Source organism: Brevibacterium sp. S22 (genome assembly GCF_004745485.1).
Lineage (GTDB): Bacteria > Actinomycetota > Actinomycetes > Actinomycetales > Brevibacteriaceae > Brevibacterium.
Map to the genome: position 1 here is coordinate 113,329 of NZ_RHFG01000006.1, position 57,671 is coordinate 170,999.

Consider the following 57,671-nt stretch of genomic DNA (forward strand, 5'->3'; position numbering starts at 1 on the left):
GGGGACTGCTCGACCCTGTCACCGGCGGCACCCTCAACGGACTGCTGACCTCTCGGATCCAATCCGCGAATGAGGGCGACAAGACTGATGCCGGTGAAAACTCCTCTGGCTCAGCGACTGCCGCGACGACCGCCGGGAACCCCACTTGTGGGACAGAGAACTTCGAACCTGAGGGCACGGCCGCACCGCTTCCGGACGAAGAGCTGTTCGAGATCGTCGACGCGGTGCTCTCCGGCGAGCGGTATGACGCGAAACGCGTTCCGGAGCCGAACCTCAGCACAGCTCGCACGGCCGCGGACCTGTCCGCCGTTCCCGGTGTCGGCATCCACACGGACGGCGGACTCGTCGACGTCAGCGCCGAGCAGCCTTCGGCCCGGGAATGGATCTATGAACGTTTCGCCGGCCTGGTCTCCACGATCGACAAGCAGCGGACGACCGCGGGAGCGCCATACGCTCTCGTCGTCACCGCCAAGGCCGAGGATCTGGCCAACGGCACGGGACACGGCACCACGGGAGCCGACAATCCCATCCCCATCAAGGAACTCATGACCGACGGCCTCAACGGCTCGGTGTTCTTCCACCTCATGACGGACAAGGCCAAGACCATGCAGGTGGCTACCGAACAGCGCTTCGCCAACCGGAAGCAGCTGGCAGTCATCACCGCTCGCGATCGAGGGTGCACCTTCCCAGGCTGTGATGCCCCTCCCGGCTGGTGCGACGCCAACCACGTGTACCCTTGGGCACGCGGCGGCAAGACCGAGGTCAACAATCTCGCACTGCTCTGCAGCTATCACCACCACCTGCTCGATCGTTCCGATTGGGACACCAAGATGCTTCTCGACGGACGACCTGCCTATATCCCACCCGCGGCAAAAGACCCCGCGCTCACGCCGATCCTCCACGCCCGCTTCGTCGCGGATGACATCGTCGACTCCCTGTTCGATGAATAGCTCCTCCCGCTCTCAGGGGACAACTGTGCCTACTTTCCGGGCAGAGACGAGCAGTGCCGCTTTTCAGCATGAACTCATCCGGCCGCCGTCCGGGATCGGTCTCGTCCAGCCACTCGGAATCGGTCGTGTTCAGCCGACGTCCGGGATCGGTCGTATACAGCCAGCCATCCGGTCTTTGCTGTGTTCAGCCAGCCGTCCTGGAACGGTCGTATTCAGCCAGCCGTCCGCGAGCCTCGGATACTCATATCGTCGTCGAGCAGCAGGAGGTCAGCAGGCATGCCGACCTCCAGCAGGCTGTTCGCATCACTACCGCCGACTGCCTGCAATGGAACGAGGCCCGCGGCCTGCACAGCATCAAACGGGCTGAGCCCCACCTCGGCGACGGCCCGCTTCACAGCCTCGTCCATCGTCAACGTCGACCCGGCGATGGCACCGGGAGAGCCGTCCGAGGTGACCAGGCGAGCCACCGAATCCTTGACCTCGACCGGGAGCGCACCGAGATGATAGTTTCCGTCGTGCAAACCGGTTGCCGCCATGGCATCAGTGATGAGCGCGAGGCGTCCGGGCACGAGGTCGTGCAGCATGCGTGCGACCGGGGCGACGACGTGGACGCCGTCATTGATGAGTTCGACGGTGACATGCGCAGCCTCGGCAGCGGCGAGAACCGGTCCCGGAGTACGGTGGTGGATGCCGGGCATCGCATTGAACGCGTGGGTGAGGATGCTCGCCCCGGCGTCGAAAGCCGCCGCGGTCAGCTCGAAGTCGGCGGCGGTGTGGCCGACTGCCACACGCACCCCGGCCGCAGTCAACCGAGCGATCGCGTCGAGGGCTCCGGGCAGTTCGGGAGCGATGGTGATCTGCGCGAGCGTTCCATCAGCCGCCTCCAGAATCGCCTCCACCGCCTCGGGAGTCGGCGACGTGAGAACCTCAGGCGCATGCGCACCCTTGAAGTCCGGGGACAGGAACGGACCTTCGGCATGCAAACCCATGACCATGGCCCGATCCCGGACGAGTCCGGCCCCGACACGCAGGGACCGGCACAGCCCGTCGATCGTGTCCGAGACGTACGACAGAGCGAGCCGGCCGGTTCCGTGAGCGCGATGCACCCCGAGGATCGCATCGATCTCCTCGGCTCCGCCCTCGGCACTCGCGCCGCCCGCACCATGACAGTGGATGTCGACGAACGCGGCAGCCACGAATCCGCCGGCCGCGTCGATGACGTCGCCCCTCGCCGAGTCGGCCCTGTCCTTCCAGCCGTCTCCGCGGCCTCGTGCGATGACCGTTCCTCCGGTGATCGCAATCCACGTGTCGGCAGTCTCCTCGGAGAAGTTCGCCCGGTCACCGTCGAGGATGCACGCATTGTGGATGACCGCCTCGGCGGGGATCTGTGCGGTCTGTGTCATCGGGGTCTTTCCATCGTTCAGCCCTCGCTCACCCGAGGGTGCGGACTCGGTTCGCGTCGATGCCGAGCACATGTGTGTCGAGGAACGCGAGCACGGTGCGATACCAGACTTCGGCATTGCCGCGCCCGAGGATCCAATGCCCCTCGTCCGGGTAATAGAGGAATCGATGCTGCGTATCACCGTCGGCATCGAGCGGAGTCTTCGCCTGAGTGAGCAGGTCCAGCCACAGCTCCTGCCCCTGCCCGATCGGCACCCGGTAGTCTTTGTCGCCGTGGATGACGAGCATCGGCACCTCGATGTCGCCGGCGAAGAGGTGCGGCGAATACTGCGCCGACTGCTCCCGCATCGCTGCATCCCAAGACGAATTGTCCGTCGTCCGCCCCATCGACGTGGTGTTCCACAGTGAGGCATGGGTGACGATGCATCTGAATTCGCTGCCGGTGTGTCCGGCCACCCAGTTGGCCATGTACCCACCGTAGGACCCGCCGGCCAGGGCGATGCGTTCGGCGTCGATGTCTTCCCGCGCCCCTGCCGCCTCGGTCAGCGTCATGATGTCGGTGAAGGGAGTGCCGCCGAGCTGCTGCTGACCGCGGTCGATCATCGCCTGACCATATCCGGTGGAGATCGCCGGATCCGGCAGCAGAACCGCATAGCCGGCAGCCGCGAAGGGCCCCGGATTCCACCTGAAGGTCCACGCATTCCACGATCCCCACGGTCCGCCATGGGCGAAGACGACGAGGGGATGCGGCCCTTCTCCTTCCGGCAGGACCAGCCACGCACGGATCGGCGTGCCGTCCTCGGCACGGACCTCCACCTCGGTGAGGGTGCCTTCTTCGTCGAGCACCGTCGCTGGGTTCGCGAGCTCGCTGATCACCCCGGTGTCGAGGTCGACGGAGATCGGCAGTGGTGCGACATCGATCGCCGAGGCGGTCGCCACGACCGTGTCTTCGCGCAGAGCCAGCCCCGAGAACGAATACTTCTGATCAACTCCCCCGACGAGCCGCCGCGGCTGGGCATCATTGATATCGCCGATGAAGATGCTGCCGCGTCCGTGGTCATCGGCGGTGGCCACGATCGTCGAATCGTCCACCCAGATCGGGGAGAACCAGAAGTCAGCGTCCGGCCACACAGGCTCGACCTCGGCGGTCTCGAGGTCGAGGACCATGAGCTGCATGGCGAGATTCGACTGTGGAGTCCACGACTGTTCGCGGGTGACCAGGGCTTTCGTTCCGTCGGGGCTGATGGCATCGATGCTGAAGTCGTGATCGGCGGCCGGTTTCGTCAGTCGGCGCAGTTCGGGTTCCCCGTCGAGGTCCACACGCCAGATCTCACTGGCTTCGAGCTGACCGGGGATCGGCTTCTCGAGCTGGACGAGGACGAAGCGGGCCTCATCGTCGACGGCCCAATCGACGAGTCGCCCCGAGGGCAGAGACAGGTAGCGGAAGTCCAGGCCCGCCGGGACACTGAGCTCGTCACTGACTTCGGGAAAGTCGGTGGCCGACTCATCGAGGGTGGCCACGGCCAGGGTCTGTCGGCCCGGCCCCAGATCGTGGTCCCAGCGGCGCACCGGAAACCCGGTGTGGAGGATTCCGCTGACCTTCGCGTCACTGCGTTCGGTGCTGAATTCCTGATGGTCGTTCTCGTCCGCGGCCCACGTGTGGACAGGGAATTCGACGATGATGGTCTCGCCCTTGATCTCGATGCGGGAGAAACCGCCGTCGTGATCGGCGAGTTTGCGGGCTTCTCCGTTGTCCGGCAGCGCCCACAGGCTCGGGCTCTCGGCTTCTTTTCCGTCCTCGCCCTTGCGTTTGGAGGCGAAGACGACCGTGCCGTTCTCACTCAGCGCGGCCGGCCCCACGGACTGGTCACCGCGAGTGATGCGTCGCGGCGTCTCTCCGCTGATATCGGCGAGGTGGCTGAGGGAGGAAGTGCCCTCGGAGTTGAGGAACGAGTACTGGGCGATGACGCGGCCACTCTGATTCGTCAGGAGTCCTTGCAGGCGGCGGGCGTCGAGGAGTCGGGTCACTGCGTCCTGGGTCGTCATCTTCCCATCCTAGATCCCAAAGGAGATTCCGGGGCGTTTCCCGGAGGGATTGCAATGGGGCTTGAGGTCCGGGGCAAAACCCCGAACGGTCCAAGATCGCCGAGGTAAGCGGCCGAGGCCTGCCCACGAGTGGCCGGGGCCTGCCCACGGGTGGCCGGCCGGATCCCGAGTGCCCGATGTCCGCATCGCTCGAAGTTCCCCGGGAGATCACCCGAAGCTCGGTGACGGAACCTTCTCACCATCGATCGTCACCGTCGGCAGCATCTTCTTATAGTCTTCCGCCGATTCGGTGTTGTCCTTGAGCGTGCGCATCTCGATGGAGAGATTCACCAGGCGCCCGTTGATCTTGTATCCCGTCTGCACCCCGAAGGCATAAGTGGGTTCGCTGTCGAGAGCGAGGATCTCGGTGGGACCGAGTTCAGCCTGATAGCTCCAGAACTCTCCCGCAGCCAGTGATCCCGTCTGCTCGGCCAGCACCTGTGAGTCCTGCTTGGAGAAGTTGAAGCGCCGTTTCTTATCGACGACTTCCTGAGCGCTGTCACCATATTCGTCGGTGCAGTTGACGAGGATGACGTCCGAACGGGTGCTGCCATCACCACGGCTGAAGAAGTGGAACTGTTCGGTGCTCCCGGAACTCTCCGTCCACTCGTCGCCGAGCGCGAAGCTGAGGTCGACCGGACAGCTGTCGCCGAACGACACCGACGTCCTCGACATTCCTTCGGGGACTCCGGCCTCGGTGGGTTTGCCCGTGGGCTCCGGTCCGGCGGTCTCCTGCACACCGACCCGGACGGGGCCGGCGGACTTGTCCTCGGTGCGGATCTGGAAGACCGAACATCCGCTGAGGAGGATGGTCAGTGCGAGCGCGCCGGCAGCCGTACGCGCGGTCACTGGTCTCACTGCTGGTCATCCTGCCGGCGACGGTACGAGTACCCCGCTTCCGGGCCGTTCTGGTTCGGCTGAGCCTGACCGTTCCCGTTCTGGGGCGGCTGAGCCGGACCATTCCCGTTCTGGGGCGGCTGAGCCTGACCGTTCCCGTTCCTGGGCGGCTGCGCACCGGGATTCGGCTGACTGCCGATCGGGGGCTGCCCGGTGAACTGGGGACCGCTGGAGGGCTGACTGCCCACGGGCGGCGCTCCGAAGTTCGGCTGGCCCGAGTGCGGCTGGCTTCCCACTGGCGGCTGGCTTCCGACTGACGGCTGCGGCCCAGAATTCTGGGGGCCTGAGTTCCGAGGTGGAGATTTCGGTTGGCTGCCCACAGGCGGCTGCCCGAAGTTCGGCCGGACCGAGTTCGGCTGGCTTCCTGCAGGTGCCTGGCTGCCCATCGGCGGCTGACCGTATCCCGGGTTCTGTCCGCCGACGCTCGGTGCCCGCGGCGGCGGTTTGAACTGCGAATGCTGGCCGGAATCCGGCGGGAACCCACCGGAGACGGATTCGCCCGTCCGCCGATTGACCAGGTTGCCGTCGACCCGCTCGAGGCGACGCTTCGACGTCCGTCGCGGGGTGCCGAGGATCCGCCCCTGCAGTTCGGCCTCATTCGGCTGACGCGGCGGCAGGAATCCGGGCGCCTGCCGCGAATCCGCCTGCTGCACCGGCTGGACCGCATGCGAACCGGCGGCGACCCGATCCATATGATCTGACATCTGCGGAACGGTCACGGGTGCGGCATCGGCGAGGACTGGAAGGACCATACGCACCGAGGTGCCCACACCCTCCTGGCTGAAGAGCTGCACTGATCCGCCGTGCCGGGTGACGATGGCACGCACGAGCGACAGCCCCATTCCGGAACCGGCGACCGCACGCACACGAGAGCCGCGAGAGAGCTCGTCCCACACGGCTTCCTGTTCGGTCAGCGGTATTCCGCTGCCCGTATCGGCGACCTCGACGACGACCCAGCGGTGTCCGTCGATGATCTGCTCATTGGCGCGCAGTTCGACGACCTCGGCCTGAGACGAGTATTTGAGGGCATTGCCCAGCAGATTGAGGATCGCGGTGAGCAGCAGATCCTCTTCACCGGCGACATCGGGCAGTCGCCACGGAGCGCGAGCCACAGTGGCCACGATCATCCGATCCTCGGCACCCGGCGCAGTCGAGGCATCCTCGACTGCCTGGTGGATGAGCGCATCGAGGTCGACGCGTGCGTATTCGATGATGCGGGTCTCGACATCGGCCAGCTTGCGCAGATCAGCCAGCAGACGGGCGACCCGGCGTGAGGACACGTCGACCTGTTTGGCAGCTGGCTCCACCTCGCTCAGGGTGCCGCCGTCACGAACGACCTCGCGGATGCTCGCCGCCGAAGTGCGCAGCGCAGTCAGCGGGTTCTTCAGCTCATGGTCGAGTCGGATGAGCATCCGATTGCGCTTCGTCATCGAGTCCTCGGCCGCGTCCGTCTCGATCGTTTCCCGCAGCGCGGCCTCGCGCCTCTTCAGGTATCGCCAGGCGAACCAGGCGCCGACGGCCAGACCGCCGAGCACGATGACCAGCAGCAGGAGAAACAGCCAGATCTGGATCTCGAAGACAAGGAAGTTCGTCATAGACGGCTCAGCCCGTCCTCGCCGCGGACCTCACCGACGAAGCGGTATCCGCGCCCCTGCACGGTCGCGATCCACCGCGGTTCGGCTGCGTCTTCGCCGAGCACGCGACGCAGTTCGGCCACGCGGGAGTCGACGGCGCGGGTTCCCACGGCCTCCTCGAATCCCCACAGCACCTCGAGCAGACGGGAGCGTTCGATGAGCTCCTCCTTGTGCACCATGAGGTACTCGAGCAGGGTGAAGCCCTTCGGGGTGATGACGAGCTCCCGCTGCCCCAACCAGGCGCGGCGTCCGACACGGTCGACGCGCAGGCCGAAGCTGGACACCAGCACCGGAGCCGTGGCCAGGGGCGGCCCGTCATTGCGGGTGCGGCGCAGCACGGCCCGGATGCGAGCGACGAGCTCGTGCGGGTCGAAGGGCTTATTGAGATAGTCGTCGGCGCCCTCTTCGAGGGCCATCGCCCGCTCGACCCCTTCGCCGACCTGGGTCAGCAGCAGCACCGGGACCCAGTTCTCCTCCTGCCGCAGTCGGCGCAGGACCTGCCGTCCGTCTGCTCCGGGCATGAGGACGTCGAGGACGCACACGTCGGGCCTGTGACGGTGGATCTCATCGAGGGCGAGCAGTCCGTCACTGGCGGGCAGCACCCGGAATCCGGAGCGTTCGAGGAACGGCACGACCGCTCCGAGCACGTCCGGCTCATCATCGGCGACTAAGACGAGGGGCTGGGGCTCAGTGTGATTGTCAGCCGTCATGATGGTCTGGTCCGATTCCTCTCTGGCGTTCCCAGGCGATCTCTCTGGCCTCGGCACGGTCGACCGCCTCGGCGAGTTCATCTCGGTACAGCATAGATCGACGCAGGTGTTTGGTGCGATATCCCGCGCGGCCGACCATATGGGTGGCGACGGGGATGGTCACGAGCTGGAAGGAGATGACGATCGCCAGAGTCGTCACCGTCGCCCAGGTCGGGAACTGGATGGCGATCGCCACTGCGATCAGCATCAGGCCCAGCACCTGGGGCTTCGCACTCGCGTGCATCCGTGAGAGGAGGTCGCCGAAGCGGACGAGTCCGATCGCGGCGGCCAGGGACAGAACCGCGCCGAGGAAGATGAGCACTGCCGAGATGATGTCAAGAACCACGACTGTTCCCCTCTCCCTTTTCGGTCGACATGTGTTCGGCGTCATCGGGTCCCGGGTCAGGCCCGGTGCCCTCGCCTTCACCGCCGCTGTCGGCGTGGACGTCATACGTCGGATCCGCGATCTCGGTGACCTCGTCGCTCGGGCGAGCCGCTCGCACCGATGTGGGCTCAGCACGGGGCTGTGCCCGGTCGGCCGCCTCGGCGGAACCTTCGACGGATTCCTCGGCAGAATCCTCAGCGTCCGCGTCACGCGGCATATGCCAATCCGTGTTGGAGAAGTCCGACAGTGCCCCCGCCTCGGCGCCGGGAGTCATCGAATCGGACTTCGACACATACCTCGACACGCTCACCGAACCGACGAAGCCGAGCATCGCGAGCACGATGAGCACGGGCAGCAGATCCGTCCGGTCGGACAGGGCCATGTACCCGCCGAGTCCGCACATGATCGAGGCGAGCACGACGTCGGTGCCGATCATGCGGTCGAGGATCGAGGGACCGCGGACGATGCGGTAGAGAGCAGCGACCACCGAGGCGGCCAGCAGCACCGCACCGGCGATGACGAGCGTGTGGAGGACGATCTCACTCATGATCGGCCCCCTTCGGTCTCATTGAGCGGATCCGGCCTGGCCCGCAGTGCGGCGAGGTCACGGTGCGAACCGAGGGTGCGGATGAGCAGCTCTTCGATGTGATAGACCTGCGCCTTGGCCTTGCGCAGCTTCTCCTCCGAATCGCAGTCGAGGAAGTGCAGGTACAGGATGCCCATCGCGCGGTCGCTGTCGATGATGATCGACCCGGGGATGAGGCTGGCGGTATCGGCGATGAGGGTGAGCACGAGGTCCGAGCTCGTGCGCAGATCGCAGGCGATGACAGACCCGGCTCCGACCGCTCGGCGGCGGAACGCGTACCAGGCGACCTCGACGGAGGCGTAGAGCACCGAGTAGAGGAACCACAGACCGAACACCGTCGCATGCCAGACGTTGAACCGTCCGGAGAGCACGATGGGCGGAAGGTAGAACACACGTGTGACGGTGAAGGCCAGCACGATTCCGGAGACCACGGTGAGCACCGTGACCGAATCCCACAGCATCAGCCACAGCAGAACCAGCGAGATCAGCAGCACGAGCTGCTGGATGATTCCGCGGCCCCGGCTCATCCGCGCGCGGTTGGGCGCCGGTGCCCGATTCTGTCCCTGCGCACGGTTCGGGCTCATGACTCATCACCTCCGAGCACGTTCGTGACGTACTGGATCGGGGTCGAGAGGTTCTCCGCCGCCCGGTTCGACATGTCCCACAGGGGTTCGGCGGCGACCGTGAGGGCGATGGAGGCGATCACCACCACCGAGGTGGCCACCACCATGGCAGGGGGAACTCCGATCTGAGACTTCCACTTCTTCCCCGCCAGCAGCGTCTTCTTCCGCTCCGTGAACTCTTCGACGAGGTCTTCGTTCGGCTCTTCGGCATCGGCCGGATCACGCCAGAACGCGAGGTTGAAGGTACGCCCGATGACGTAGAGGGTGAGCAGACTCGTCACGGTGCCGGCGACGATGAGGACCGTGGGCAGCCAGGCGTGATCGTCGAAACCGGCGAGGAAGAGCGCGACCTTGCCGATGAACCCGGAGAACGGCGGAATTCCGGAGAGGTTGAGAGCCGGGATGAAGAAGGTGATCGTGAGCACCGGCGAGAGCACCATGAGACCGCCCAGCGACCTCGTGGAGGTGGACCCGCCGCGCATCTCGACGAGTCCGATGGCCAGGAACAGTGCGGTCTGGACGATGATGTGGTGGACCGTGTAGTAGATCGCCGCGGACAGACCGATACTCGTCCCCAAGGCCACGCCGAAGAGCATGTAGCCGATATGGGAGACCAAGGTGAAGGACACGATCCTCTTGATCTCCGACTGTGCGATGGCACCGAAGATGCCCACGACCATCGTCAGACCTGCCGCGATGAGCAGCGGCACTCGCAGTGACGATTCTGCGAACAGCAGCGTTTCGGTGCGGATGATCGCGTAGATGCCGACCTTCGTCAGCAGACCGGCGAAGACCGCGGTCACCGGCGCCGGGGCCGTCGGATAGGAGTCTGGAAGCCAGAAGGACAGCGGGAAGATCGCGGCCTTGATGCCGAAGCCCAGCAGCAGCAGGACGTGGAGGATCATCTGCACATCGGCTGGCAGAGCCGACAGCCTCTCGGCGAGCTGGGCCATATTCACGGTCCCGGTCGCGGCATAGATGACGCCGATGGCGGCGAGGAAGATCACCGAGGACACCAGCGAGATGATCACATAGGTGACTCCCGCCCGGATCCGCTCCGCCGTGGCACCGAGCGTGAGCAGAACATAGGAGGCGACGAGGAACATCTCGAAGCCGACGTAGAGGTTGAACAGATCGCCCGCGAGGAACGAGTTCGCAATGCCTGCGCACAGCACCAGATAGCTGGGGTTGAACACGGAGATCGGAGTTTCGTTCGAGTCGTCGTTGGCGTCCTGACTCAGTGCGTAGACGAGCACACACAGGGTGACCAGGGAGGACACGATGAGCATGAGCGACGACAGCCGGTCGGCGACGAGCACGATGCCCGCCGGCGGCTGCCAGCCGCCGATCGCCACGACCTGCGGTCCGTGCGCATCGACGCCGAAGAGGATCATCGTGGCGATGACCATGACCGCGAGCAGGATCGCGATCGACACGAAGTTCTGCGCCCGCGTGTGTTTGGACAGGATCAGCGCGATTCCGGCACCGATGAGCGGCAGCAGCACGGGGAGGGGAACGAGCACGGGCAGCAGATCGATCATGCGTCGTCTCCCGGCTGCTTCGCGTCCCGAGCATCGTCGGCGGCCTCGGCCTCCTCGGCACTGTGGGCCTCCGTCTGCGACTCCGCGGCCGCCTCGGCGATGGCATCGGCTTCGGCCGGAGTCGGCGCATCCTCGATGTCCTCGGCGAGGTCCTCCCGCTCTGTGGGGGTGCCGTCGTCGTCGAGGTCGATGGCACCGGTGATCGGGGACTCCGCCTCGTCACCGAACTCGGTGTCATCGTAGTCGGTGCTCGCCTCCGCCTCGGAGTCGATGAGCTTCGTGATCGCCACCTGAAGGTCGGTGTCGTCGTCCTGCAGCGAGTCGGCGCGCATAAGCCTCCAGGATCGGTAGATCATCGCCAACAGGAACGCCGTCACGGAGAAGGTGATGACGATGGCCGTGAGGATGAGCGCATGCGGCAGCGGATCGGACATACCCTCGGTCGACAGGTTCTCTCCGTCTGTCAGGGGCGGAGAGCCACGGCCGGCGGTGAGGATGATGAGCAGGTTCACTCCGTTGCCGAGCAGGATGAAGCCGAGCAGAACGCGGGTCAGCGAGCGTTCGAGCATGAGGTAGATGCCGGCGGCGAAGAGGACGCCCATGGCCAGGACCATGACGAAGGGCACGCTCATAGGCGGCCTCCTTCCGCACCGTTGTCGACGTCGAGTTCATTGACCCGGTCCATGATCTCGGAAACAGCACGGTGTTCGGCAGTGGCGCCGATGTCCTCGGAGAAGTTCACATTGTCGTGGATGCGGCTGGTCAGCATCGTCTCGTCGCGCTCCTGATGCAGGTCGACTTCGGCTCCCAGCGAGCGGAGGATGTCGAGCATGAGGCCGACGACGATGAGGTAGACGCCGATGTCGAAGAACGTCGAGGTGCCGAAGGACAGGTGCCCCAGCAGCGGCAGATCGCCCTCGAGGTAGACGGAGTCGAAGACCGTCTCTCCCCAGACCCAACCGCCGATGACGGTCAGGATCGCGGTGGTCAGGCCGGTGCCCAGCATTCCCGAGGGAGTGAAGGGAGCCGCCTCGGCGAGTTCGTACTTGCCTCCGGCGAGGTAGCGCACGACAAGGGCGAGACCGGCGACGAGGCCGCCGGCGAATCCTCCGCCGGGCTCATTGTGCCCGGCGAAGAGGAGGTAGACGGAGAAGACGAGGACGGCGTGGAAGATCAGACGCGCGGTGACTTCGAGGATGATCGAACGGTTGCGTGGGGCCAGGGTGCGTCCGGCGATGAGCCAGGACACGCGCTTCTGCGACAGCCCCTCCCCACGGCCGGCGTGGTGGAGGTCGACGACGTCCTCGGATACGGGTTGGAAGCGGATTCGGCCGGCCGCCTCGGTGCCGTCCTTCTTCCGCTCGAAACGGTGCAGGTGGCCTTCGCGACCGCGCACGAAGATGAGGCCGGCGACACCGGTGCCTGCGGCCACGAGCACCGAGATCTCGCCCATCGTGTCCCAGGCGCGGATGTCGACGAGGGTGACGTTGACGATGTTCTTGCCGTGGCCGAGTTCGTAGGCGAGCTGCCCGAAGTCGGTGGAGACCGGGTCGCTCATGCGCACACCTGCGGCGATGAGGACGACGAGCATCACGGTGATGCCCACAGCACCGCCGATGATCGCCCGCCAGGCGGGGGTGAGGCGACCGGTGGACTCACCGATGCGCGCCGGCAGACGGCGGAGGACGAGGACGAAGACGACGATCGTGATGGTTTCGACGAGCACCTGGGTCAGGGCCAGGTCGGGAGCGCCGACGAAGGCGAAATAGGCGACCATGGCATAACCGGAGATGCCGGTGACGACGACAGCGGTGAACCGCTTCTTCGCTCGGGTGGCGCCGACCGCGACGATGATGAGGACGGCGGCGACGATGAAGTCCAACGGGGTGTCCCAGAGACGGAAGGTGATGTTCCACGTGTCGTTGGTGATGATCGCCAGACCCATTCCGGCGACGAGGACGAGGTAGACCACGCCCTGGTAGAACGGCAGCGAACCGCGCTGGGTGCGGGCGGTGACCCACAGCGCCAGAGCTTCCATCCAGCCGATGAGCATCCGGTAGAGCTCGTGGAAGTCCAGTCCCGACGGCAGGGTCTGCTGGATCTTCGCGAAGGGACGGCGGAAGATGAACAGGGCGGCGCCTGCGGCGACGGTCACGGCGGTGAATGCGAGTGCCGGTTCGAATCCGTGCCACAGCGCAAGGTGGTAGTGCCCGTCCCCCTCGGCCACGGCCGGAAGCCCGGTCGTCCACGCGGTGAAGTAGCCGTCGAGCAGTCCGACCCCCGGACCGAGCGCCAGGGTCAACGCAGTGAGGATGAGCGGAGAGACGACGAGGGTGAGCTTCTCGTCGCGTCGGGCGATGTCGTCGACTCCCGGCTTCGTGGCGAACGCGCCCCAGACGAAGCGGGCCGAATAGGCGACGGTGAGGATCGAGCCGATCATGATGCCGATGAAGGCGATGACCGAGGCCTTGTCCGGTGAGGACAGGAGGGTCGAGTACGCGGCTTCCTTCGCGGCGAAGCCGAGCAGCGGAGGCAGCCCCGCCATCGAGGCGGCCGCGATCGTCGCGCACACGGCGACGACGGGGAAGGCCTTCCAGCCGCCGGAGAGTTTCGTCAGGTCACGGGTGCCTGCGCGGTGGTCGATGATGCCCACGCACAGGAACAGGCAGGACTTGAACAGGGCATGGGCGATGAGCAGACCCAGGGCTGCTTTCGTGATGTCCGGGGTCCCGAACGAGGCCATGGTGGTGAGGAATCCGAGCTGGGAGACCGTACCGAAGGCCAAGAGCAGCTTGAGATCGGTCTGCTTCAGCGCCTGCCAACCGCCGATGAACATCGTCAGCAGACCGAGGGTGAGCAGTGTCTCCGACCAGCCGGGGACGTTGTTGTAGCCGGGCGCCAGACGCAGGACGAGGTAGATTCCGGCCTTGACCATAGCCGCGGCGTGCAGGTAGGCGCTCACCGGGGTCGGCGCGGCCATGGCGCCGGGCAGCCAGAAGTGGAATGGCATCAGCGCAGACTTCGAGATCGCGCCGACGAGGATGAGGATGACTGCGGAGACGATGACTCCGCCGGTGTCCATCCCCGATTGGGCACGATCGACCAGAGTCGAGATCTGCCCGGTGCCGGTGGCGGTGATGAGCAGGACCATGCCTACGAGCATGGCGAGACCGCCGGCGGTCGTGACGATGAGCGCCTGCAGCGCCGCCTGCCTCGAGCGGCGGCGGGACTGACTGTGCCCGATGAGCAGGTAGGAGAAGACGGTGGTGCCTTCCCAGAACAGGTAGAGCATGAGCAGTTCGTCGGCGACGACGAGTCCGTACATCATCCCGGCGAAGGCCATGAAGATTCCGGCGAACCGGGCCAAACCGGGCTCGTCGGGCGGGAAGTAGCGCGCGCAGTAGACGAAGACGAGGGCTCCGACCCCGGTGACCAGCAGCGTCATGATCCAGGAGAGCACGTCGAGGCGGAAGACTCCGCCGAGGCCGAGCTCGGGCAGCCAGTCGAAGTTCTCGACGAGCGACTGGGCTGCGGGGCCGAAGAGATCGGAGACCGTCGACAGGCTCCACAGGAGTCCGGCGAAGGGGACGAGAGCGAGGAAGAAGAAGGCGTTGCGGCCGAGCAGCCGTACCAGAGGGTAGGCGATGACAGATGCCCCGAAGAAGGCAACTGTCATGACTATCACTGGCGGCCACCTCCGTCATATGCCTGTTTGTGCAAAAGGTTCGTCAGGTCATTTTTGCACGGACAGGTGTCGTTTCCCCAATCGCCGAGTGTGTGCTGAGACGGGTTCTGCCCCGGCATGACACCGATCATGCACGCAGCTGTCGGCTTGTCACGAGGAAGCCGTTCTCGTCGACTCCGATGCCTGCGGACCCGACCAGCAGCTCGGCTCCGATCGCATCGGTCAGCTGAGCCACTTGACCGCGCATCCGCCGGAATCGGCGTCGCTGATTCGGCTGATAGCGCCTCGACTCGGCGTCCATCCAGTGGACATGATATTCGATCTGCGGGGCATCGGTGTGGGCGGCGACGATCGGCGGAACCACCTCGGCTTCCATCACACGGATCTCGAGGCTGCCGGCGGAATCATCGATCTCGCCGAGCGGGACCAGCAGGGCATAGCCGTCGAGGATGACCGGGGCGGAAGGGTCGAAGAGCGGGTCGTCGATGCTCGCCTGGGCCAGCACATCCTCGTCGGGGGTGGGCAGGGCCTGCTGGAAGGCCTGCGGGGCGTGACGGCGTACGAAGTCGAGAGCCACCGGCGGCTCCATCCAGTACGACGAGTAGATGTAGAGGTCGACCTTCGCCTCGGGGTCGGGGATGATCACCCGCGTCGGCAGTCCGGGCTCGTCGGCCAGGCGCACGCCCGTATGGAGACGGGAGGCGACGGAGAGCATGAGGCTGAGCATCCGCTCCTCCTCCCGGTCCGGCATTCCGCTGGGAAAGGCTTCGTGGAGTCCGTCGGCATCGGCGAACCAGTCCGGCGGTGGGGTCGGCTGCCGGTCACGGGGGCAGTCGATGACGATCGCATGCTCAGCCCAGTCGGGTACTTCGAGCGCGGCGGCATCGGCGGGATCGAGGGCGGCCCCCGAGCTCAGCCGGGAGTGCCGGCTCAGTCGCATCTGCCCGTGCTCGTCGAGCACCGGATGGAGATCGGGCAGCTTGTTGTGGATGAGCGCGAGCACATCGGAGACCTCGACGGCCTCATCGAGGAGGATGAGGTGGAAACCTCGCAGATCCGCCGAGGTGGCCGTGTCCTCAGGCGCGGACGCGTCACCGCCGTAGCCGGGTCGTCCCGTCGACGGCATCCCGGTCCGCCGCCGACTCGCGGCGTGGGCCTGGGCGGCAGAAGTCTGGTCGGCCGGGGTCCGGTCGGCCGGGACCTGATAGCCCGCGGCGTCGGCCTGGTGGTCAGGAGTCTGGTCGGCCGGGACCTGATAGCGCGCAGCGTCGGCCTGTGCGCGGGCGGCGCGTTCAGCGGCTTCGCGTTGCAGCCGCAGTTCGCGGCGGGTGATCACATGTCCCTCCGGTAGAAGTTGAGGTGCGAACGGGACGCGGTCGGACCGCGCTGACCCTGGTAGCGGTTGCCGGTGGCCTGGGAACCATAGGGATTCTCTGCCGCGGAGCTGAGCCGGAAGAAGCAGAGCTGGCCGATCTTCATTCCCGGCCACAGGGTGATCGGCAGGGTCGCGACGTTCGACAGCTCCAGGGTGACGTGGCCGCTGAAGCCGGGGTCGATGAATCCGGCCGTCGAATGAGTGAGAAGACCGAGACGCCCGAGCGAGGACTTGCCCTCGAGCCTGGCGGCGACATCGACGGGCAGCGTCACGAGCTCATGGCTGGAGGCGAGGACGAACTCGCCGGGATGGAGGACGAAGGGCTCCCCCGGAGCAGCCTCGACGAAGCGAGTGAGCTCGGGCTGCTCGAGGCTCGGATCGATGACCGCGTATTTGTGGTTGTCGAAGAGCCGGAAATAGCGGTCGAGACACACGTCGACACTGGCCGGCTGGATCAGCGACGGGTCGTAGGGGTCGAGGGCGATGCGCCCGGAGTCGAGCTCGGCGCGGATGTCGCGGTCGGAAAGGAGAGTCACGTCTCCGATGGTAGTCGTTCCGGGCCTCACACGCTCGAGATCTCATGCTTCAGACTCTCGAGAGTTCGCCTCCCATACGCTCGAGACATCGTGTCCCATGCGCTCGAAATACCGTGCTCCACTCGCTCATAGTCTCGTGTCTCACACGCTCGAGACCATATGCGCCGAGCACGCAGAGTCAGCGAATGATTTCGACCGACACGCCGATTCTATGTCACAAACCGATAACGATTTTCCGGAATTCTCCTGATTTTTACCCGTGTGTCTCCCCATAGCGGCGGATGAATGCTTTAGGGTAATGAGCTGTACGGACCCGCGCACGATGGTGCCTTCCCCTTCTTAAGCCAAGGAATGCCGGGAGTCCATCGTCTTTCGTGGGTAGACAACAATCGAAAGGCATTACTGTGAAGACCTCGCGTCTTGTGCTTGCCCCCGCAGTAGCCGTTGCATTGACAGGTCTTGCTGGCGCCCCGGCGTTCGCAGCGACAGAGTCCACCGCTTCGGTCCCTCAGCAACCGGTGTGCGCCCATGAAGATCAGGAGTCATCGAGCGAGTCCGAGTCGGATTCCTCGGTTCCCGACGAGTCGGACCCGCAGGCGACCCTTGCGCAGGCGCAGGTGACCCGCGCCGATATAGCGGATGACAAGAAGGGAATCGGCTTCTCCGGCACTGGTTTCACCGCGGACGAGAAGGCCACGGTGACCGTCGTCGGCACCGATGGCACCGAATACTCGCCGGATAAGAAGCTTACGGTCGACGAGGACGGAAAGGTCTCCGGCACCTACTTCTTCACCGTCACCGACGGCGCTCAGGTACCTGTCGGCAAATACTCTCTCTACCTCACCGACCTGAAGTCCGAGAAGAAGTCTTCCAAGGTCTCCTTCGAGGTCGTCTCCAAGGCCTCCGACGTCGACGACTCCGGCGACGGAGACGACAAGTGCGACTCGGCCACCGGTCCGATCAAGACCCCGGATGAGACTCCTGACGAGTCGGAGACCCCCGAGCCGTCGGAGTCGGAGACCGAGGATCCGACCACCGAGGCGCCCGAGCCGTCGGAGACGGAGACCAAGGACCCGACCACCGAGGCCCCGGAGCCGTCGGAGACGAAGACTGAGGATCCCACCACCAAGGCTCCGAAGCCGAGTCCGTCTGAGACCGACGAGGCTGACGACAAGGCTGATGAGGCTCCCGCCGACGACGTGAAGCCGGGACCGGCCAAGGCCCCGGATGAGGATCCCACCACTGAGGCTCCCAAGCCCACGGAGACCGAGTCCTCCGAGTCCGAGGCTCCGAAGGTCGAGGAGACGGACGAGGCCGACGACGCCGAGGACTCCGACGACGCTGGCCAGACTGACAAGAACCAGCCGGCAGAAGACGGCGCCGAAGGCGACGAGAAGGCTGAGGACAAGGCTCCCGAGTCCACCGGTCCGGTCAGCCCCGGCACCGAGGACAAGAAGCCTGCCGCAGCCGCGCAGGCCTCCATGTTCATCGACCCGACCGAGGTCAGCTCCGAAGACTTCCTGGGCGATGGCATCAAGATCGGCGTCAGCGGTGCTCAGCCCGGTGAGAAGGTCTCTATCACGGTCGAGCATGCTCAGGGCAAGGTCGACCGCTACACGATGTCCAAGGAAGCCGATTCCGAAGGCAAGGTCACGTTCGGTGTCCAGGCCAAGGTCAAGGCCGTGCTCGGCACCTACAACGTGCGTGCCCAGGCCGAGAGCTTCGATGAGCCCCAGGGTGGAAGCTTCACCGTGCTGACCAACGGCACCGCTGTCGACGAAGGCGGAAACGGAAACGGCAGCGGCCAGGACGAGTCGGGCAGCGACCTGCCGCGCACCGGTGCCGAGATGACCGGGCTGGCACTCGGTGTCGGTCTGCTCGCGGTCGGTGCAGCTGCCGTCATCATCACCCGTCGGCGGATGAACGCCTCCGACGATCCCGCGGAGTTCTAAGCTTCCGGTGAACGATGAATTGTCCCTCGCGGGGCTGCAGCTCGACGGACGCGAGATCGACCTAGGACGTCTGCGAGCAGGGACAATGCTCGGTCTCATGGGCAGCCCGGACAGCACCACTTCGGTGGTGCTGTCCGCGGCGGCCCTGCCTCATGTCGCACCACCACCACGCTTCCCGACCGGACGCCGGTCGGGTCGTTTGCGTGTGCGCAGCTGGATGAAGAGCTATCTTCGCGAAGCCGATGCCGGATCTGGGGAGGCGGCATCGGCAGCGGATCCATCGGCTGCGCTGACATCGTTCGGGCTGCGACCCGAAATCCTGCGCCATCGCCTCGAGGACCTCGATGCGACCGATCGTGCCCGACTCGCCCTGGCCGCGGCTTGGGCGAGCGGCGCGAAGTGGCTGACCCTCATCGACCCTTTCGGTTCGGTTCCCGGCCACCTGCGCACCGGACTGCGCAGCCGCTTCGCCGAACTCGTCGTCCAAGAGGGCCGAGGAGTCGTATTCAGCTCGAATTCGCTGACCGACCACACCATCGCCGAGGCGGGGGTGGCAGATATCGAAAAGGACCAGCTCGTCGCTCTCGGCTCCTTGGAGCAGATCGTCACGGAACCGCGTGGTTCACTGCCGGCCGAGCTCAGCGGAGTCAACGTCTATTCCGGACTGGCGCGGAAGGGATGGCTGTCCATCGGCCACTCGGCGGTGCGCGCCCGCACCGAACTCGACGGGAAGGTGTTCGTGACTCTCGGGTGGCGTGCCGCCCTCCTGTCACTGGACGAACACGACCCGGCGTTCACCTCGGCGACGGTGTTCGAAGCCATCGTCACCGGACTGCGCGACCGCGGTTCCTGCCTGCAGGCGAAGCTCTCACCGGTCGACACGGAGATGGGCCTCGCCCTCGACGTCGACCTCGCTGACCTCGCCGGAGTGCCGAGCTGGAGAACTGGGTCAGCGGTCGAGTCGACAGGATCAGGCGCCGCCGCGGATTCGGCTGAGACTTCGACAGCAGCCGCATCCCACACGGCCGAATCCGACACTGACGAGGAGCCTGCCATCGGCTTCGGTGTCCTGCATCCGGGACTCGGCGCGACGATCACCGAACTGCGCGCCAACGTCAGGGTCGGCACGCATGTCTTCGTCGAGGTCGACACCTCTGCCCTGCATGCCTACCCGGTTGAGTGACGCGCGGCAGATACACTGAGACCTGCCCAGTCCCCTTAAGTCCCCAACCGAATCAGGAGCGTCATGCGAACGTCGCGCAGACTTCTGATCTCAGCGCTGACGGTCATCGTCCTCACGGTTGCAGCGGTCCCCCTCCTCAACCTCACCGTCTACACTCCCGCCCGAGCCGCCGAGGCCTATATCTCGGCGATCGAGAACGGCGATGCGCATCGAGCCTTCTCCCACCTGTCCGCGCCGACTCCGTCGTCGACCTTGGGTCTCAGCGACGAAGTGCTCTCCGCGGCGCCCGATCTGCCGCGCGACCCCGAGGCCGAGACCGTCTCCGTCGACGGCGACCATGCCAAGGTCCGCCTCAGCTTCAACCTCTCCTCGCAGGAGCAGACCGTCGATCTCGACATGGTCCGACTGCCTGCCACCGCGGGACTCTTCAACCGGTGGGCCATCGAACAGCAGGAATGGCCGACGCTGACCCTGGACGTCTCCGGTTCGTCGACGGCGACGGTCAACGGGTACGGAGTGAGCACGGGAAGCGTGCCTGTGCTGTTTCCGGCGAGCTACCTCGTCGGGTTCGATGCGACGTATCTGAAGTCCAAATCCCAACGCGCCGAGGTGACCGCACCCGGCGATTCCCCCACCGTGAAGCTCTCGCCCGAGCCCACGGCCAAGCTCGAACAGACTGTGGAGGAGCAGGTCACTGACCATCTGCAGGACTGTATGAAATCGAAGACGCTCATGCCGGCCGGCTGCGTCTTCGGCTACGACACGGACAACGAGATCATCGGCGACGTCTCCTGGTCACTCGAGCGCAGCCCGCAGATCGGACTGACCTCGTCCGGAAACGATCTCGAACTCACTCCCTCGACGGTCGAGGTGCGGGTCACGGGACGCTACCGGGACATCGTCACCGCCGCCGAACACGACTTCGACGAAAAGCTCTCCTTCGTCCTGGGCGGATCGGTCGTCGTCAAGTCCTCGCAGGTGAGCTTCGAACCGCGCCGCCTCGGCGACGTCACCATCGCCTGACGGGGCGGCAGGAGCGACAGGCGCTGCAGGTGCGGCACGAGCGGCGGGAGCCACAATGCGGCGGGTGCTGCAGGTGCGGCGGCGCGGCAGAGCCGGAGGTTCAAGCGCGGCACGAGCGGCAGGAGCCACGGCGCGGCAGGTGCTGCAGATGCGGCAGGAGCCACGGCGCGGCAGGTGCTGCAGATGCGGCAGGAGCGGCACGAGCGGAGGCGCTGCAGATGCGGCGGTGCTGCAGAGCCGGAGTTTCAAGCGCCTCCAGCGTCTCCGTGCCTCCGTCGCCTCCGGGCACTCAGGAAATCAGCTTCCGACTCGATTGTTTGGTCGATCCGCGGCGTTCAGCGAGGCCAGAATCACTGTGGATCGACCAGACAATTCACCGAAGACTCGCCTCTGTCGCGTCTGCGGGAGCCCCACTCCTACGCCGATTCCTGTGGACAGACACCTCTCTCGCGTGGCTTCGTGCTGCGTCCGAGGCACAGGCTCATCAGCACCGGCCTGGCAGAACATCAGCACCGGCCTGGTAGAACATCGGCATCGGCCTGGCAGAACGGGATGCAGCACTCAGACGTCTTCTGCTGTGAACCTGCGAGGAGCTTCCACAGGCGGATTCCTGCTGCTTCCCCTGCCAGCAGCCGGAGGTCCACCATGTCACTCATGCGCAGAACAATTCAGTCACCTGCAGACTTCCAGACGGCCCCCGTCCCTTTCATGAGCAATGAGCTCAAAGCGCGGGGGCTGACAGAGTTCGCTTTGCAGGACGGATCTCGGTTCAGACAGGTCTTCCGCGGCGTCTGGATCGAAACAGACCCCACCACTATGGTTCTCTGTCCTCCATGGGCCGACCGCAGCTGGCTGGAGCAGCAGACCAAGTTTTCGGCGCTCCGCCTCCTGCACCCGAGTGTCTTCGCCAGTTCCCTGACAGCGGCCGTGCTCTACGGGCTGCCGCTGCCCAATCGCGTCATGGATGATCACACCCATGTCATCAGCGACGATACCGGTCTTCGTATCCGCCGAGCGGGTGTGAAACTCCGCCGAAGTACGGGCTTCGACAGCACTCGCTTCTACGAACTGCCGGTCATCTCCGCCACTGACCTGTTCTTCGAACTCGCCCCGCTGCTCAGCCACAAGGAACTGGTCGCAGCGGGCGACGCTGCCATCAGCCGTCGGAACAGCGGACCGCTCACCAGTCTCGGCCTTCTTCGCGCTCATGCCGAGGCCAGCAGCTACCTCCGGGCGCGGAAGACGGCGGAGCGAGCGCTGGCGCTGATTCGCGAGTCGGTCGACTCTCCTCGCGAGACGTGGCTGAGGCTGTGGATCATCGACAATGGCTTCCCAGAGCCCGTCGTCCATCCGTCAGTAGATTGCACGCTCGTTTCGGCGACTCTGCATCCCGACCTCGGATACCCCGATATCAAGCTCGCCATCGAATACGAAGGTGACCACCACAGGACTTCGTCCCTCCAGTTCGGTGTGGACATCGAGCGCCGTCAGCTGCTGGAGGCTGAGGGGTGGGTGGTCCTTCGTGTCTCGAAGCGCACCGACATGGTGACTTTCAAGCAGCTGCTCGCGTCTTACCTCGGTTGATCGCCTCGCCGGGGAGTCTCCATTGCCGCAGTCCTGCACCAGACGCTCGTCGGCGCCGCGTCTTCAGCGAATTGTCTGGTCGATCCACCGCGTTTTCCATCGGCCGAGCGCGGTGGATCGCCCAAACAATCGCTGACAGCAGGTCTCAGGCGCCACGGAGGTCGAGGTTGAGGTCGTCCGGTGCCGAGTCCACGAGGTCGACGGGGATGCCCCAGTCCTGCTGGTAGAGGTGGCAGGCGGCGTGCAGTGGGATCTCTCCCCCGGGCTCGCCATCGCAGGCAGCGGCCCGCGCAGTCACGTGCAGCACTCCCTCGTTGAGCTCAGGGTTGATGACGATATCGCGACTCAGCCCCTCGGCTCCGCCCTCACCGGAGACGATGAGCTCTGGCGGTGTCGCGGACACCTGCAGGAACGTCGGGTCGCCCCACCGGTCGTCGAGCTTCTGACCTGCGGGAACAGTGAAGTTCACGGTCAGCGACACCGGACCTGAGGCGATCTCGGTCGATGGGCGCTTCGTCGTCAGTGCGCCTTCGTCGACCCTCTGTGCATCCTTGGGCAGCTTCACCCGGGTCAGCGCGTGCGCGGCGGACTCCACGACGAGGAGTTCGGCTTCGCCTGCGATCTGTGTGGGTGTCTCGTCGGCGGCGCCCGATGCGGAGTCGACGACGAGGATGTCCGAGGGTTCGCGCAGGCCGCGCGCCAGAGTCGTGACTTCCTCGGTCGTCGGGTCGAAGCGGCGGATCGCACCGTTGTAGGTGTCTGCGATCGCAATCGATCCATCGGGCAGGGTGCGCACACCCAGCGGGTGCTGCAGGCGCGCCTCGGCGGCTGGTCCATCACGGAAGCCGAAGTCGAAGAGTCCGACCCCCACCAGCGTGGAGACCTCGCCGGTGGCAGGGTCGAGGCGACGGATCGCTGAGGTCTCGGAATCGGCGACGAACACCTCCCCCTCGGGTCCGAGGTCGAGACCGGAGGACTGGGCGAACCACGCAGTCTCTCCGTCGCCGTCGACCAGGCCTTCGTTCATCGTGCCCGACAGGATCCGGATCGTACCGTCCTTCGGATCGAATGACCAGATGGTGTGGTTGCCTGCCATCGCCACGACCACCTCGGCGGTGGAGGGGACGAAGAGGACATCCCACGGCGAGGACAGCTTCACATCGCGCGCGGGTCCGTCGTATCGTCCCAGCTCACCGGGCTTGCCGCGGACATTGTCGATGGCGCCGACCATGTGCTGCTGACCGGTGCCGGCGATCGTCGTGACCGTTTCGGCCTCGAGGTCGATCCCGCGCAGGGTGTGGTTGACGGTGTCAGCGACGACGAGCTGGTAGCCGACTTCGGCTGCCAGGTCGGCAGGCAGCACAGTGATGCCGCCGGGTTCGCTGAAGCTCGCCGAGGCGAAGTCGCCGTCATCGGATCCGCGAACGCCTGTGCCGATGCGGCGGATGATCGTGGCCGCATCGTCGTCGTATTCGACGAGGCTGTGGTGTCCGGAATCGGCGACGATGAGGTGGCCCGAGGGCAGGCGCGTGGCCTTGCCGGGGTAGAACAGGTCGGTCTCCGGGGCCGGTGGAGGGACGTAGGGTCCGTCGCCGGAATGGAGGGTGCCCTTGGCCGAGTGCTCTTCGATGAGACCTTCGATGATCTCGGTGAGTCCGGCCGCATGGCCCTCGCCGGACATGGTGGCCACGAGGTAGCCCTCGGGGTCGATGACGGCCAGCGTCGGCCAGGCGCGGGCGGTGTAGGCCTGCCAGGTGACGAGGTCGGGGTCGTCGAGGACGAGGTGTTCGACCTGGTAGCGCTCCACGGCCTGATCGACGGCCTCGACGGTGCGTTCGAACTCGAACTTCGGCGAGTGGACGCCGATGATGACGAGCTCACGCGCGTACTTCTCCTCCAGCGGGCGCAGCTCGTCGAGGACGTGGAGGCAGTTGATGCAGCAGAATGTCCAGAAGTCGAGCAGGACGACCTTTCCCCGCAGATCGGCCAAGGTCAGGTCCTTGCCGCCGGAGTTCATCCACCGACGACCGATGAGTTCAGGCGCACGGACCTTGATGTCCCGCGCCGAGGATGAGGATGCGACCGTCGCCGAGGTGGCCGCAGGCTCAGCGGCGGGAGCGGGGACGGTGGATTCTTCCGGGCTGGTGTTCATGCCTCAATGATCGCAGATCCTCATGCCTTGCGGCCGGGCCGGTGTCATGATGTGACCGGCCCCTCGTCCCTGTGGTCACGCGGGAGCCTGCGTTCGCACGGGGAGTCTGCGTGCGGGCGGCAGCCATCGCGCGGGGCAGCCGCACGGAGTCTGCGTGCGAACGGCAGTCGGCAGGCGGGCAGTGTGCGCTCACGCGCAGGAGCAGTCACACCGGGATGAGGATCGGGTGGTCGATTCCCTCCGGCTGCACACGGCGCACGGACTGCCCGTAGACCACCTCGACGAGGGATTCCGTCAGTGCCTGAGCGGGTTTGCCGTCGGCGACGAGCCTCCCGCCTCCGAATACGAGGACACGGTCGGAGTAGCGCAGAGCGAGATTGAGGTCGTGGAGGACGACGACGATAGCGGCCCCATCACCGCGCAGCTGGCGCACCGATCTCAAGAGAGATTCCTGATGCTTGAGGTCGAGAGCGGCGGTGGGTTCGTCGAGGAAGACGATCGGGGTGGTCTGCACCTTCGTCCGCGCAAAGGACACCCGTGCGGCCTCTCCGCCGGAGAGCGTCGTGATGTCACGGGCCTCGAAGCCGCGGAGATCGCCGTCGGCGATCGCCTCGGCGACGAGCGCAGCATCACGGTCGGCGTCGACATCCCAGGGCAGGCGTCCCATCTGCACGGCTTCATCGACGCTGAAGGCGAAGTTCGAGCTGTTGTGCTGGAGCATCACCGACCGGATGCGAGCCAACGGTCCGGATTTCCACTTCCCCACCTCGGTGCCGGCGATCTCCACCGACCCACGCGACGGGGGCACGTCCCCGGCCAACAGCGAGAGCATCGTCGATTTGCCGGCGCCGTTGGGTCCGACGAGGGCGACGACCTCACCCCCGTGCAGGTCGAAGGAGACCTCGGAGACGAGTTCCCGACCGTCGACGGCGAAGGTCACCTCATGGGCGCGCACCACCGCCTCGGCGGGAGTCTGACTGGTCTGATCCGTGCTCTCTGGCACCTCTCTCACCATGAGCTCTTCCTCATCCGCACGACCAGGAACAGGAAGAAGGGCGCCCCGACGGCGGCCGTGAAGAGACCGATCGGAACCTCGGAAGGCGGGGCCACGACGCGGGAGGCGCAGTCGGCGGCGACGATGAGGATTGCGCCGGCGATCGCCGAGATCGGCAGCAGACCGCGATGACCCGGGCCGATGACGATGCGCACGATGTGCGGGACGACGAGGCCGACGAAGCCGATGGCGCCGGCGAAGGCCACGGCCGCGCCGGTGAGCAGCGCGGTGGCGATGATGATGATCAGCCGGCTGCGTTTGACGTTGAGCCCGAGGTGCTGGGCTTCGCGCTCGCCGAGGGTGAGCACATCGAGGGTGCGGGCGTTGAGCAGCACGATGACGAGGCCCGCGACGAAGACGGGCAGGGTCGCCCAGAACTGCGGCCAGATCACCTTCGCCAGCGACCCCATCTGCCAGAACGTCAGGGTCTGGAGCTGTTGGTCATCGGCGATGAAGGTGAAGAATCCCGTCAGCGCCTGGCAACCGGACCCGACCGCGATGCCGACGAGCAGCATCCGCGAGGTCCCGGTGTTCCGCCCGGGGCGCGCGAGGACGTAGATGAGTCCGGTCACCGCCAGGCCCGCGAGGAACGCCCCCAGCGGCAGGAGCCAAGTGATGCTGCCGCCGGCGAGCACGATGACGCCGACAGCACCGGCCGAGGCTCCGCCGCTGACGCCGATGATGCCCGGATCGGCCAGAGGATTGTTGAACAGGCTCTGCAGCGCGGCTCCGGAGATCGCGAGCGCGGCTCCGACGAGCACGCCCATGAGGACGCGGGGAATGCGCAGCTGCCACACCACGGAGACGTCGCGCTGGCTCATCCCTGAACCGTCGCCCAGTCCCAACTGCGTCCAGACGATGCGGGTGACGTCGCCGAGCGGAATCCGCAGCGGTCCGACCGAGGCAGAGACGACCATGAGCAGGACGAGGACCGCGAGTCCGACGACCACACAGGTCAGCAGCGGAAGTCTCCTGATGCTGTGCCGTCTCTCCGCCTTCGCTGCGGCCCTGCTCGTCGCCGGTGCCGACACTGGCATCTGGGATTGGTTGAGGACCTTCGATGTCACGAGAGCTGCGCGACCGCCTCGGCGAGGGCCTGCGCACCGACCCCGATCTCAGGGCTCGAGTACTTCAGCTGGGCGTCGGGCATGACGAAGATCGACGAGTTCTGGCCGGCAGGAGTCTGGTCGAGCGTCGGGAACGCCTTCCACAGGCCGTCTTCGCCGCCCCACTTCTCGTAGTCCGATTCGGCCATGACGATGACGTCCGGCGCCGAGGCGACGATGCCCTCATTGCTGAACTCGCGGGAGTACCCGCGCAGCTTGGATTCGGCGCCCACACTCGTGTAGCCGAGGGTTTCGATCATCTCGTTGCCGGGGGTTCCGGTGCCGGCAACCGCATTCTGACCGCCCGCACCGGTGGCCGTGACCTCGATGATCGAGAGATTCTTCGACCCGGTCTCCTCGGCCGTCTTCGCCGCGTCGGCGAGCTGGTCGTCGACCGTCTTCGCGAGCTCCACTCCGGCATCCTTCGCACCGACGTACTCGGCGACGGCCTTGAGCTTCTCACCCTGCGACTGCTGGTCGTCCATGACGACCGCGTCGGTCCCGGCGTCGCGGAACTGTCCGGCCACATCGCCGTGGCGTTTGACGTTGTCGCCGATGAAGAGCGAGCCGTCCATCGCCAGCAGACCCTCGACGCCGGTGCTCTTGCCGAATTCGAAGTGCTCCGGGGCGTCCTTGGCTTCGGGAGAGACGGCGTCCTCGGGAGCGGCCGCGATCTTGTCGGCCAGGCCGAGCGCACCCAGCGTCGATGCGACGCCGTCACCGGCGACGATGATCTTGTCGATGTCCTTGACCTCGACGTCGGTGCCGGTGCCGTCTTCGACCTCGCCGGGCAGCTTCGGCTTCGCTTCGATCGCGGAGAAGTCGCTCTTCCCTGAGATCTGCTTCCAGCCCTCCGGAAGCGGCACGGAGAGTTCGGAACCCGAGCCCTGGTCGGAAGCGGAGTCATCCGCGACTCCGGAGGTCGACCCTCCGCATCCGACGAGTGCCAAGGCGCAGGCGGCGCCGATGAACGGCAGGACTTTTCTCATAGCTCTCCTAGAGGCGGTGCGGCGGCCGAGGGGCTGCGGCCGAAGTCGACGTGGCGTTCGAGGTCGGCGGGCCGGAATTCTCTCCGGCTGATTGGTGAGCCTAACCTAATCGCATAGACTAGCAATGCTGTCAGTCGGCTTGTCCAATTGACTTGTCCGACTGTCCGATATGCGATATTCCTCGCCCGTGGTGGGACTCTGTGCCTCGCTGCGGGACGAGGCCTGTCGCCTCACCATCCGACCTGCAAGGATCACGACGTGCGCTTCATCGACATCCTGGATGACTTCTCCGCTTCTGCCGCCGAGGAGTCCGGCAGTGCGGGCGATCACGAACGCCGGTTCTGGGATGAGATCACCATGCGGGGCACGCCTCTGGTCGACCCGTGCCCCGCGGATCCGGATCTGCGTGATGTCACATTTCTCTATCGGGCCGCCGATGCGCAGGTCCGCAGCGTCCGGCTCGTGGCGAACCGGGTCACCGACAAGGATCGGCAGGCAGCGGGCATCATGTCCCGAGTCCCGGGCACCGGCATCTGGGGTGTGACGCTGCGCCTTCCGGCCGCCCTGCGCTGCTCGTACGGCTTCAGTCCCTCATATGAGGAGGTCGCCCCGCCCCTGGGCGGTCCGGGTCGGCCGGGGCCCCCTGTGCTCGTCGACCCGTTCAACCCCGATCCTCCGCTCACCCGACCGGATCAGCCAGGTACCGGTGAGGGCTCATCTGTGTTCTCCGGACCGCTCGCTTCCGATCACAGCATGTGGCGGCTCGGCGGGACGCGAGTCGCTTCCGCTTCGCGGGGCGCTGTCACGGGCACTCCCGTCGAGACCGGTGGGACCCGCCTCGGCGAGGATCCCGGGGTACATCTCGCTGCGCCGACCCTTATGATCTCGGCCGACCGTGAGATCGGCGGCGGGACATACCCGGTGCGGGCGTCTCTGCCGAGTACACCCGCGGCCGGAATCCTCGTTCTCTTCGACGGCAGGCAGTGGTTCGACCACCTCGGCGTCGAACTGGCCGTGGAGGCCGCCGGGCTTCCCGGACTCATCGTCATCGGCATCGGCACATACACGACGGCCGAGCGGATACTCACCCTGGCCGGCAACGAACAGTTCCTTCGCAGCGTCGCCGCAGACCTCGTTCCCGAAATCGAAGCCGAAGCGGCCGTGTGGGGCTCCGCACTGCCCGCGGGCGCGCGTCGGATCATCGGCGGGCAGAGCCTCGGCGGCCTCGCGGCCCTGCACATGACTCAGACGTGTCCAGGGGCTTTCGACACGGTACTCGCCCACTCCCCCTCGCTGTGGTGGAGCCCCGGTGGGACCGCGACTCCGGCGGACCTGGCGAGCATCGATGGGGACGACTGGACCACCAGACGGTTTCTGGAACCGGGTGTCGGAGCGGGCACCCAGGAGTTCCATCTCGCCGTGGGCCGCCGGGAGGGACCCATGGTCGACCGTGCCCGTCGGCTGACCGAGGTGCTCGACGGTCTCGGGCACTCCAGTTCGCTGTCGGTCTACGAAGGTGGGCACGACTTCGCCTGCTGGCGCGGAGCGCTCATCGACGGACTCCGGGCGGTGTTCGCACAGGCGTGAGAAGGGGCAGGACTTCACAGTCGGCTCCTCGCAGGTGCGCGCGTCGCAGGTGGCCGCTCGTCGGGCGGAGGCGTCGCCGGCGGGCGTGCCAGCTCAGGCCGGGTGCGCCTCACGAGCAGTCGCGGGCAGGGTCGCCTCGGTCGCCTGCGGCTCAGGAGTAGTCGCGGGCGCCGAAGATGCTCGATCCGACGCGGACCGTCGTCGCACCTTCGGCGATGGCGAGCTCGAAGTCATTGCTCATGCCCATCGACAGCTCAGTCGCCTCGGCGGGCATGACCCCGGATCCACGCAGCTTCTCGCTGAGTCCGCGCAGGTCGGAGTAGCTGGGGCGGATCTCTTCGGGGCTGCTGCCGGGCAGGCCGATGGTCATGAGCCCGCGCAGTCGCATTCTGCCGAGTTCACGGGTTGCTGTGATGAGCTCCTCGGCGTCTTCGGGGTCGACGCCGAATTTCGAGTCCTCGCGGGAGGTGTTGACTTGGATGAAGTAGTCGACGGTCTCGTTGAGGACATCGAGGCGATTGTTGATCTTCTCGGCGAGCGCGAGGTTGTCGACGGACTGGATGCACTGCGCATGACGCAGGGTGTGGTTGACCTTGTTGCGCTGCAGGGGCCCGATGAGATGTGTTTCGGGGTTGAGGTCGGTGAGCGCCTCGGCCTTGCCGACGATCTCCTGCACCTTGTTCTCGCCGATGAGGGTGAACCCGTGCTCGAGGGCGACGCGGATCTTCTCTGCCGGCTGCGTCTTCGTGGCCAGCAGCACGCGCACATCGTCACTGCTGCGACCGCTCGACTCGGCGGCGGCACGGGAACGGTCGGCCACCTCGTCGAGGTTGCCGGTGATGGCGGAGATGTCATCAGGGGTCAGGGAGGAAGGCGAATCAGGCGTACTCATGCCTCCAGTCTTACATGAGCCACGGGAAGTTTCAGGTCACCGAGGATGCCTGGACAGCCGGGCCCTCGGACTCTGAGATGGCGGGTTCAGGCGGCGGGGCCCTGACCCCTCGGCCGGTCAAGTGCCTGACCTGTCGGTCGGCCGGTTCCCAGGCCTGTCAGTCAGCCGGTTCCTGGGCCTGTCGGCCGGCTCCCAGAAGCGAGCTGCGGACGGCCTGTGTCGAGATCATCTGGATTTCTCGACGCGGATCGTCCGCAGTTCGGTGCCGCCTCGGCGCTGGTGTCGGTGCCTGCCACGGCCGGCGCAGCCTCAGCTCAGCGCTAGCCAAATCCTCACTTCGGCAGACCCTCGGCGTTCGGGTCGATGTTCTTGATCAGCGCGGAGGTGTCGAGTCCGCCGAGGTCCTCGTCCATGAGCTTCTGCAGCTGCGCGTGGACGAGGGCGGCGGCGGGCAGGTCGACTCCCTGGGTCTCGGCGCCGGCGAGCGCGAGACCGACGTCCTTGTGCATGAGTGCGGCGGCGAAGCCGGGCTTGAATTCGTTGTTCGCGGCGGCCGTCGTGGTCACACCGGGCACCGGGTACCAGGTGCGCAGCGGCCAGGAGTCACCGGAGGACACTTTCGCAATATCGTGGAAGACCTTCGGGTCGAGGCCGAAGCGATCGGCGAGAACAGCTCCTTCGACAACGCCCTGAAGGCTGATCGAGAGCATCATATTGTTCACGATCTTCGCGGCCTGACCGGCGGCATCACCACCGGCGTGGAAGATATTCCCGGCCATCGCCTCGATGAAGGGGCGAGCCTCTTCGACATCGGCGTCAGCGCCGCCGAGCATGAAGGTCAGTGTTCCCGCCTCGGCGCCGGTGACTCCACCGGAGACCGGACCGTCGATGAGGCGGAAGCCTGCCTTGTTCGCCTCGGCGTGGAGGACACGGGCGGAATCGAAGTCGATCGTCGAGGAATCGACGAGGAGGGTCTTCTGATCCGCATTGGCCAGGACGCCGTCTGGCTCGAGGTAGGCGGTGCGGGCATGCTCCCCCTTGGGCAGCATCGTGAAGACGATATCGGCACCGGCGACCGCCTCGGCGATGGAATTCACGGGGTTGACGCCGTCCTTCGCGGCTGCCTCCACGGCTTCGGGGACGAGATCGTACCCGTTGACGGTGTGACCGGCCTTGACCAGGTTCGCGGTCATCGGGCGGCCCATATTTCCCAGGCCGACCCACCCAATCGTCGACATAATATGCCTCCTCGCATCATGTTCAGCAACTCTTACGTGTTCCCTCTCACAGTACGCCAGTCGATGTGTGGAAGCCCGGGTGGGCGCCTCACCTATTCCGCACCGGTTATGTGCGCGCACGCAGATAGAATGGACCCACTATGGCCTCCTATGCACCTGGCAGTTCCGGTCCGCAGATCGCTCCCGAGGATCTGCTGACTCTGCTCGCCGTCGCCCGCCTGGGGAAGTTCACAGCCGCGGCACACAGCCTCGGCCTCAACCATACGACCGTGTCACGGCGCATCGCCGCGCTCGAGAAGGCATATGGCGATCGGGTGCTCGTGGCCTCCCCCGACGGGTGGGAGCTCAGCGCCGCCGGACGTCAGCTGCTGCCGATCGCCGAGGACATCGAGGCTGCTCTGGGCCGCATCGACGCGCATTCGAACTCGGCCTTGTCCGGGACGATCCGGCTGGCCTGCCCACAGGCCTTCGCACTCGAGTTCGCCGTCCCAGCGCTCGCCGAACTGCAGGGTGAGCATCCGGGCCTGCAGATCGAGCTGATCACCGCCACTCAGCGGGCCCGGCAGTACCGGTCGGGCGTCGACATCGAAATCGTCGTCGGGCGCCCGGATGCCCCGCGATCGGTTGCCAAGCACATCCGCGACTACCGGCTGCAGCTCTATGCCTCGCAGGACTACATCGCCTCTCACGCGATGCCGCAGACACTGGATGATCTGGCCGATCACCGAATGGTCTACTACATTGAGAATTCGCTGCAAGTCGATGATCTCGACGAGGCGGCCGATGCTCTTCCGCGCGGGACCGGGTTCTTCAGGTCCACCTCGGTGCATGCTCATGTGCTCGCGACCTCGCAGGGGGCTGGGATCGGGATCCTGCCGGACTTCCTGGCCCACGGAAATTCGCGTCTGGTTCAGGTCCTGCCGGAGCTGTTCTCCAAGCAGGTGTCCTATTGGGCCTCGGTCCGCCATGAGTCCCTGCGCAACGCCGGAGTCCGCAGAGTCCTGGAATCCCTCTGAATTGCTACCCGACGGCGGCTCAGCAACGTGGCGCCAGGTTGCTGAGCCGCCGTCGGGTAGCAATTTGGGTCAGGTGGCGACCCAGCCGCCGTCGATGCTGTGGGCACTGCCGTTGATGACGGCGGCATGCTCCCCGGCGAGGAAGAGCGCGATGGCCGCGACGTCCTCGGGTTCGGCGAGCTTGGGCACCGCAGAATGGCCGAGGAAGACCTGCTCGAGGACCTCGTCCTCGCTGATGCCGTGCGTCTTCGCCTGATCGGCGATCTGCCCCTTGACCAGGGGCGTGAGCACATAGCCGGGGTTGATCGCGTTGCACGTCACTCCGTGCGGGCCTGCCTCGAGCGCGGTCGTCTTCGTCAGTCCCATGAGACCGTGCTTGGCCGCGACGTATGCGGACTTGTTCGCCGAGGCGCGCAGACCGTGGACGGAGGAGAGATTGATGATGCGCCCCCAGCCGCGTTCGTACATCTTCGGCAGCGCCGCCTTCGTGAGAACGAACGGCGCTTCGAGCATGAGTGTGTTGATGAGCCGCCAGTCCTCGAGTGGGAAATCCTGGATCGGGTGGATTCGCTGGATGCCGGCGTTGTTGATGAGGATGTCGACATCGAGATCGGTGCCATCCAGCGCCGAGGTGTCCGCCAGGTTGACCGCCCACGCTTCGCCGCCGATTTCGTCGGCAACGGCCTGAGCTGAGTCAGCGTCGACGTCGGCGACGATCACAGAGGCACCGGCCTGAGCGAAGGACCGAGCGATCGCCTTGCCGAGACCGGATGCTCCGCCGGTGACGAGGGCGCGTTTGCTGGTGAGGTCTCCCATGAGATGTCCCTTTCGTGGTACGGGCCTGTGGTACGAATCCATCTTCCACCTTGCCGGCGGCGATCGTTCGCCGAGGCGGGCACCGAGGCGGGTCGAACGGAGTGCCGAGGTGGGTCGGACGGAGTGTCGAGGTGGGACCGGTGGTGGCCGATCGTACGTCGCGACAGGTGCCGATCGTTCGCCGAGGCGGGCACCGAGCAGTGCGCCGAGGGTGAGCACCGATCGTGCGTCACGGCCCGACGGTCGTGCACGGCGACGGGCGACGAAGGCGGTGTCGGTCTTCCTCGGCACCGCCTCCGTCAGCTGGTCACCGTCCGGTTTCAGTCGGCCGTGGCGACTCCGCGGCGCACCTTGTCTGCATGGTCGAGAGACCGCAGGTCGATCCCCTTCGTCTCACGCGTGAACATCAGCGCGACGAACGAGACGGCTGCTGCAGCGGCGAGGTAGATGGCAATCGGAACCGAGGAGTCGAAGCCCTTCAGCAGCGCGGTCGCGATGAACGGGGCGAAGGACCCGGCGACGATGGCCGTGACCTGATAGCCGGTCGAGACGCCCGAGTTGCGCATTCGGGTCGGGAACATCTCGGCCATGATCGCGGGCTGGCCGGCGTACATCAGCGCGTGGAAGATGAGGCCGATGAGCAGGGCGAGGAAGATCACCCAGAAGTTTCCGGTGTCGTACATCGGGAACGCGAAGAAGCCCCAGGTGGCGGTGAGCACGATGCCCACGCCGTAGGGCATTCTGCGTCCGATCCGGTCTGTGGCGGCACCGACGAGCGGAACGATGACTGCGTGAATCGCGTGGGCGCCGAGCAGAGCGCCGAGGATCTCATCCTGCTCGATGCCGACGGCGATCGAGAGATACGTGATCGAGAACGTCACCACGAGGTAGTAGTGGATGTTCTCGACGAAGCGCAGCCCCATAGCCGCGAAGACCTCACGCGGGTAGCGCTTGAAGACGGCCTTGACCCCGTAGTCGACACCTTCTTCGACCTCTTGGGACTGCACTTCGTCGAAGATCGGGGCGTCGGAGACTCGGGTACGGATGTAATAGCCGATGAGGACGATGACCGCCGAAAGCCAGAAGGCCACTCGCCAGCCCCACGACTCGAACTGAGCGTCGTCGAGCGAACGGCTGAGGGCGAGCAGCACGCCGGTGGCCAACAGATTGCCCAAGGGAACACCGGACTGGGGGAACGACGCCCAGAAGCCGCGCTCCTTGTTCGGCGAATGCTCGGCAACGAGCAGAACGGCGCCGCCCCACTCACCGCCGACCGCGAAACCTTGGACAACGCGCAGGAGCACGAGCAGCACCGGTGCGGCATATCCGATCACACTGAAGGTCGGCAGGCACCCCATGAGGAACGTGGACACGCCGACGAGGATGATCGAGAGCTGCAGCAGCATCTTGCGCCCGTGCTTGTCACCGAAGTGGCCGAAGACGATTCCGCCGACTGGGCGGGCGATGAATCCGACCGCATAGGTGGCGAAGCCGGCGAGGATCGGCGTCAGCGGATCGTCGGAAGGCGGGAACAGAACGTGGAATACCAGCGTGGCAGCGGTGGCGTAGAGGAAGAACTCGTACCATTCGACGACCGTTCCGGCCATCGAGGCAGCGACGACCCTGCGCAGCTGAGCGCGGATCGACTTCCTCTCAGCATTGTTCTGAGTACTCATGGGACTCCTTCGTTTCCACAATCCGCGTCACCGTTGAATGCGCGAATCGACTTGCACTGGCACCGGCCGACTGACAGTTCGGAGAGCACAGTCCGCATCGATGCGGCTGGTGATCCCCGGCTTCAGCGGAGCATTTCGGGCGCTCGGATATTTCTCATCCAAGCATCAGTGTGCGCCACGTTACAGAGATTTTGGCAGCGACCTGGCCATAATCCGAGAATTTCCGGTGCAGATTCGTGCACAGCCGATGTGCAACAGTCAGATGTGACTGCCTTTATCTCGCAAGGTTCGCTGCGACACGATCCGAACTGCGCGGCAGTTCATCCCCCGCCTCGGGGAGATCTCCGCACCGATGCGGCCCGGCAGTCCGAATCTCACCGGCAGTCCGAATCACCGGCAGCCCGAATCTCACCGACAGTCCGATTCTCACCGACGGCGAGGAGGGGCCTTCGCATCGCGTTCGGCCATCGAAGCGAGCATGGCGTTGTAGGCGCGCAGCTCGGCGTCGTCGGTGCGGTCCTCGCTGCGGTCGATGCGTTTGGCTTCCCGATCCGAGGACTTCGCCCACTGCACGCAGACCATGATCGCGATGAACAGAGTCGGGAATTCGCCGATGCCCCACGCGATGGCGCCGCCGAGCTGCTGGTCGTCGATCGCCGTGTAGCCCCATCCGGCGCCGATATTGCCGAACCAATCACCGGCGATCAGCACGTTCGAGCTCATGATCGAGATGCCGAAGAACGCATGGAAGGCCATCGTCACCAGCAGCATCACGAGCCGCATCGGGAAGACAGGGCGCTTGACGCCCGGATCGACGCCGATGAGCGCCTGAGCGAACAGGTATCCCGCGCCGAGGAAGTGCGCGATCATCAGCTCGTGGCCGAGATGCGTATCGAGCGCGTAGAACATGATTCCCGAGTAGTAGAAGACCACCAGCGAACCGGCGAAGTTCACGCTCGCCACGATCGGGTGCGCGAAGAAGCGCAGGTACGGAGTCTGGACGAGCCAGAGCACCCATTCGCGCAGGCCGAATGACCCGTCCCGACGGGCCTTCGTGCCGCGCATGAGCATGGTGATCGGCGCGCCGAGCACCAGCGGCAAAGGCACGACCATGACCAGAAGCATGTGTTCGATCATGTGCGCGGAGAACTGCACCTCACCGTAGACGCGAGGTCCGCCCGAGGTGACGTAGACAAGGAAGACCATGCCCACCAGCCAGCTGATGAGGCGCAGCACCGGCCATTTGTCGCCTCGGCGGCGAAGGTTGATGAACGCCACGACATAGGCGATCGACGTGCCGATCGCGATCGCGATCCACAGCGGATCGATCGCCCATTCGCTGAAGTATCGAGCCAGGTTCGGCTGCGGGGGCAGCGGGTCACCGGTGAGGATCTCGGCCGGGGAGGGATCGCCCACCGGCTCCTGCGGCACCGGCGGCTGCGACCGGGCCAAGGCCACGGCCATTCCCATCGTGACCCCGAAGAGGATGAATTCGACGGTGATGAGGCGCCAGAACTCAACCGTCGCCGAGGCGGCCGTGCCCAATCGTGCAATGACGAACTGGCGGTGCCAGAATCCGATCAGCCCGAGCAGGACCGTCGCGAACGCCTTCGCGAGAATGACCTCCCCATAGGGGGTCATGAGGTCATCGAAGCCCTGCACGCGCAGGAGCGAGTTGATGATACCGGAGAAGACGATGAGGCCGAAGGAGATCAGCGCGATCGTCGAATAGCGTTCGACGATCGGCCTGAGATTCTTCGAGGCGGCCAGGCGAGTGCCCAGCAGGGCGATGGCGAAGAGTCCGCCGAGCCAGAGGACCGCTCCGAGGATGTGCAGACCGAGGCTGTTCACGGCCTGGGTGTGCCCGGAGGCTTCTGCGGAGTGGCCCATCGAGGCCAAGGGCAGTATCACGGCAATGCCGAGCACTCCTGCGGCTGCGATGCCCTTCAGGGAGCGGGTGCCGAAGCACAGGGTCGAGGCCACGGCGATGAGGACGACGATGAGCACCCACAGCTGTCCGTAGGCGATCTGCGTGACAAACACGCCGAGTTGGTTAGAGAAGTCAAGGTAAGCCTGGGCACCGACCGTGTCGACGAAGGAGAAGACGAGCACTGCGACCGCAGACAGCGTCCACACCACCGAGGAGTATTCGGCGATCTGGACGGACCGCGTCCACAGCGGATCGAGCGCCGCGTCCTCATCCGTCTTCTTGTGTCGGCGACCGCGCCCCCCGGCGGTGCGCGGAACGATGAGGACGGCGAACATGAGACCGCCGACGGTCAGCGACATCGCAGTGTTGAAGACGAACTTCGCGGCAGGCAGACCGAAACGGACGACGGAGCCGGGGTCGTTGAGCAGGGTGGGATTGGCTGCTCCGGTGAAGAAGAGCGCGGCCAGTCCGGCGATGAGCCCGAGGAATACGACGATGGGGACGGTCGCACGTCGAACGAACCGTGTGATCGGTTCGAAACCTGAAGAATTCACTGCGCGCAGACCGCCCCTTCTGACATGCCTCCAGGATATCGCTCGGCGACGGCAGACTGCCAACCGGCGGATCCGTTCGTGGCCGAGATCTCGGGGAGCCGCCTCGGCGAGGGTGGCTGATGTCCTCCGGAGTGCGGGTGATATCGCCCGGGAAGACGAGTCCACCTCTTCGGAGACAGCAAATGGCCCGGATCAGTCGATCCGGGCCATTCGACGCTGCTGCGTAGATCAGTTCGGGCTGCCAGCGGCACCCTTCAGCTTCGAACCAGCGGACAGCTTGACGGAGTAGCCGGCCTTGATCTGGATCTCTTCACCGGTCTGCGGGTTGCGACCCTTGCGAGCGGCACGCTCGGTGCGCTCAACGGAGAGCCAGCCGGGGATGGTGAGCTTTTCGCCCTTGGCCACGACGTCGGAGAAGACATCGAAGACACCATCGAGCACGTCCGAGACCTGCTTCTGGGTCAGGCCGGACTTCTCGGCAACTTCTGCAACGAGCTCACTGCGGTTCTTAGCCATAAAAGTGTCCTCCTTAGGACAAGTCGGTAGGTCACCGGTCCGTTTTTCCGATGACGAACTTCCTCGAGATTACCAGCTCGACTTAGTAACGCCGGGCAACTCGCCGTTGTGTGCCATTTCGCGGAAACGAACTCGCGAGAGTCCGAACTTCCGGAGGTAGCCACGCGGACGACCGTCAACCTGGTCGCGGTTGCGAACGCGGACCGGCGAAGCGTCGCGGGGAAGCTTCTGCAGCGCGAGGCGTGCCTCTTCGCGCTGTTCATCGGTGGAATCAGGGTGGGTCAGCTGACGCTTGAGAGTCGCGCGGCGCTCTGCATAGCGCTCAACGATGACGCGACGCTGCTTGTCTTTTGCGATCTTTGACTTCTTAGCCATGTGCGCTCAGCGCTCCTCTCGGAAATCGACGTGCTTGCGGACTACGGGATCGTACTTCTTCAGCACGATGCGGTCCGGAGTGTTGCGGCGGTTCTTGCGGGTCACGTAGGTGAACCCGGTGCCGGCCGTCGACTTGAGCTTGATGATGGGACGAACATCCTGTGCCTTAGCCATCAGAGCTTCACTCCCTTGGCGATGAGTTCGTTGACCACAGCGTCGATTCCGCGAGCGTCGATGACCTTGATGCCCTTAGCGGACAGGGTCAGCGTGACGCTGCGGCGCAGCGACGGAACGTAGTAGCGCTTTTTCTGAATGTTCGGGTTGAAGCGACGCTTCGTGCGGCGCTTCGAGTGGGACACATTGTGTCCGAAACCGGGGACTGCCCCGGTTACCTGGCAGGTTGCTGCCATGTCTCTCCTCCAGTTCACAAGTTACCGACTCTCGAAACAAGCTCCTGCGGGATCACACTTCAGTGTCATCCCCGCTCGCTTGCGCCGATGTCGGAAGACATCAACAAATTTTCTCGACTGTCACCGTGAAAATTGTGTACGCCGAAACAGGTCTGCCCGTTCGGGCGAGATGTCTCACCAGCGCTGAAGCCGTAGCCTGTGAGAGATGGCCGAAGCTGGAGTGCAGCGGTGGGTGAGCACCATGAGTGTCCCAGCAGATCGGTCGGTGACCTGGCTGCTACGACACAACAAGAATCAATCTTACTGAGATCGCGGGCCGGAGGGCAAATTCATCGCGGCTTCTGCGGTGGATCTTCGTCACTGACCTCTGCCACTCGGAAGGCCCGTTGTCGTCTCCATGGGCGCACGGAGGAACTTTCACAGCTGAGGTCAAGGCAACTCGGTGATTTCCGCAGTAGGCTTTCGTCGGCAACGCGTCCTGTCGGCGATCCTGTTGAACGCCTACGCGACTCGTGCCAAGGTAAGTAGATGATTGCCACCACACCTGGCATTCAGGAGGACTGATGAGCGACGTTCCACAGAGGCCGCGCATTCGTCCGGCGACCAGCGACGACTGGCACAAGGGTTCAAACGAATCCGCTGGTCAGAGCCTGTCGTACGGGAATGACGCGGACCGTTCGTCTGCCGATTTCGACAACTCGACTTATTATGAGTATCTCGAACGGCACACGGGGGAACAGTCGACCTCGAAAGCTCGCAGCGGCAATGTCTTCGCCCCTGCCGGGCACTCACCTTTCGATCCCGCTCACTCTTCCGGATCCGCTCAGCATTCACTGCCTCAGCAGGCTCAGCGATCTGCCGACGGCGGCGCCGGCGGTTCGGCCGGGAGCGGGCAGCAGACCCCGCCTCCCCCACAGTTTCCTCCCACCGTCCACAGCGAGTCGTCTTCGCGCAATGGGCTGAAGATCTCCGTCGTCATCATCGCCATCATCATGATCCTCGCGCTGGTGGGATTCTTCGGCATCCGGTGGCTTGCTCCGTCGTCGGGAACAGTTCCTGTCGATGTCGGTTCCAGTGAGCCGGCGAGCCCGTCCCCCAGTCCGTCCGAAGACCTCGTCCAACCGTCGCAGAGTCCGCAACAGCGTCTCGACGCCTATACGGAGCAAGGCAGCAGGACGGCCTCCGACCTCGAGGGGCAGTGGGTGAGCCAGGTGAGCGCGAAGAACGTCGGCCTCGAGGCTGACGGCAAGACGTGGTCGGCCCAGGACATCCTCAACGAATACGAAGCGAATAAGGTCAAGTATCCGGGCGCGATCCTCATCCACAGCGGCGATTGGGCCTCATATAAGGGCGACAGCTACTGGGTCACGGTCGTCGATACCGGCTACAGCGATCCGGAACCCGCTCTCGACCAGTGCCGCTCTTGGGGCCTTGACCGCAACCACTGCCTGGCCAAGCGTCTCGTCAAGGACGGCAGCCCCAAGGACAACAGCGCCTACCTCGACGAATAGAGCGCTCAGCCGCACCGAGACAACGACGGAGCGCCGAGACCACGTTGCACACACAGTGGTCTCGGCCCTCTGCCGGTGTTTCGAGGAACCTCAGCCCTCAGGCCAGCATCAGGGTCGGGTCCTCCAGGCCCCGCCCGACGTCGGCGAGGAACTTCGAGATGATCTCGCCGTCGACGACACGGTGATCGGCGCTGACTGAGAGCGTGGTGATCTCACGCGGAACGATCGCATCGTCGACGACCCAAGGCTTCTTCCGAACCTGCCCGAATGCGAGGATCGCGGCCTCACCCGGGTTGATGATCGGCGTACCGGCATCGACTCCGAAGACTCCGACGTTCGTGATCGTGATCGTGCCGCCCGCCTGATCGGCCGGCGGCGTCTTGCCCGACCGCGCCAGGGCGGTGAGGTCCTGGATGCCCTGTGCCAGTTCACCCAGCCCCTTGGCCTGCGCGTTCTTGATGTTGGGCACGATGAGCCCGCGCGGGGTGGCCGCGGCGATGCCGAGGTTGACGTATTTCTTCACCACGATCTCGTCGCCGTCGAGGCACGAATTGATCCGCGGGTTGCGTCCAACTGCCCAGGCCACTGCCTTGGCGACGATGAGCAGCGGCGAGACCTTGACGTCCTCGCCGAGGAACTTCGTCGACTTCAGCCGGCGGACCATGGCCATCGTCTCGGTGACGTCGACGTCGAGGAACTCGGTAACGTGCGGCATCGTGAATGCCGAGTCGACCATGGCCTTGGCCATCATCTTCGTCACGCCCTTGAACGGGATCCGCTCCTCGAGCGCTCCCAAATCACTCGCCGAGGCGGCTGCCGGTGCCGTCGCATCCGCCGTGGGAGCCGTCGTCTGGCTCGCGGCGGCGTGGACATCGTCGCGGGTGACGTCGCCGTGGGGACCGGTCGGAACGACCCGGGACAGGTCGACGCCCAGATCCTTCGCAAGCTTCCGCACGGGAGGCTTTGCCAGCGGCCTACCCGGCGAGGCAGGTGCCGACGCAGGCTGCGCTTCCGCAGCTGGAGCTGCAGAGGGCGCAGGGGGTGCTGCCGGTGCAGGCGAGGCCGCTGGGGCCGGAGCTGCCGACGCAGGCGAGGCCGCTGGCGCCGGAGCTGAGGGAGGGGCCGTCGGTGCGGCTGAAGCGGCAGGTGCCGGGACGGCAGCGCCCTTGCGCGGACGACGCTTCGCCGACGTCTCCTTCGCGCCGTAGCCGACGAGTGTGGCTCCGCCGTCGGCACCCCCGGATTCCTCGGCCGCACCGGAAGCGGGCGCACCGGCGGAGGCGGGGGCCGCCTCGGTGCTGGAATCATCTCCGCCGAACCGGATGATCGGGGTGCCGACCTCGATGGTCTGACCTTCCTCGACCAACAGCGCACCGACGGTGCCGGCCTGCGGGCTGGGCAGCTCGACGAGCGACTTCGCGGTCTCGATCTCGACGAGGATCTGGTTGACTGTGACGGTGTCGCCGGGGGCGACCTTCCACGCGACGATGTCGGCCTCGGTCAGGCCCTCACCGACGTCGGGAAGAGGAAATTCGAATGACATTCTTGACTCTCCTCGAAATCAGTAGGACAGGGCCCGATCGACACCGTCGAAGATGCGATCGAGGTCGGGCAGGTAATGCTCTTCCATCCGCGAACCGGGGTACGGGGTGTGATAGCCGCCGACCCGGATGACCGGAGCTTCGAGGTTGAAGAAGCAGCGTTCGGTGATGCGCGCGGCGATCTCCGAGCCCAGCCCCAGGAAGGTCGGGGCCTCATGGGCGACGACGAGCCGGCCGGTCTTGGTCACGGACTTCTCGATCGCAGTGAAGTCGATCGGGTTGAGGCTGCGCAGATCGATGAGTTCGACGCTCTTGCCCTCTTCGGCGGCCGCGGTGACCACGTCCTGCGCGGTCGGGACCAGCGGGCCGTAGGCGACGAGGGTGACATCGGCGCCTTCGGACACGACTCGGGCGTCGTGCATGCCCAGTTCGCCCCGGGCGGAGGTGTCGACGTCCCCACGCATCCAGTAGCGGCGCTTGGGTTCGAAGAACATCACCGGGTCCTCGCTCTTGATCGCGTCCTGGATCATCCAGTAGGCGTCATGAGCGTTCGACGGGGAGATCAGCCGCAGGCCGGCGTGGTGGGCGAACACGGTCTCCGGGCTCTCCGAGTGGTGTTCGGGTGAGCCGATGCCGCCGCCGTAGGGGACGCGGATGACCAGCGGGATGTTCTCTTTGCCCAGGGTGCGGTTGTACAGCTTCGCCACCTGAGTGACGATCTGGTCGTAGGCCGGGAAGATGAAGGCGTCGAACTGGATCTCGATGACCGGACGGTAGCCGCGGATGGCCATGCCGATCGAGGTGCCGACGATGCCGGACTCGGCCAGCGGGGCATCGATGACGCGCTGCGGGCCGAAGTCCTTCTGCAGGCCCTCGGTGACGCGGAAGACGCCGCCGAGTTTGCCGATGTCCTCACCGATGAGGACGACCTTCGGGTCGTCCTCCATGGCCTTGCGCATTCCGGCGGTGATCGCCTTAGAGAGGGGAAGTTTCTCCATCAGGCCTCACCCGCATCGGCGAACGAGGCCTGGTATGCCAGGAATTCGGCACGTTCCTCGTCGACGAGGGAGTGGGGCTCTGCAGTGACGTGGGCGAACATCTCGGTCGGGTCGGGGTTCTCCATGGTCATGCAGTTGTGGCGGATGCGGGCGGCGAGGGTGTCGGCCTCGGCGTCCACCTCGGCGAAGAACTCTTCGCTGGTCTCGGTGTGATTGTCCAGGTATGCCTTGAGGCGGGTGATCGGGTCGCGGTCCTCCCAGATCTCCTCTTCGGCCTTGTCACGGTACTTCGTCGGATCGTCAGCAGTGGTGTGGGCACCGCGACGGTAGGTGAAGGCTTCGATGAGCATCGGGCCGTGGCCGGCGCGCACGGAGTCGAGGCTGGCGCGGGCGACGGAGTACATCGCGATGATGTCGTTGCCGTCGACGCGGATGCCGGGGACTCCGAATCCTTCGCCGCGGGTGGACAGCGGTGCAGCGGTCTGGACGTGCGTGGGTTCGGAGATGGCCCACTGGTTGTTCTGGCAGAAGAACAGGACCGGGGCGTGGAAGGCTCCGGCGAAGGTCAGCGCTTCGGAGACATCCCCCTGCGAGGTCGCACCGTCGCCGAAACAGGCGATCGACACGGTGTCGCGTTCGATGTCACCGGTGCCGACGTCGCCGTCCATGCTCACGCCCATGGCGTAGCCGGTGGCATGCAGGGCCTGCGAACCGATGACGATGGTGTATGTGTGGAACCGGTGCTCCTGCGGGTCCCAGCCGCCGTGGTTCTGACCGCGGAAGATGCTCAGCAGGGTTTCGGGTTCGACACCGCGGGTGTAGGCGAGGCCGTGTTCGCGGTAGGTGGGGAAGACGAAGTCTTGAGGGCGGGCTGCCCGTCCCATGCCGATCTGGGCTGCTTCCTGTCCGAACAGCGGAGCCCAGAGGCCCAGCTGTCCCTGACGCTGCAGGGCAGCTCCTTCGGCGTCGATGCGGCGCACCAGGACCATGTCCCGGTAGAAGCCGCGCAGATCCTCATCGGTGAGTTCTGCCGCGAAGGCATCGTACTCACCGGATTCGACGCGATTTCCGTCTTCGGTGAGCATCTGAATCATTCTGGGCTCCTGGGACTGACTGTGGGCAGCCCCGGTTCCCACTGAAATGTTGGAGGTCATTTCAGTTCTCCTTTGTTCGAGGTCCATCTTCACCGGAGGTGACCAGTGGTGGACCGTGTCCGTCGGGCAGGGCCTCGGATGTGAGAACTCGCCCTCGAGTGATCTGATTCACAGGTGGTATAACAGTACCGAATCCACTCACTGCTTGCCACTCTCCCCATGCGGTTCGAGTATCAAAAGTGCAGGTCAGGAACAGACTATGGCCCGAGCTCGACACATGTGGTTCAGTTCCAAAGCGTTCCGTGGACAATTGTCGATCACGGCAGAGATGCTCCACCGTCCGACCAACGCACGTCCGAGCACCGAGGTGGTCCTCCCCTGGCTGGTCGAGTTCCGGTTCCGTGCAGTCCAGCCGCACACCGAGGCGGTCCTTCCCTGCGTGATCGAGTTCAGTTCCCGTGTACCGTGTCCGCGCGCCGAGGCGGCACTCTCCCTGCGTGGTCGGGTCCAGGTTCCGCGAGAGCCGGGTTCAGTGGCGTTTGCGCTTGCCCTGGTAGTCGCGCGTCTTCGTGAGGTCGCCGGTGAAGAACCCCGAGTTCTTCGAGGTGAACCGGTCGAAGCCGGAATTCCCGGCCCGCAGCAGCAGTCCGATCGAGGCGGCATAGGCCACGGAGGAGTGCGCCGCTCCGGCCGACGCGAACATCGCATCGAGTTCGGCATTGGTTTTGTCCGCGAGCTCGGGGGCTCTGCGCAGTTCGTCCGGGTCGTAGTCGACGGTGACCGTCGACCAGTTCTTCGTCGCCGGATTCTCGTTGCCGTCGAGGTCGGGCACGAGGTCCTGTTCGTGTTCGATCGAGAGCACGTCGATTCCGGAGTCGATGGGGAAATCAGAGACCGGAGCACCGACCGTCATCAGCGCCGTGACGTTGACATCGTCGAGGAACGCCGGATCCGCAGCCAGTGAGCCGGCAGTGATGCCTCCCTGCGAATAGCCGACGAGCATCACCTCGGCATTGTGCCCGATGCCGGCGTCGGCGATGGCTTGACGCACCATTTCGCGCATCGCCGTGTCATTTCCGGCCATGCCCTGCACGTTCGTCGTCAGGTCCGTCGTATTGTCCCCGGACTTCGCAGACCAGTCGGTGGTGGCAGGGACGTAGACGATATAGCGGGTCGTCCCATCCGGGCCGACGATCTCCTCGATGCGGACCTGCCCGGAATCGGCTCCGCGGTGGCAGTTCGCTTCGCGGATGAAGAGGTCTTCGACATCACGCGGCGGTTCCTTGTGCGGCGGAGTCAGCCCCTTCGCTCTCCACACCTCGACGTCAGAAGGCAGCAGCAGACCGAACGCGTTCGCACCGGCCAGCGCCCAGACCGTCATCGACGTCGAGTCGTGCGGCCAGAACGCGTGATCGCCTTCGGTGTTGAGGACGGACGGAGGCAGTCCTATGAATCCGACGACGATGCCCGGCAGGACGTGTTCGATGATGGCCCCACTGACGTCGGACTGTTCGAACACGAACGTGATCAGTGCTTCCTTCGCATTCGCCTTCGTCTTGCCCAGGTCGATCCCGAACTGCTTGGAGATGACATCGTCGAGTCCGGTGGCGTCGAGGATCTTCGTGACCACGACGACTTGGGCGCCGACGACGAGCGCGACGGGAATGATGACGGGCAGGCTGAGGGCGATGATCCGTCCGGTCGCGTAGCCGAGCGCGTCGAGCAGTCCGCCGAAGACCTCGCTGAGCCCCTTCTCTGCCTGACGGTACGCGAAGGCAGCGGCCCGAACGGCGAGCAGCGTGGCCTCGAGCTCGAGCACCGAGGCGGCCAGCTGGCTGTGGAATCGGATCCGGCAGGCATCGAGGTTGAGCGCCGTCACCGGCGCCGGAACCTGAGTGAGCAGGGTCGCGAGATCGAAGTCCCCGACAGCTGCCTCGACAGCCAGGTCGCCGACGTCGGTGATGACGGTCTGCAGTGCGTCTCCGCTGTCATCGGCGCGGTCGTCGACGGTGATCCGCCCACCGCCACGCGTTGTCGAATCGATCATCGCGGGTCTCTCCTCATGTCCCGGTTCGCTCGAGTTCGGATCGATCCTCGTCAGAGCCTGCTGCGGTCAATTCGGGGCTCCTGCCGTCAGCGTCCGGGTGAGCACGGTGCTCAGGAGCATCCGCACCGCTCCGTCCCCTGCGGCGATTCCGTCATCGACGCTGACGGAATCGCCGGCACGCTCGATGACTGGTCGGAACCAGGCCCCGCCCTTTCGGCGCAGGAACTCCAGTCCTGTGGCCCCCGGTCCGGAGGCCCAGCTGAGCGTGAGAACACAGTCGTGTTCGACGAGCTCGGCGAGATCCTCGACGACATGCCCGATCCGTCCCGGCTCGATCCGGCGCAGCAGCTGGTGCTGCGCGAAGTCCTCAAGCCCCTCGCCCTGCAGCGCCAAGATCGCATGCCCGATGCCCGGACCCAGGCATAGCCCCAGGTGGACGGTTTCGACTCCTGATGACACGACGACGCTGATGCGCGTGCTCACCCGGTCGAGTTCGGAGGCGAATCCTCGCAGCCAGGCGGTGAGCACATCGAGTTCCCGTTTCGCTCCTCGGCCACCGGCCGCATCCCTTCCCGAGGCCGCACCCTTTCCCGAGGCTGTGCCGGAGTTCCCCGGAGCCGTGCCGGCCTCCCCGGCGGCTGCGTCGGTCTCCCTGCCAGCCGTGCCGGTCTCCTCGCCCGACATGTCGGCTCCCCCGGCAGCGTCGGTTCTCCTGTCAGCTCTGGCTTCTCCCATCTCGGTCGGCCCGGCTCGGGACTCCCGATCGGCCCGGCGCGGGAGCAGATCGGGCGGCCAGAGCCGGCGCAGCCGCTCGGGCAGCCTGCTGATCCGGTCGAGGTCGACGACGATCCAGCTGTCGACTCCGGCGGAGGCAGATTGGGCAGTCACAGTTGGATCCGCCCTCCCACCGACACGACCTGGAGATGGAGGTCATAGGCCTCAGCGAGCTTCTCCGCCCGCTCACCCAACTCGTCGATGGACTCCGCGCACGAGGCCACCCGGTCATCAAGCAGCCTCCCCGCCGGCGAATCCCAACCGTCGATCTCTCGGCAGCTCTGCGCCAAGGAGTGCAGCACTTCCGCTCGCCGTCGCCACTGCTTGCGATTGCGCTCCAACTCGTCCGTGATCATGCCTCTGCCCTCCTACCTGTCTGTTCGGCATCCGTGTCCGATTCACTCGACCGTAGGAGGGCACGGACCGAGAGCGGAAGCCTCGGTTTCAGGGCTGGGGACGAGCCTTCGGCATCCACGGGCCACAGATGCCGAAGTCACCATCGAATCCACAGGCGGCGACGTCCGAGTCCCATCCTCGGCCTTCACCTACCTGTCGGTAGGTCCGGACGGGTGCCGCCCCGTTTCGCCGCTCATGAGAAAATGAGGGCATGCCGACTGTTTCCCTTGCCGAAATCTCGCCCGCCATCGCACTCGGACCGCTTGATGGTCGCTACCGCAAAGACACCGCTGACCTCGTCGATCACCTCTCCGAGGCGGCACTGAACCGCAACCGCATCACGGTGGAGATCGAGTGGTTCATCCACCTCGCACAGAACTCTGTGATCGAGGGTGTGCGCACCCTCACCCCCGACGAGGTCGACGGTCTGCGCGACTTCGCAGCCGACTTCGACGCCGACACCATCGCCACCCTGGCCTCCCACGAAGCGGTCACCGTCCATGACGTCAAGGCCGTCGAGTACACAATCAAAGAAGCCCTAGTGACGATCGGCGCCGAAGACCTCGGCGAGCTCGTCCACTTCTGCTGCACGTCCGAAGACATCAACAACCTGTCCTGGGCGCTGGGGATCAAGGGGGCCACCGAACAGGTGTGGCTGCCCCGCGCGAAGGCTCTCATCGACGCTCTCGCCGAGTCCGCCACGGAGCTGGCCGAGGTTCCGATGCTCGCCCACACCCACGGCCAGCCGGCCACTCCGACGACGATGGGCAAGGAACTCGCGGTCTTCATCCATCGCCTGCGCCGCCAGTACGAACGCATCGCGTCCACCGAGTTCCTCGGCAAGATCAACGGCGCCACCGGCACCTACTCAGCTCATCTGGCCGCAGTGCCGGGAGCCGATTGGCCGCAGATCGCCCGCACCTTCGTCGAAGACCGCCTCGGGCTGACCTTCAACTCTCTGACCACACAGATCGAGTCCCATGATTGGAACGCCGAGCTGTTCGCCGATATCGCCCGGTTCAATCGGATCGCACACAATCTGGCCACCGATATGTGGACCTACATCTCGATGAGCTACTTCAAACAGATCCCCGTCGCCGGTGCGACCGGTTCGTCGACGATGCCGCACAAGGTCAACCCGATCCGGTTCGAAAACGCCGAGGCGAACCTCGAGCTCTCGTGCGCCCTGCTCGATTCCCTGGGGTCGACGCTGATCACCTCGCGGATGCAGCGCGACCTCACCGACTCGACCTCGCAGCGCAATATCGGCGTCGCATTCGGTCACTCGGTGCTCGCACTCAACAACCTGGTCAAGGGACTCGGCGCCCTCGCCATCAACGAGGAGGCTCTGGCCGCCGACCTCGACAGCAACTGGGAGGTCCTCGGTGAAGCCGTCCAATCGGTCATGCGTGCCGCCGGTCTGCAGGGTGTGCCGGGAATGGACAACCCGTACGAAACGCTCAAGGAACTCACTCGCGGCAAGCGCATCAACCAGTCCGATCTGCAGAAGTTCGTCGACGGTCTCGGGCTGCCCGAAGAGCGTGCCGAACTGCTCAAGGCGCTGACCCCTGCCACCTACACGGGTGTGGCAGCTCAGCTCGCCGAGGCCGAGGTCTCGGACTGGAAGGCCTTCAGCGAAGGCTGATACGAAACACTGACGACGCATCGGGGCCGGTTTCCGAATTCGGAAGCCGGCCCCGATGCGTCTTTCGATGATCGACAGAAGTCACCCGTCGCAGGCGGCCCCGCCTGCCTGAGATCAGGCGGAGGGAATGTCGAAGGTCGTGGTGAATTCCGGGATCTTCTCGTCGGTTCCCATCACCTTGCCGGCTCCGCGTTCGTACCGAATCGTGTAGGTGTCCTGCTTCTCGTCGGGAACGTAGGCGAGCCAGCCCTGGTGAGTTCCGCCGTCGCGGCGAGTCACATCTTCAAAGGGTTCGTATCCGGCGGCCTTCATCTCGGCTTCGACACCGTCGGTCTGGTCGTATCGATAGTCGGCACCTCCGTCGTCGGAGATCTTGAAGGCACCCGATTGGATGAGTCCGCTGTATTTCTGTCCAGGGGTGATCTTGACCTCGAGGAGGACGACTTCGCCGCCGAGTTCGATGGATGTGGCCTTCTTGGACGAGTCGAAGTTCCGCACGGCCGAGAGCACCTCGATCTTGTCCTGCATCTCCGGGTCCTCGAAGCTTTCGCCGATGCTGACCTCGGCTTGGCTGCCAGACGACTGTGCTGCGTCCGAACCGGTCGTCCCGTCGTCCGAGCCTGCGGTTCCGCTGTTCGAACCGTCGGTTCCGGTCGATGTGCCCTCGGCCGTGGAGGACGTTCCCGAATCGGAGGAGTCTTCGCCCGCACCCGTGTCCTGCGCGGCTTCGTTCTCTCCGGCCGGCTGCTGGCCCTCGGTCTGCTGACCGTCGGCTTCGGCCTGCTCTCCGGCGGTTCCGTCCTGGTCCGGCACGACTTGGCTGATGAGCGAACAGCCTGAGAAGGCGAGTGTGCAGCTGAGCAGGGCGGCGGCGGTGAAGGCGGCGCGCTTCGTGCGTTTCATGATGACTCCTTGATCGGTCTCTCACACCCGGGAGCAGATCGCCCGAATGCGTGTTCTGAAACCAACTTATGAGCTCATCGCGCTCGATGCGTGCGCAGCGTGTGGCAGAACGGCAACGTCTGTCACCGATCCGGCGCAGCCCCCGATTCGGCGCCCTCCTCAGAGTGCCGCGCCACACGAAACGGACACTGCGTCGCCACACCAAGCGGACACCGCGCTGTCCCACGCGGACACCGCACGACCCTCAGCCGGCAGTCCGCCACCCGAGGCAGACATCGCACCACCCCATCGGGACAACCCCGACCACAGCGTCAGGCGGGCACGAGATGCCTGTCCGCGTCCACCTCCGCGAGGGTCTTCTTCCCCATGCTGCGGGCGAGGATGAGGGTGGGAACACCGGCGACGACGATGACGACGGTGGCATAGATCGCCGGCGCCAGGTTGATGCCCGTCGAGGACATCAGCGCCGTGGCGATGAGCGGCGAGAGTCCGCCGAAGAGGACTGTGGCGACGTTGTAGCCGATCGCCATGCCGGAGAACCGGCTCGTGCCGGTGAACTGCTCGGGCACCATGGCCGCGGCGACCGCGCTCCACCCGGCCGCTGGGATCGCCAGAAACGCAACGCCGAAGACCGCCCCACTTGAGGAGCTGCCGCCCAGCAGAGCGTAGGCAGGAATGATCGTGAACACGAAGACTGCCATGAGTACGGCCAGGGCGGGCTTGCGTCCGAATTTGTCCGAGGCGAGACCGAAGAACGGGGTGACGACGATGGCGACGACAGCAGCGACCGTACCCAGTGCCAGGGAACCGGAGTTCGGAACCTTCGCCACCTCTTCGATGTACGTGGGCACATAGGTGATGTTGAGGAAGTAGCTGACCGAGCCGATCGAGGAGATGAGGAAGGCGACGAGGATCGCCCGCGGCTGTTCGAGGATCGCGGTGATGAGCGGGGAGCGCTCGAGCGCGGTGTCCGTCTTCTCCTTCTCCGCCTGCTGCAGGCGTTTGAAGGTCTCGGTCTCCTCCATCATCGATCGCAGCGGAACCATGAGTATGGCGAGCACGGCACCGAGGACGAACAGCAGCCGCCAGCCCCACGAATCCATCGCCTCGGGGCTGAGCGTATTCGCCAAAAGCGCACCGGACCCCACCGCCAGGAGCGCACCGACCTCGCTGTTGGCCGCCGCCCAGCTGGCGGCGAGTCCGCGTTTGCCAGGACCCGCCGACTCCATGAGGAAGACCATGATGCCGGTGTATTCGGCGCCGACGGAGAACCCGGACAGGCAGCGCAGAGTGACCATGAGGACACCCGCCCAGATGCCGATCGCGTCATAGTTCGGGATCACCGCGATCCCGAGCATGGAGATCGCCATGAGGACCGCGGAGATGATGAGCGTGGACCTGCGTCCGATCCGATCACCGAGGTGGCCGAAGACCATCGCGCCCAAGGGCCGGAAGAGGAATCCCGCCGCGCCGACCCCGAGGGTGAGCAGCAGAGAGTCCGTCTGATCGCCGAAGAACTCCTTGGTCAGGGTCGTGGCGACGTAGAAGAAGATCGAGAAGTCGTACCATTCGACGACGGTGCCGAAGGCGGCGACGAACATCGACCTGCGCCGGCCCCTCTCCCGCTCTCGGCTGGTCGCAAGGGCGGGTGATGCAGGATGGTTCCGATCCGACGCTGCCATGGCCCGAGCGTACCAGCTGACCCGGACGCTGCGAGGATGCGCGATCCACCATCATTACCGATCAGTAGCATTCCTGTCTCCGAGTCATTACGCTTTGAACGCATGGACACGCTCACGCCACAGGCCCTGCGCATTCCGGTCTCGAGCCGGTACGGTCCCAGCGAGCTCGAGGGGCATCTCCTCCTCCCCGAGGGCGCTGCGCAAGCAGTGCTGACGATCCACCCGGCCACCGCGACTCCGGAACGCTTCTACTTCTCCTTCGCCGAGGCGGCCGCCGCCAGCGGGTTCGCCGTGATCACGTACGGCTTCCGCGGAGTCGGAGACCGTGCCACGGCCCGCGCCCATCGGCACATCCGCATGCGCGACTGGATGCTCGAGGACGTCTCGGCCGCGGCCGCCTGGGCCGAGGCCTCCTTCCCCGATCTGCCACAAGTCGCGTTGGGTCACAGCGTCGGCGGCCACGCCCTGCTCTTGGGCTGCGGCGGCGAGCGGCTCAGCGGCATCGTCACCATCGCCACTCATATGGCGGCGACTCGCGACATCGCTCCCCGCGGCGAGCGCCTGCGCGTCGGAGTCGGGCTCGGGGTCGCGGGCAGGGCCGTCACCCGCCTGCTCGGGTACATGCCGGGCAGCCGGGTGGGCCTCGGCGAAGACATCCCCGCCGCCGCGCTCTATGAGTGGACGAGCTGGCTGCGACGGCCTCACTTCTTCTTCGACGATCCGACTTTCGACGCCGAGGCGCGCATCGCCCGGCTGCGTGCCCCGGTGCTCTCCGTCGGCACGACCGACGATCTGTGGGCGGCTCCTGCACAGATCGATGCGCTCACCGACCGCCTACGGCTGGCGCCGGTGACGCGGCGGACCATCTCCCCCGCAGAGCTCGGCACCGAGCACATCGGGCATCACGGCCTCATGCGCAGATCCATCGCCGAGGAGGCCTGGCCGGAGATCTTCGACTGGCTCCGAGCGGCCGCCGGCACCTCGCACTGAGCAACACGCGCTGAGTACCACGTGCCCGGCCCTCAGCGCCGGGTGAGACCGAACAGTGAGTCTGTGAAGCGGTTGCCGAACATGGCCTCCGGGTCCAGGCGGGTCCGCAGGGCGCAGAAGTCCGCGAAACGCGGATAGAGTTCGGACAGTTCAGCGGCCGTGCGTGTGTGGATCTTGCCCCAGTGGGGCCGGCCGCCGTGCCGGCACAGAATCTCCTCGATGACGCGGAAGTACTCCGCGAAGTCCTCCTTGATGAAGCGATGGACGGCGATGTACATCGTCTCCCGCCCAGACGCCGTCGACAGCGGCACATCATCGGCGGCCGCACACCGCACCTCGAGCGGGAAGGAGATCGACCAGCCCTTGGCCTCGATGGTCTCGCGGATCTCCCGAATCGCTTCGGGCCCGGCGGCGAAGGGCAGTGCGTACTCCATCTCATTGAACCGCACCCGGCGTGGGGTCACGAACACATCATGCCCCGGCGCCCGGTACGTCCGATCCGCGACGACGGACTGGGCGATGCGATTGATCGGGGGCACCGCGGCCGGGATCTTCGCCCCGAGCTCGACCGCCAGGCGCAGCGCCCCGTTCTCCACCACCTCTTTGTCGAGGAGGTTGAGCCACCGATTGCGCACCCCCGCCTCGGCGAGGTGGCCCGGTCCGGACTGTCCCGGCCCCACCCGGGTGTTCGTCTTCGTCAGCACCGAATCGGTGTGCGGGAACCAGTAGAACTCGAAATGGTCGGCCCCGCGCATCCGCTTGGTCAGCCCGTCGAGGAGTTCGTCGAATCCGGCCACCTTCTCCTCGGCGATGAGGTCGAATGCCGGCACGCACTGGAGCTCGACCTCGGTGATGACACCGAGGACGCCGAGGCTGACCCGCGCGAGGTCGAAGGTCTCCGGGTCCGCCTCGGCCGACAGTGCCCGCAGCTGACCGTCGGGGCCCATCAGGCTCAGCCCGGTGACGGTCCCGGCGAATCCGGTGAACCCGATCCCGGTGCCGTGCGTACTCGTCGAGATCGCACCGGCCAGGGCCTGGGGGTTGACGTCGCCCTGATTCTCCAGGGCCAGGCCGAAGGGTTCGAGCAGGGCCGGAACGTCCCGCAGCCGGGTGCCGGCGCCGAAGCGCACCCGCATTCGCGGTTCGTCGACGGCGACGATCCCGGAGAGTGCGTCGAGGCTGACCATGACGTCGTCGCCTGCGGCCACGGGGGTGAAGGAATGTCCGGCCCCGACGATCCGCAGCCTGTCCCCTGCCGCAGCTGCGTCCGTGACGATTCCGGATAGTTCCTCCGCCGAGGCGGGGCAGGCGAATGTGTGCGGATGCGCATGGACGTGACCGGCCCAGTTCCGAAACGCGTGCCTGCCTCGGCCCGAGCCCCGATCGGACCGTTCGCTCCGTCCTGACTGCACTGTGCTCACAGAACGAGCCCCTCTCCCCGATAGGTCGTCCAGGAATCGCTGATGCGGTCCTGGGACACGATCTGGAATTCGTTGAAGTGTTCGGCCAGCTCCCCGGCCTTGGCGTGCCGGAACCACACAAGATCGCCGATGCTCAGTGTCTCAGCACCCGGCCCCGTCAGCGGCGTCTGCACCTCTCCGGGTCCCTCGAGACTCGAGTAGTCGAGGCCCGGTGGCCAGGCGATGGTCGGCAGACGGTCGGGGCCGGGGACTCCGGAGGCGACGAATCCGCCTTTGAAGACCGTCACCCAGCCGGGAGCCGGGCGCCGCACCACCGGGCTGACGAAGTAGGCGGCCGGGCGGTGTCGGAAGTGCGTATAGCCGTCGAAGAGCCCTGGGGAGAAGAGGCCGGAACCGGCGGCGAGTTCGGTCAGAGTGCCTTCGACGGAGCTCGATTCGAACGAGCCGGTTCCACCTCCGTTGATGAAGGCCAAGTCGGCGACGTCACTCACTGCGGCGATGACGGTTGCCCGGCGTTCGGCGAGTTCGGCGATCGAGGCTCTCTGCATGGCCCGTACGATCGTCTGCCGCACCGAGCGTCCGGCGTCGGCGGTGCCGGCGATCTGTCCTTCGTAGAACATCATCCCGACGAGGTCGAACCCGGGCCGGGCCGCAACCTGCCTGGCGAGCGTGACAGCGGATCTGGCGTCACGGATCGGTGAGCGCCTGGCCCCGATATGGACTCGATCGCCCAACCAGGACTCGGCCGGACGATACGAGGAATCGACGTCGATGCACACCCGCACCGAGGCGGCTCCCGCCTCGGCGACGGTCGCCCCGGTCTCCCCCGGACCGGTCCCGTCCGGGACGGAACCGCGCCCCGCCTCGGCGACGGTCGTGCGGACCTGTTCGATGATGTCGAGGTGATCTACGGAATCGATCATCACGGTGATGTTCTCGCACGCTCCCGCCTCGGCGAACATCCGAGTCAGGGCGGGCCGGTCGAGGCTGGGATAGCCGATGACGATATCGCGGATGCCGCGGGCGTGGAGGCAGAGCGCCTCGGGGACGGAATATGCGAGCACACCGGAATAGGCGGGATGGGCGAGTGCCCGGTCGATGGCGGCGGGCACGCGCAGCGACTTCGTGGCCAGGCGGATCGGCAGTCCGTGAGCGCGCTCGGCCAGGGCGTCGAGGTTCGCATCGAAGGCCTCGAGGTCGACGACGGCGGCGGGTGCACAGGTCCCGTTCAGCGCACGCCGGAGACCACTCGAAACCATATTCGGTAGTCTAGCCTGCGATGACCTACGTCACAGGAAGAGGAAGCCGATGAAATCAGAGACCACAGCCGACGCCTCCGCGGCGGGCACTGCCGGGACCGCATCCGCGCACGTCACCGCGGCACTGCGAGACTTCCTCGACACCGATCCGTACGCTGATGCTTCCGGCTCGGGTGAGGTGATGCGCGGCGTCGAGCCGTTCACCGGCACCGAGGTCGACCGGTTCGCCCGGAACACCTCCGGCGATATCGAGGCCGCTTATGCCACGGCCCGCATCGCCGGCAGCGCATGGGCCGCTCAGTCGGTTCAGCACCGGGCGAAGGTGCTCACTCGACTGCATGCATCGCTGCGCCGCCACGAGGATCTGCTCCTCGACATCATCCAGTACGAGACCGGCAAGGCCCGCATCCACGCCTATGACGAGATCCTCGATACCTTCAATGTGCTGCGCCACTACGGGGTGATGGCCGCCGGCTATCTGCGACCCGAGCGTCGCCGCGGGGCGATCCCCGTGCTCACCCGCACCGAGGTCACGCGGACTCCGCTGGGCGTGATCGGGTTCATCACACCGTGGAACTACCCGCTGACCTTGGGCGCGACCGACCTGTTCGCGGCCCTGACCGCCGGAAACGCCGTCGTCCACAAGCCCGATTCGACGACGACGCTGACCTCGGTCTTCATGCGCCGACTGGCGATCGCGGCCGGTCTGCCGCCGGAGGTGTGGCAGCTCGTGCCCGGCCCCTCCTCCGAGGTCGGGCCCGCTCTCATGGCCGGCGCCGATGGGATATCGTTCACCGGCTCGACCGCCGCGGGACGCTCGATCGCCGCCGAGGCGGGGCAGCGTCTGCTTCCGGCCGCCCTCGAGCTCGGGGGCAAGAATCCCCTGGTCGTGGCCTCGGACGCGGACCTGGCGAAGGCGGTCGAAGGTGCCGTGCGCGGGTCGTTCTCCTCGGCCGGCCAGCTGTGCATCTCCATCGAGCGCATCTACGTCCACGAGGACCTCTACGAGGCCTTCTGCGCCCATTTCGCCGAGGCGGCCCGCGCCTACCGTCTCGGCGCCGAGTTCGAGTACGGCCCGGACATGGGCACCCTGGCAGGACCGAAGCAGCTCGAGACCATCACCAGACATGTCGAGCAGGCTCGCAGCGTCGGAGCCACGGTCCTCGCCGGTGGATTCCCGGTGCCCGAGCTCGGTCCCTACTTCTATGCCCCGACCGTGCTCACGGGTGTTCCCGCCGCAGCGGAGCTGCACCGCGAGGAGACATTCGGCCCAGTCGTCTCCGTCTATCCGGTGCCCTCAGACGCCGCGGCCATCGCTGCCGCCAATGACAGCGAATATGGGCTCTCGGCCTCTGTGTACTCCCGTTCCCACGGACGCGAGATCGCGCGGCAGATCGAAGCCGGAATGGTCAACGTCAATGAGGTCTACCCAGCCAGCTGGGGGTCCATCGACGCTCCGGCCGGCGGAGTCAAGGCCTCGGGGATGGGCCACCGGCACGGGCCCGAAGGACTCTTTGCGTTCATGCACTCGCACACGATCGCCGAGCAGCGCCTCCACCCGATCGCACCGGCCGGCCCTCTCGATCAGAAGACATTCGCGAAGGCCATGACCGGGGCACTGTCAGTGATGCGGTCCCTGCGCATGAAGTAGCTGCGGCTTCCAGGGAGAAATGGTCGCAATCGGATACTTCTGACGCCGAAGAGTATCCGGTTGTGGCCTCAGACCTCAGTTTGGGCCAGAGTATCCGGTTGTGACCACTTCGGCGGCCAAGTCGGCTCGGTGGGAGACGCCTTGCGACGGATGCGGCCCGAGTGGGACTCAGTTGACGGCGGTGAAGAATTCGTCAGCCACCGGGACGGCCGCCTCGGCGCCGAATCCGCCGTCCTCGACGAGCACGGCCACAGCCAGATCACCCTGAAATCCGGCAAACCATGAGTGGGTGCGCGGCGGGGTGTCGCTGCCGTATTCCGCCGTTCCGGTCTTGCCGTGGACGGGATCACCGGGAACGCCCTTGATGTCGGTGGCGGTGCCCGCGGTGACAGTCTTGCGCATCATGTCCGCGATCTGCTTCGCCGCGTCCGCGTCGAGGGAGGCAGCATCACCGGCGGCCCCATCGTCGTCGGCATTCGCATCGTCGAGGGCTTCGCCGAGGATGAGCTGCGGGCTGATCGTCTCCCCCGCCTCCACCGAGGCGGCCATCGTCGCCACGGCCAGCGGGCTCGACTGCACCTTGCCCTGGCCGATCATCTGTGCGGCATGCGTGACCTCGTCGTCGGCGACCGGCACCGAGGCCATCTTCGCCCCGAATCCGGAGGCATCGCTGAGCATTCCGAGTTGGGCGGCGGCGTCGGCCACTTCGTCGCCGGCGACCGTGTCCCCGGAGGAGACGAACGCGGTATTGCACGAATGGGCGAAATCTTCGGCGAAGCTCACGGACCCGAGCACTTCGTCTTCGGCATTCTTGAACTTCTTTCCGCCGATGCTCACGGTCTTCGGGCAGTCGATGTCGTCGCCGGGCTTCACACCGCCGTCGAGAAGCGCCAAACCGGAGGCGATCTTGAATACCGAGCCGGGAGCGTATTGGCCGCTCAGTGCCCGATCCCAGGCGGCACCTTCCGGGTCATGGTTGGCCACGGCGAGCACCTGTCCATCGCTGGGGCGGATCGCGACCACGGCTGCCGGCTTCTTCGCGGTCGCCGCTGCCTCGTCCGCGGCGGTCTGAATATCGACGTCGAGGGTGGTTTCGAGGTCCTCACCGGCCTTCTGCTCGAAGGCGTGCAGGCTCGTGAGCTTCGTCTTTCCGCCTTTGTCATCGGCTGCGTCCCCTTTGCCGAAGACTTCGACGCTGCCCGGACCGCTGAGGCGCGCATCGAAGGTCTTCTGCAGACCGGTGCGGCCGACGATGTCAC

Annotated in this window: 48 protein-coding genes (2 of these 48 only partly in view); 11 read left to right on the plus strand and 37 right to left on the minus strand. The window is 65.7% G+C overall.

Features of this window, described 5'->3' with window-relative positions:
• Window positions 1–950: the 3' portion of an HNH endonuclease signature motif containing protein gene (locus EB835_RS07920; protein ID WP_135808926.1), read on the plus strand. Its footprint begins 733 nt before the window's first position; 950 of the gene's 1,683 nt are visible here — the last part of the coding sequence; its start codon lies off the left edge, out of view; its stop codon occupies window positions 948–950.
• A 212-nt stretch (window positions 951–1,162) separates the two neighbouring features.
• Here EB835_RS07920 and EB835_RS07925 read toward each other — a convergent pair whose 3' ends face one another.
• From EB835_RS07925 to dcd, 13 genes are all read right to left on the minus strand, one after another.
• Window positions 1,163–2,353 (minus strand): N-acetylglucosamine-6-phosphate deacetylase, encoded by a 1,191-nt coding sequence (locus tag EB835_RS07925; RefSeq protein ID WP_135808927.1) that lies wholly within the window; start codon window positions 2,351–2,353, stop codon window positions 1,163–1,165.
• A 28-nt stretch (window positions 2,354–2,381) separates the two neighbouring features.
• On the minus strand, window positions 2,382–4,397 hold the full coding sequence (locus EB835_RS07930; protein ID WP_135808928.1) for a S9 family peptidase: 2,016 nt from the start codon (window positions 4,395–4,397) through the stop codon (window positions 2,382–2,384).
• 207 nt (window positions 4,398–4,604) lie between these two features.
• The gene (locus EB835_RS07935; protein WP_135808929.1) at window positions 4,605–5,285 is read right to left on the minus strand and encodes a hypothetical protein; all 681 of its coding nucleotides are present in this window, start codon (window positions 5,283–5,285) and stop codon (window positions 4,605–4,607) included.
• A gap of 5 nt (window positions 5,286–5,290) precedes the next feature.
• A complete protein-coding gene (locus EB835_RS07940) occupies window positions 5,291–6,928 on the minus strand; it encodes a sensor histidine kinase (RefSeq protein ID WP_135808930.1) in 1,638 nt (545 codons plus the stop codon).
• A complete protein-coding gene (locus EB835_RS07945; protein WP_135808931.1) occupies window positions 6,925–7,677 on the minus strand; it encodes a response regulator transcription factor in 753 nt (250 codons plus the stop codon). Before EB835_RS07945 ends, EB835_RS07940 begins: the two co-directional genes overlap by 4 nt.
• Window positions 7,667–8,062, minus strand: coding sequence for a monovalent cation/H(+) antiporter subunit G (gene mnhG, locus EB835_RS07950; RefSeq protein ID WP_135808932.1), 396 nt, complete (start codon window positions 8,060–8,062; stop codon window positions 7,667–7,669). The genes EB835_RS07945 and mnhG overlap by 11 nt, the downstream gene beginning before the upstream one ends.
• The gene (locus EB835_RS07955) at window positions 8,052–8,648 is read right to left on the minus strand and encodes an MrpF/PhaF family protein (protein ID WP_135808933.1); all 597 of its coding nucleotides are present in this window, start codon (window positions 8,646–8,648) and stop codon (window positions 8,052–8,054) included. Before EB835_RS07955 ends, mnhG begins: the two co-directional genes overlap by 11 nt.
• Complete coding sequence (locus EB835_RS07960) at window positions 8,645–9,271, minus strand: Na+/H+ antiporter subunit E (RefSeq protein ID WP_135808934.1); 627 nt, start codon at window positions 9,269–9,271, stop codon at window positions 8,645–8,647. The genes EB835_RS07955 and EB835_RS07960 overlap by 4 nt, the downstream gene beginning before the upstream one ends.
• Entirely contained in the window at window positions 9,268–10,851 is a 1,584-nt protein-coding gene (locus EB835_RS07965) for a Na+/H+ antiporter subunit D (RefSeq protein WP_135808935.1), read from the minus strand. Before EB835_RS07965 ends, EB835_RS07960 begins: the two co-directional genes overlap by 4 nt.
• On the minus strand, window positions 10,848–11,483 hold the full coding sequence (locus EB835_RS07970; protein ID WP_135808936.1) for a Na(+)/H(+) antiporter subunit C: 636 nt from the start codon (window positions 11,481–11,483) through the stop codon (window positions 10,848–10,850). Before EB835_RS07970 ends, EB835_RS07965 begins: the two co-directional genes overlap by 4 nt.
• On the minus strand, window positions 11,480–14,527 hold the full coding sequence (locus EB835_RS07975) for a Na+/H+ antiporter subunit A (RefSeq protein WP_135808937.1): 3,048 nt from the start codon (window positions 14,525–14,527) through the stop codon (window positions 11,480–11,482). Before EB835_RS07975 ends, EB835_RS07970 begins: the two co-directional genes overlap by 4 nt.
• A 136-nt stretch (window positions 14,528–14,663) precedes the next feature.
• Window positions 14,664–15,872 carry a hypothetical protein gene (locus EB835_RS07980; protein WP_240688628.1) on the minus strand — a complete coding sequence of 403 codons (1,209 nt, stop codon included), beginning with the start codon at window positions 15,870–15,872 and terminating at the stop codon, window positions 14,664–14,666.
• Window positions 15,869–16,447 carry a dCTP deaminase gene (dcd, locus tag EB835_RS07985; RefSeq protein ID WP_135808938.1) on the minus strand — a complete coding sequence of 193 codons (579 nt, stop codon included), beginning with the start codon at window positions 16,445–16,447 and terminating at the stop codon, window positions 15,869–15,871. Before dcd ends, EB835_RS07980 begins: the two co-directional genes overlap by 4 nt.
• Window positions 16,448–16,965: 518 nt before the next feature.
• Between dcd and EB835_RS07990 the strand changes: the two genes are divergently transcribed.
• The 4 genes from EB835_RS07990 (at window position 16,966) to EB835_RS08005 (ending at window position 22,189) form a co-directional block, all read left to right on the plus strand.
• On the plus strand, window positions 16,966–18,399 hold the full coding sequence (locus tag EB835_RS07990; protein ID WP_135808939.1) for an LPXTG cell wall anchor domain-containing protein: 1,434 nt from the start codon (window positions 16,966–16,968) through the stop codon (window positions 18,397–18,399).
• A gap of 7 nt (window positions 18,400–18,406) precedes the next feature.
• Window positions 18,407–19,582 carry an ABC transporter gene (locus EB835_RS07995; RefSeq protein WP_135808940.1) on the plus strand — a complete coding sequence of 392 codons (1,176 nt, stop codon included), beginning with the start codon at window positions 18,407–18,409 and terminating at the stop codon, window positions 19,580–19,582.
• Between the two features lie 63 nt (window positions 19,583–19,645).
• The gene (locus tag EB835_RS08000) at window positions 19,646–20,605 is read left to right on the plus strand and encodes a hypothetical protein (RefSeq protein ID WP_135808941.1); all 960 of its coding nucleotides are present in this window, start codon (window positions 19,646–19,648) and stop codon (window positions 20,603–20,605) included.
• Between the two features lie 654 nt (window positions 20,606–21,259).
• A complete protein-coding gene (locus tag EB835_RS08005; protein WP_135808942.1) occupies window positions 21,260–22,189 on the plus strand; it encodes a hypothetical protein in 930 nt (309 codons plus the stop codon).
• 145 nt (window positions 22,190–22,334) lie between these two features.
• Here the strand turns inward: EB835_RS08005 and EB835_RS08010 are convergent, their stop codons facing one another.
• The 4 genes from EB835_RS08010 to EB835_RS08025 all read right to left on the minus strand — a co-directional run bounded on the left by EB835_RS08010 (window position 22,335) and on the right by EB835_RS08025 (window position 27,490).
• Window positions 22,335–24,206: an NHL domain-containing thioredoxin family protein gene (locus EB835_RS08010; protein ID WP_240688633.1), complete on the minus strand. Its 1,872-nt coding sequence runs from the start codon at window positions 24,204–24,206 to the stop codon at window positions 22,335–22,337.
• A gap of 340 nt (window positions 24,207–24,546) precedes the next feature.
• Window positions 24,547–25,344, minus strand: a complete 798-nt coding sequence (locus EB835_RS08015) for a heme ABC transporter ATP-binding protein (RefSeq protein ID WP_240688629.1) — start codon at window positions 25,342–25,344, stop codon at window positions 24,547–24,549.
• 5 nt (window positions 25,345–25,349) lie between these two features.
• Window positions 25,350–26,432: a FecCD family ABC transporter permease gene (locus tag EB835_RS08020; protein WP_135808945.1), complete on the minus strand. Its 1,083-nt coding sequence runs from the start codon at window positions 26,430–26,432 to the stop codon at window positions 25,350–25,352.
• Between the two features lie 26 nt (window positions 26,433–26,458).
• Window positions 26,459–27,490 (minus strand): ABC transporter substrate-binding protein, encoded by a 1,032-nt coding sequence (locus EB835_RS08025; protein WP_135808946.1) that lies wholly within the window; start codon window positions 27,488–27,490, stop codon window positions 26,459–26,461.
• Between the two features lie 258 nt (window positions 27,491–27,748).
• Between EB835_RS08025 and EB835_RS08030 the strand changes: the two genes are divergently transcribed.
• Window positions 27,749–29,077 (plus strand): enterochelin esterase domain-containing protein, encoded by a 1,329-nt coding sequence (locus tag EB835_RS08030; protein WP_135808947.1) that lies wholly within the window; start codon window positions 27,749–27,751, stop codon window positions 29,075–29,077.
• Between the two features lie 151 nt (window positions 29,078–29,228).
• On the opposite strand, the gene EB835_RS08035 is transcribed toward EB835_RS08030, so the two are convergent.
• Complete coding sequence (locus EB835_RS08035; RefSeq protein ID WP_135808948.1) at window positions 29,229–29,969, minus strand: YggS family pyridoxal phosphate-dependent enzyme; 741 nt, start codon at window positions 29,967–29,969, stop codon at window positions 29,229–29,231.
• Between the two features lie 332 nt (window positions 29,970–30,301).
• The gene (gene mmsB, locus EB835_RS08040) at window positions 30,302–31,207 is read right to left on the minus strand and encodes a 3-hydroxyisobutyrate dehydrogenase (protein ID WP_135808949.1); all 906 of its coding nucleotides are present in this window, start codon (window positions 31,205–31,207) and stop codon (window positions 30,302–30,304) included.
• A 140-nt stretch (window positions 31,208–31,347) separates the two neighbouring features.
• Here mmsB and EB835_RS08045 point away from each other — a divergent pair, with 140 nt between their 5' ends.
• Complete coding sequence (locus EB835_RS08045; RefSeq protein WP_135808950.1) at window positions 31,348–32,223, plus strand: LysR family transcriptional regulator; 876 nt, start codon at window positions 31,348–31,350, stop codon at window positions 32,221–32,223.
• Between the two features lie 69 nt (window positions 32,224–32,292).
• On the opposite strand, the gene EB835_RS08050 is transcribed toward EB835_RS08045, so the two are convergent.
• The 7 genes from EB835_RS08050 to rpmB all read right to left on the minus strand — a co-directional run bounded on the left by EB835_RS08050 (window position 32,293) and on the right by rpmB (window position 38,500).
• Window positions 32,293–33,039 (minus strand): 3-hydroxybutyrate dehydrogenase, encoded by a 747-nt coding sequence (locus EB835_RS08050; protein ID WP_135808974.1) that lies wholly within the window; start codon window positions 33,037–33,039, stop codon window positions 32,293–32,295.
• A gap of 320 nt (window positions 33,040–33,359) precedes the next feature.
• Window positions 33,360–34,715, minus strand: a complete 1,356-nt coding sequence (locus tag EB835_RS08055) for an MFS transporter (protein WP_135808951.1) — start codon at window positions 34,713–34,715, stop codon at window positions 33,360–33,362.
• Window positions 34,716–35,141: 426 nt separating this feature from the next.
• Window positions 35,142–37,199 (minus strand): bifunctional copper resistance protein CopD/cytochrome c oxidase assembly protein, encoded by a 2,058-nt coding sequence (locus EB835_RS08060; protein ID WP_135808952.1) that lies wholly within the window; start codon window positions 37,197–37,199, stop codon window positions 35,142–35,144.
• A 228-nt stretch (window positions 37,200–37,427) separates the two neighbouring features.
• Complete coding sequence (locus EB835_RS08065; RefSeq protein ID WP_025779153.1) at window positions 37,428–37,715, minus strand: HU family DNA-binding protein; 288 nt, start codon at window positions 37,713–37,715, stop codon at window positions 37,428–37,430.
• Window positions 37,716–37,784: 69 nt separating this feature from the next.
• Entirely contained in the window at window positions 37,785–38,090 is a 306-nt protein-coding gene (gene rpsN / locus EB835_RS08070; protein ID WP_025779151.1) for a 30S ribosomal protein S14, read from the minus strand.
• 6 nt (window positions 38,091–38,096) lie between these two features.
• Complete coding sequence (gene rpmG / locus EB835_RS08075; protein ID WP_200885341.1) at window positions 38,097–38,267, minus strand: 50S ribosomal protein L33; 171 nt, start codon at window positions 38,265–38,267, stop codon at window positions 38,097–38,099.
• Window positions 38,264–38,500, minus strand: coding sequence for a 50S ribosomal protein L28 (gene rpmB, locus EB835_RS08080; RefSeq protein ID WP_039211930.1), 237 nt, complete (start codon window positions 38,498–38,500; stop codon window positions 38,264–38,266). The genes rpmG and rpmB overlap by 4 nt, the downstream gene beginning before the upstream one ends.
• Before the next feature lie 563 nt (window positions 38,501–39,063).
• On the opposite strand from rpmB, the gene EB835_RS08085 reads away from it, so the two are divergent.
• Window positions 39,064–40,011, plus strand: coding sequence for a protein kinase (locus EB835_RS08085; RefSeq protein WP_135808953.1), 948 nt, complete (start codon window positions 39,064–39,066; stop codon window positions 40,009–40,011).
• A gap of 97 nt (window positions 40,012–40,108) precedes the next feature.
• Here the strand turns inward: EB835_RS08085 and EB835_RS08090 are convergent, their stop codons facing one another.
• From EB835_RS08090 to EB835_RS08115, 6 genes are all read right to left on the minus strand, one after another.
• Window positions 40,109–41,554, minus strand: coding sequence for a dihydrolipoamide acetyltransferase family protein (locus EB835_RS08090; protein ID WP_135808954.1), 1,446 nt, complete (start codon window positions 41,552–41,554; stop codon window positions 40,109–40,111).
• Between the two features lie 18 nt (window positions 41,555–41,572).
• Window positions 41,573–42,550: an alpha-ketoacid dehydrogenase subunit beta gene (locus EB835_RS08095; RefSeq protein ID WP_135808955.1), complete on the minus strand. Its 978-nt coding sequence runs from the start codon at window positions 42,548–42,550 to the stop codon at window positions 41,573–41,575.
• Window positions 42,550–43,704, minus strand: coding sequence for a pyruvate dehydrogenase (acetyl-transferring) E1 component subunit alpha (gene pdhA, locus EB835_RS08100; RefSeq protein ID WP_135808956.1), 1,155 nt, complete (start codon window positions 43,702–43,704; stop codon window positions 42,550–42,552). The genes EB835_RS08095 and pdhA overlap by 1 nt, the downstream gene beginning before the upstream one ends.
• Window positions 43,705–44,173: 469 nt before the next feature.
• Complete coding sequence (locus EB835_RS08105) at window positions 44,174–45,691, minus strand: hypothetical protein (protein WP_135808957.1); 1,518 nt, start codon at window positions 45,689–45,691, stop codon at window positions 44,174–44,176.
• Between the two features lie 66 nt (window positions 45,692–45,757).
• Window positions 45,758–46,579, minus strand: coding sequence for a hypothetical protein (locus tag EB835_RS08110; protein WP_135808958.1), 822 nt, complete (start codon window positions 46,577–46,579; stop codon window positions 45,758–45,760).
• Window positions 46,576–46,821 (minus strand): hypothetical protein, encoded by a 246-nt coding sequence (locus EB835_RS08115; protein WP_135808959.1) that lies wholly within the window; start codon window positions 46,819–46,821, stop codon window positions 46,576–46,578. The genes EB835_RS08110 and EB835_RS08115 overlap by 4 nt, the downstream gene beginning before the upstream one ends.
• A 251-nt stretch (window positions 46,822–47,072) precedes the next feature.
• Between EB835_RS08115 and purB the strand changes: the two genes are divergently transcribed.
• Window positions 47,073–48,506, plus strand: a complete 1,434-nt coding sequence (purB, locus tag EB835_RS08120) for an adenylosuccinate lyase (protein WP_135808960.1) — start codon at window positions 47,073–47,075, stop codon at window positions 48,504–48,506.
• Between the two features lie 114 nt (window positions 48,507–48,620).
• Here the strand turns inward: purB and EB835_RS08125 are convergent, their stop codons facing one another.
• Together EB835_RS08125 and EB835_RS08130 are read right to left on the minus strand one after the other, a co-directional pair.
• A complete protein-coding gene (locus EB835_RS08125; protein WP_135808961.1) occupies window positions 48,621–49,409 on the minus strand; it encodes a transcriptional regulator in 789 nt (262 codons plus the stop codon).
• A gap of 311 nt (window positions 49,410–49,720) precedes the next feature.
• Window positions 49,721–51,091 (minus strand): MFS transporter, encoded by a 1,371-nt coding sequence (locus tag EB835_RS08130; protein ID WP_135808962.1) that lies wholly within the window; start codon window positions 51,089–51,091, stop codon window positions 49,721–49,723.
• Window positions 51,092–51,193: 102 nt separating this feature from the next.
• Here EB835_RS08130 and EB835_RS08135 point away from each other — a divergent pair, with 102 nt between their 5' ends.
• Window positions 51,194–52,081, plus strand: a complete 888-nt coding sequence (locus EB835_RS08135; protein WP_168216661.1) for an alpha/beta hydrolase family protein — start codon at window positions 51,194–51,196, stop codon at window positions 52,079–52,081.
• 32 nt (window positions 52,082–52,113) lie between these two features.
• Here EB835_RS08135 and EB835_RS08140 read toward each other — a convergent pair whose 3' ends face one another.
• Together EB835_RS08140 and EB835_RS08145 are read right to left on the minus strand one after the other, a co-directional pair.
• Window positions 52,114–53,502, minus strand: coding sequence for a D-arabinono-1,4-lactone oxidase (locus EB835_RS08140; protein ID WP_240688630.1), 1,389 nt, complete (start codon window positions 53,500–53,502; stop codon window positions 52,114–52,116).
• Complete coding sequence (locus tag EB835_RS08145) at window positions 53,499–54,761, minus strand: amino acid deaminase/aldolase (protein ID WP_135808964.1); 1,263 nt, start codon at window positions 54,759–54,761, stop codon at window positions 53,499–53,501. Before EB835_RS08145 ends, EB835_RS08140 begins: the two co-directional genes overlap by 4 nt.
• 49 nt (window positions 54,762–54,810) lie before the next feature.
• Here EB835_RS08145 and EB835_RS08150 point away from each other — a divergent pair, with 49 nt between their 5' ends.
• A complete protein-coding gene (locus tag EB835_RS08150; RefSeq protein ID WP_135808965.1) occupies window positions 54,811–56,412 on the plus strand; it encodes a succinic semialdehyde dehydrogenase in 1,602 nt (533 codons plus the stop codon).
• A 168-nt stretch (window positions 56,413–56,580) separates the two neighbouring features.
• Here the strand turns inward: EB835_RS08150 and EB835_RS08155 are convergent, their stop codons facing one another.
• On the minus strand, window positions 56,581–57,671 hold the 3' portion of the coding sequence (locus tag EB835_RS08155) for a penicillin-binding transpeptidase domain-containing protein (protein WP_168216662.1). Its footprint extends 841 nt past the window's final position; 1,091 of the gene's 1,932 nt are visible here — the last part of the coding sequence; its start codon lies beyond the right edge, outside the window; its stop codon occupies window positions 56,581–56,583.

Bases quoted from the DNA above. Each gene is read 5' to 3' on its own strand.
- EB835_RS08035 (WP_135808948.1), bottom strand. From the start codon at position 29,969: ATGAGTACGCCTGATTCGCCTTCCTCCCTGACCCCTGATGACATCTCC.
- EB835_RS07965 (WP_135808935.1), bottom strand. From the start codon at position 10,851: ATGATCGATCTGCTGCCCGTGCTCGTTCCCCTCCCCGTGCTGCTGCCG.
- EB835_RS08065 (WP_025779153.1), bottom strand. From the start codon at position 37,715: ATGGCTAAGAACCGCAGTGAGCTCGTTGCAGAAGTTGCCGAGAAGTCC.
- EB835_RS08105 (WP_135808957.1), bottom strand. From the start codon at position 45,691: ATGATCGATTCGACAACGCGTGGCGGTGGGCGGATCACCGTCGACGAC.
- EB835_RS08025 (WP_135808946.1), bottom strand. From the start codon at position 27,490: ATGAGAAAAGTCCTGCCGTTCATCGGCGCCGCCTGCGCCTTGGCACTC.
- EB835_RS08020 (WP_135808945.1), bottom strand. From the start codon at position 26,432: ATGCCAGTGTCGGCACCGGCGACGAGCAGGGCCGCAGCGAAGGCGGAG.
- EB835_RS08145 (WP_135808964.1), bottom strand. From the start codon at position 54,761: ATGGTTTCGAGTGGTCTCCGGCGTGCGCTGAACGGGACCTGTGCACCC.
- EB835_RS07930 (WP_135808928.1), bottom strand. From the start codon at position 4,397: ATGACGACCCAGGACGCAGTGACCCGACTCCTCGACGCCCGCCGCCTG.
- EB835_RS07970 (WP_135808936.1), bottom strand. From the start codon at position 11,483: ATGAGCGTGCCCTTCGTCATGGTCCTGGCCATGGGCGTCCTCTTCGCC.
- mmsB (WP_135808949.1), bottom strand. From the start codon at position 31,207: ATGTCGACGATTGGGTGGGTCGGCCTGGGAAATATGGGCCGCCCGATG.
- EB835_RS07955 (WP_135808933.1), bottom strand. From the start codon at position 8,648: ATGAGTGAGATCGTCCTCCACACGCTCGTCATCGCCGGTGCGGTGCTG.
- rpsN (WP_025779151.1), bottom strand. From the start codon at position 38,090: ATGGCTAAGAAGTCAAAGATCGCAAAAGACAAGCAGCGTCGCGTCATC.
- EB835_RS07975 (WP_135808937.1), bottom strand. From the start codon at position 14,527: ATGACAGTTGCCTTCTTCGGGGCATCTGTCATCGCCTACCCTCTGGTA.
- EB835_RS07945 (WP_135808931.1), bottom strand. From the start codon at position 7,677: ATGACGGCTGACAATCACACTGAGCCCCAGCCCCTCGTCTTAGTCGCC.
- EB835_RS08000 (WP_135808941.1), top strand. From the start codon at position 19,646: ATGCGAACGTCGCGCAGACTTCTGATCTCAGCGCTGACGGTCATCGTC.
- EB835_RS07940 (WP_135808930.1), bottom strand. From the start codon at position 6,928: ATGACGAACTTCCTTGTCTTCGAGATCCAGATCTGGCTGTTTCTCCTG.
- EB835_RS08010 (WP_240688633.1), bottom strand. From the start codon at position 24,206: ATGAACTCCGGCGGCAAGGACCTGACCTTGGCCGATCTGCGGGGAAAG.
- EB835_RS08150 (WP_135808965.1), top strand. From the start codon at position 54,811: ATGAAATCAGAGACCACAGCCGACGCCTCCGCGGCGGGCACTGCCGGG.
- EB835_RS07925 (WP_135808927.1), bottom strand. From the start codon at position 2,353: ATGACACAGACCGCACAGATCCCCGCCGAGGCGGTCATCCACAATGCG.
- EB835_RS08095 (WP_135808955.1), bottom strand. From the start codon at position 42,550: ATGGAGAAACTTCCCCTCTCTAAGGCGATCACCGCCGGAATGCGCAAG.
- rpmB (WP_039211930.1), bottom strand. From the start codon at position 38,500: ATGGCAGCAACCTGCCAGGTAACCGGGGCAGTCCCCGGTTTCGGACAC.
- EB835_RS08130 (WP_135808962.1), bottom strand. From the start codon at position 51,091: ATGGCAGCGTCGGATCGGAACCATCCTGCATCACCCGCCCTTGCGACC.
- EB835_RS07960 (WP_135808934.1), bottom strand. From the start codon at position 9,271: ATGAGCCCGAACCGTGCGCAGGGACAGAATCGGGCACCGGCGCCCAAC.
- EB835_RS08045 (WP_135808950.1), top strand. From the start codon at position 31,348: ATGGCCTCCTATGCACCTGGCAGTTCCGGTCCGCAGATCGCTCCCGAG.
- EB835_RS08115 (WP_135808959.1), bottom strand. From the start codon at position 46,821: ATGATCACGGACGAGTTGGAGCGCAATCGCAAGCAGTGGCGACGGCGA.
- EB835_RS08135 (WP_168216661.1), top strand. From the start codon at position 51,194: ATGGACACGCTCACGCCACAGGCCCTGCGCATTCCGGTCTCGAGCCGG.
- pdhA (WP_135808956.1), bottom strand. From the start codon at position 43,704: ATGACCTCCAACATTTCAGTGGGAACCGGGGCTGCCCACAGTCAGTCC.
- EB835_RS08055 (WP_135808951.1), bottom strand. From the start codon at position 34,715: ATGAGTACTCAGAACAATGCTGAGAGGAAGTCGATCCGCGCTCAGCTG.
- EB835_RS08085 (WP_135808953.1), top strand. From the start codon at position 39,064: ATGAGCGACGTTCCACAGAGGCCGCGCATTCGTCCGGCGACCAGCGAC.
- EB835_RS08050 (WP_135808974.1), bottom strand. From the start codon at position 33,039: ATGGGAGACCTCACCAGCAAACGCGCCCTCGTCACCGGCGGAGCATCC.
- EB835_RS08090 (WP_135808954.1), bottom strand. From the start codon at position 41,554: ATGTCATTCGAATTTCCTCTTCCCGACGTCGGTGAGGGCCTGACCGAG.
- EB835_RS08005 (WP_135808942.1), top strand. From the start codon at position 21,260: ATGCGCAGAACAATTCAGTCACCTGCAGACTTCCAGACGGCCCCCGTC.
- purB (WP_135808960.1), top strand. From the start codon at position 47,073: ATGCCGACTGTTTCCCTTGCCGAAATCTCGCCCGCCATCGCACTCGGA.
- EB835_RS08125 (WP_135808961.1), bottom strand. From the start codon at position 49,409: ATGAAACGCACGAAGCGCGCCGCCTTCACCGCCGCCGCCCTGCTCAGC.